The organism is Pseudomonas sp. RIT288 (assembly GCF_000631985.1).
GTDB lineage: Bacteria > Pseudomonadota > Gammaproteobacteria > Pseudomonadales > Pseudomonadaceae > Aquipseudomonas.
In genome coordinates this window covers 742,673-789,907 of record NZ_JFYN01000001.1, presented here as the reverse complement: position 1 = coordinate 789,907, position 47,235 = coordinate 742,673, and the positions used below count along the sequence as shown (strand labels likewise).

The window sequence follows — 47,235 nt, the reverse complement described above, 5'->3', positions numbered from 1 at the left end:
GAACTGTTCTACCTGGACAAGACCATGATGGTGTTCGGCGACGCCAAGAAAGTCATCGAAGATATGGTCAAGGCGGTCGAGTAATTCCCCGCTGCAGTACCGGACGCCCCGACTTGTCGGGGCGTTTTCGTTTGCGCAAACCTTCGGACAATTTGCCACGTTGTTGCAGATCCAGTAACGGTGTTTTACTTGAAACCCGCTAAATAGACGCCTCGTTTGCGACCTTGGTAGCGGGACAGGCGCCCGCGAAATTCACTAGACTGCGCATCCTGCTACTCGCTTCCCGAGAAAATAATCCATGTACCGTGACCGTATTCGCCTGCCTTCGTTGTTGGATAAAGTGATGAGCGCCGCCGACGCCGCCGCGCTGATTGAAGACGGGATGACCGTCGGCATGAGCGGCTTCACCCGCGCGGGCGAAGCCAAAGCCGTCCCTCACGCACTGGCCGAGCGAGCCAAGGTCACGCCGCTGAAGATCAGCCTGATGACCGGCGCGAGCCTGGGCAACGACCTCGACAAGCAACTGACCGAAGCCGGCGTGTTGTCGCGGCGCATGCCGTTCCAGGTCGACAGCACCTTGCGCAAGGCAATCAACGCCGGCGAAGTGATGTTCATCGACCAACACCTGTCGGAAACCGTCGAGCAACTGCGCAACCAGCAATTGAAGCTGCCGGACATCGCGGTGATCGAAGCCGTGGCCATCACCGAGCAAGGCCACATTGTGCCGACCACCTCGGTGGGCAACTCGGCAAGCTTCGCGATTTTCGCCAAGCAGGTGATCGTCGAGATCAACCTGGCGCACAACGCCAATCTCGAAGGCCTGCATGACATCTATATCCCGACCTATCGCCCGACGCGCACGCCGATCCCGCTGGTGAAAGTCGACGATCGCATCGGCAGCACCGCGATCCCGATCCCGCCGGAAAAGATTGTCGCCATCGTCATCACCCAGCAGGCGGATTCGCCGTCCACGGTGTCGACCCCGGATGTCGACACCAATGCCATCGCCGAGCACCTGATCACCTTCTTCAAGCAGGAAGTCGACGCCGGGCGCATGACCAACAAGCTCGGCCCGTTGCAGGCCGGGATCGGCAACATCGCCAACGCGGTGATGTGCGGTCTGATTGATTCGCCGTTCGAAGACCTGACCATGTACTCCGAAGTGCTGCAGGACTCGACCTTCGACCTGATCGACGCCGGCAAGCTGAGCTTCGCTTCGGGCAGCTCGATCACATTGTCGGAGCGGCGCAACAGCGATGTGTTCGGCAATCTGGAGAAGTACAAGGACAAACTGGTGCTGCGTCCGCAGGAAATCTCCAACCACCCGGAAGTGGTGCGTCGTCTGGGCATCATCGGCATCAACACTGCGCTGGAATTCGACATCTACGGCAACGTCAACTCCACTCACGTCTGCGGCACGCGGATGATGAACGGCATTGGTGGCTCGGGCGACTTCGCGCGCAACGCGCACCTGGCGGTGTTCGTGACCAAATCGATCGCCAAGGGCGGCGCTATTTCCAGCGTGGTGCCGATGGTCAGCCACGTTGACCACACCGAGCATGACGTCGACATCCTGGTGACCGAAATCGGTCTGGCCGACCTGCGCGGCCTGGCCCCACGCGAACGCGCCCAGGTGATCATCGACAACTGTGTGCACCCGGACTATCGCCAGGCGCTGAACGACTACTTCACCGCAGCCTGCGAGATCGGTGGCCACACCCCACACATTCTGCGTGAAGCGTTGAGCTGGCACATAAACCTGGAAGAAACCGGGCATATGCTGGCGGTGTAACTCACACAGTCAAACCGCTGATGCAAACACAGTTTGTGTCGGCGGTTTTCTTCCCCGCCTCATCTGAAAAAAACTGTACTATTGTACCGGTGTTTTCCTACGGCTTTTTCCTACCATCTGCCTAGGATTGAGCAAAAATGCACCAGTTAAGTGCAGACAGATACAGTTTGCTCAATTTTGACCCGTACACCCCCTATAAACAGTTAACTGGTCACTCACAATACAGTTGAACTGTATCTAGAGAGACTAGGCAAACGAGAGGATCATGGGCACCAGTTAAACCACTACCTGATCCCGCCACAAGCGGAAGGATGTCAACCATGGAACGTACACTCAGTTCCGAACTGTTCTTCGAAGACAAAGCTGCAAAAAACCAGGTTTCCCTGCCTCTGCGCGTTATCGCCAACCTGATGTTGTGGCAGCGCCGCATCTCCAGCCGCCACCAACTGGCTCGTCTGGATTCGCGTCTGCTGGCTGACGCCGGTATCAGCGAAGCACAACGCTACGAAGAGCTGAGCAAGCCGTTCTGGCGCTAAGTAGCGTCGCTGGCTCTGGTCGTTAGACCCACCGCCAGCAACCCGAATTGAACGAACAAGACCCGTCGCGGGAAACCGCGACGGGTCTTGTCGTTTCAGGGTTCAAAAGCCCCGTATAGCCGGTTATTTGAAGAACAGGTACAGTTTTCAATAATTCGAATCTTAACCAGTACAATTTTTCGTCTGCGCATCTGCCTGATTAACTGCATCGGGCGCAGCCTGTCCTTAACCCATCTGGGCTTAAGGAAAACGCTATGAAAGACTTACAGGATGTTTCCGCAATTCCGATCCAACCGCTCGCTCATCACCCCCGCTGCGACGCCTGCTGCGGGCTTATGGCAAGGATTGGAGCGCACCAGAACGCGGCGCCTGCTGGCTCAGCTGGATCACCGCGATCTCGCGGATCCGGGCCTCAGCCACGCCGATCGGCTGAACGAACTGGAGAAACCCTTCTGGCGCCAGCATTCTGCCCACTGTCCGAACTCCGCAGACAGGCCTAATATCCACGCCAGAACGTGGCGAATCTTCTGTAACTCGCGTCTGACTCATCAGACACAAGCCACCTCTCAATACGGTTTACTTTCAGGAGATACTCCATGTCCCGTCTTCGCTTGCTCAGCGCTGCCGCCTTGCTCGCCGTGGCTGCCAACGCCAGTGCTTCCAGCTTCATCGTGACCACCGACGCCGTGGTTGGCGCGCTGAAGTCCTCTTCGGATGCCACTTCCGACGTCAGCTCTTCGCTGCGTGACAACAAAGTCGTGATCGCTGCCCGTGACGATGCGGCCAGCTTCGTCGCCAGCGAAGGCCAGATCCGCGGCGTGAAACTGGAAAGTGCCCTGGACCTGATCCGCCATCAGGCACCGCAATTGAACGCGACCGACTTCCAACTCGCGCAAGCCATCCTGGCGATCTGATCCGCCGTTGCCGAAGGGACACGCCAGTCGTGTCCCGATGTTTCGCCGCTGGCTCTGGCCCGGGGATTTGCGCTAGCCTTGGGGCTCGTTAACCGTTACCGAGCCCCATGCGTTTATTCAGACTGCTGTTCCCTTCTTTGTTGATCAGTGCCTTCTGGGCAACCTCGGTCGATGCTTTTGATGTCTCCACGCAAAACACCGTGGTGACGGTCTGGGCCACCGGAATGGTGTCTTCGGCGCCATTCGACCGTAAACTGATCATCGCCGCTCACGACGATGCGGCGGCGTTTGTTGCCAGTGACGGTCAATTGCGCGGCGCACAGCTCGAATCCGCACTGCATTATCTGCGCAAGACCCGACCAAAACTTCATGCAGGCGACCTTGAACTGGCACAGGCAATTCTCGTCCAATAGTTATCCTGATCCCTAGTCATCATTGCCCTCCGGAGTCGTTCCATGCGTAGCCCGCTGATTGCTGCCGCCCTTGGCCTGTTTTTGTTGGCCGACATGGCCCAGGCGCACACCCTGGTAGCCACCAGTAACATCATCGTTCGTGCCTCCCAGCGCACCATCGATTTCACCTCTGATACCACCACGTCGATTCGCGATTCGAAAATCATCCGCGAAGCCCACGACGATGCGGCCAGCTTCGTCGCCAGCAATGGCGATATCCGTGGTGCGCACCTGGAGGCTGCGCTCAATACCTTGCGCACGCGCGTGCCGGAAGCCCGTGACGCCAGTGATCAGGTGCTCGCCGAAGCCATCCTCGCCCTGTGAAGTCACTCGGCACCTGGCTGCTGGCCGGGGCGTTGTTGCTGCTTGGCAACAGCGCCCACGCCAGCCTGCAATTGCGGCTCAAGACCGACGGCCTGAGCCCCGCCCAGCAGCAGGCCAGCCGGGCGCTGCTCGATGAAGCCTTGCACAAGTTGCCACCCAGCTTCGTCGAACAGTTGGACCGGCGTATCGATGTCGGCTGGACCGACGACATGCCCGGTAACGCCTACGGCCAGGCGACGCTGGTCGCGGAACTCGACCTGAACCGCAAACTGCTCGCCGGCCTCACCGACGGCAGCGCGGCCAACGAGAAAACCAATCGCCCCCACGGCACGGTGCGCCAGGAACTGCTGGCAACGGTGCTGCACGAACTCACCCACATTTATGATCGCGCACGCCTGTGGCCCGCTGCCGAGCGCACGCTGATCCAGCGCTGCACTCGCCGCAGCAACAGCGCTGGCCTGATCGGCATTCCCGATGAGTGCCGTGGCCAGACTGAGCGACGCTTCACCCTCAGCGATGACCCGCGTCTGCTCGACCTCGCCGGTTGGCAACAGTACGTCGGCCGCCGCGGCGAGCGTGAACAACACAACCGTCAGGTAGCCCGCAGCCCGGACCTGTACGAAATTTCCAGTCCGAAAGAGTTTGTCGCGGTCAACATGGAGTATTTCCTCCTCGACCCGAGCTACGCCTGCCGTCGCCCGGCGCTCTATCGTTACTACAAGGAGCGCTTCGGCTGGGCACCACCGGCCAAGGACACCTGCAGCAATACTTTCGCCTTTCTCAACGCCGGCAACGACTTCGCCAAACAGCCCTTGGGCCAGGTCGACCCGGAGCGGGTGTATGCCGTCGATTATCTACTGGCCGAAGCCAACCAGAATTGGGTCAGCCGCTGGGGTCACAGCATGTTGCGCCTGGTGATCTGCGCACCGGGGCGACCACGGGGCCCGGATTGCCGGCTCGACCTCGACCAGCATCTGGTGCTGTCCTACCGCGCCTTTGTCGGTGATGTGCAGCTGTCGAGTTGGGACGGTCTGGTCGGCAAGTACCCGTCGCGGCTGTTCGTGCTGCCACTGGCCCAAGTGATCGATGAGTACACCAAGACCGAACTGCGCAGCCTCGCTTCAGTGCCGCTGAACCTGTCACGCAGCGAGATTGAAGAAGTGGTCGAGCACGCCGCCGAGATGCACTGGAGTTACGACGGCAACTACTTCTTCCTCTCCAACAACTGCGCCGTGGAAAGCCTCAAGCTGTTACGCAGCGGCAGCAATAACAAGCAACTGGTTGGCCTGGACAGCATCATGCCCAACGGTTTGCTTGAAGTGCTCAAAGGCCGTGGCCTGGCCGACACCAGCGTGCTCGACAATCCCAAGGAAGCCTTGCGCCTGGGCTATCGCTTCGACTCGTTCCGCGATCGCTATCAGGCGATGTTCGATGTTTTGAAGAAGCAGCTGCCGATCAAACAGACCACCGTCGAGGACTGGCTATCGCTGTCTGCCGAAGAACGCCGGCAGTGGTTCGAACGTGCAGACCTGCGCACCAGCGCAGCGTTGCTGCTGCTGGAACAGGCGAGCTATCGCCGCCAGTTGTTGCTGGCCCAGGACGAAGTCAAGCAGCGCTACCTCGGCGCTCGCGAGCTGGAAAACGGTGGAATGGACAAGGCCAACGCCACCCTGCAGGAAATTCTCGCCAACAGTGGCTTCCTCAGTCGCCCGGCGGAACTGCTCGACAGCCGTGGCTACGGGCTGCCGCAACCGAGCGAGTTCAAGCGCCTGCAGGACGAAAGCGCCCAACGCCAGAAACAGCTGCTGGCGCTGAGCGGCGATCTGGACAAGGAAGTGCGCAAGTTGCTGGAGCCCAAGCGAGCGGCCGAAATTGCCGCCAGCGAAGCCAACGTGAAGCAGATCGGCGAGCATTTGCGCAAATTGCACAAGGCGTCCGGCGGACTGGAGTTGCCCTGAAAGCAAAAGATCGCAGCCTGCGCCAGCTCCTACAGGGATAGATGTAGGAGCTGGCGCAGGCTGCGATCTTTTTATTGCCTGTAAATCAGTACAAAACACCATCCAGAATTTCGTAAACGATTCCGGTACCCACCGCGATCAGCACGATATCGCCCCCAGCGCGGCGCCACTCATAGCCCGGATACACCGGCAGACGACTCAGCGCCCGACCGTCCAGTCGCTCGCCGTAATACCCGTGCGGCAACGGCCGACCGCGTTCCAGATGAATGCCCGGTGGCGGCGGTGCACCGCGCACAAAGTAGCCGTGATTGTCGCGGATGGTCTGGCGTACCGGGCCGAAGTCGCGCGGCGGGCCGCCACGGTGGTCGTTCTGCGGGCCACGGTGATCGTCACCACGGTTATCGTAGTGGCCCTGCTGCGGGCCGCCGTGGTCATGATCATCGCGTGGATCGGCGCTGGCCAGCAGCGGCGTCGCGCTGAGCATCAGCACGCCCAGTCCGGCAATCAGACGTTTCGGCATTTTCATCGGGTCATTCCTCACTGCACCAACAGCAAAAAGGGATTCAGAACGTGGTTCTGAATCCCTCGGTCTTGCTCAATTAGGCCGTGGTGTGAAGCGCTAATTCCTCTGTATCAGGAACTTTACCTTCAGCTGACGCGGGCCTGACGCACGCCTTCGGACAGCGCTTTGCACAGACCCAGCACACCATCGACAGCCTGGGCCGGCGTGGTCGCATTGGCGATGTGATCGATCAGTGCCGACCCCACCACCACCCCGTCCGCCAAGCGGGCGATGGACGCCGCCTGCTCCGGAGTACGGATACCGAAACCGATGCTGATCGGCAGATCAGTGTGTCGACGCAAACGGGTAACCGCTTCTTCGACATGCTCCAGAGTCGCGGCACCGGCACCGGTCACACCGGCCACCGACACGTAGTAAACGAAGCCCGAGCTGCCATTGAGCACTTTCGGCAGACGCGCATCATCAGTGGTCGGGGTGGTCAGGCGGATGAAGTCCAGACCTGCAGCCTGTGCCGGGTCACACAGTTCATTGTTGTGCTCTGGCGGCATGTCGACCACGATCAGACCGTCGACGCCCGCTTCCTTGGCGTCAGCGATAAAACGCTCAACGCCATACATGTGGATCGGGTTGAAGTAGCCCATCAGCACCAGCGGCGTGTCGCTGTTGCCTTCGCGGAACTCGCGCACCATCTGCAGGGTTTTCGCCAGATTCTGCTTGGCGCCCAAGGCACGGATGTTGGCCAGTTGAATCGCCGGACCATCGGCCATCGGGTCGGTGAACGGCATACCCAGCTCGATCACGTCGGCGCCAGCGCCCGGCAGACCTTTGAGAATCGCCAGCGAGGTGTCGTAGTCCGGATCACCGGCGGTGACGAAGGTCACCAGCGCGGCGCGATTCTGTTGCTTGAGGTCGGCAAAACGGGTTTGCAGGCGGCTCATCAGTGTTTCTCCTGCTTCGACTGTTCCATATGGTGCATGACGGTCTGCATGTCTTTGTCGCCACGGCCGGAGAGGTTGACCACCATCAGGTGATCCTTCGGCAGTTTCGGTGCGCGTTTGAACACTTCAGCCAACGCATGAGCGCTTTCCAGTGCCGGGATGATGCCTTCAAGGCGGCAGCACTGGTGGAACGCTGCGAGGGCTTCGTCGTCAGTGACCGAGGTGTACTGGACGCGGCCGATGTCATGCAACCAGGCGTGCTCAGGGCCGATGCCCGGATAGTCGAGGCCGGCGGAAATCGAGTGGGCGTCGATGATCTGGCCATCGTCGTCCTGCAGCAGGAAGGTACGGTTGCCGTGCAGCACACCCGGTACGCCGCCGTTGAGACTCGCCGCGTGCTTGCCGGTTTCGATGCCATAACCGGCCGCTTCGACGCCGATGATCTCGACGCTCTGATCATCGAGGAACGGGTGGAACAGGCCCATGGCGTTGGAACCGCCGCCGATGCATGCCACCAGGCTGTCCGGCAGACGACCTTCCTGAGCTTGCAGCTGCTCGCGGGTTTCCTTGCCGATCACCGCCTGGAAGTCGCGCACCATGGCTGGATACGGGTGCGGGCCGGCCACGGTACCGATCAGGTAGAAGGTGCTGTCGACGTTGGTCACCCAGTCACGCAGCGCTTCGTTCATCGCGTCTTTCAGGGTACCGGTACCGGCCACCACCGGAATCACTTCGGCACCCAGCAGTTTCATGCGAAATACGTTGGCCTGCTGACGTTCAATGTCAGTGGTACCCATGTAGATCACGCAATCCAGACCGAAACGTGCGGCCACGGTGGCCGTTGCCACGCCGTGCATGCCGGCGCCGGTCTCGGCGATGATGCGTTTCTTGCCCATGCGCCGCGCCAGCAGGATCTGGCCGATGCAGTTGTTGATCTTGTGCGCGCCGGTGTGGTTCAGCTCTTCGCGCTTGAGGTAGATCTTCGCGCCGCCGCAGAACTCGGTCAGACGCTCGGCGAAATACAGCGGGCTCGGACGTCCGACATAGTCACGCTGGAAGTAGGCCAGCTCTTCTTTAAACGCCGGATCTTCCTTGGCCTTTTCGTATTCACGGGCCAGATCGAGGATCAACGGCATCAGGGTTTCCGCCACGTAGCGGCCGCCGAACGCGCCGAACAGGCCGTTATCGTCAGGGCCGCTACGCAGGTTGGAGGTGTTCGAAGTCTGGGTCATGATTTGCTCCAGGTGAATTCGGGTGAGAAGACAATGGCGTCCACTCTACCCCTGACCTTCCAGGCTGAAAACCGATAAGATCGCCACAACCTGTCAGGAAAACTCACAGATACCATGAGCCACGACCTTCCCCCGCTGAACGCTTTGCGCGCGTTCGAAGCCACCGCCCGGCTGAACAGCGTCAGTCAGGCGGCCGAACAGCTGCACGTCACCCACGGGGCAGTCAGCCGCCAGCTCAAAGTGCTAGAAGAGCATCTGGGCGTGAGCCTGTTCGTCAAGGACGGTCGCGGCTTGAAACTCACAGATGCCGGTATTCGTCTGCGAGACGCCAGCGGTGAGGCCTTTGATCGCTTGCGCAGTGTGTGTGCCGAGCTGACGCAAAGCACCGCTGACGCGCCGTTCGTGCTCGGCTGCTCCGGCAGTCTGTTGGCGCGCTGGTTCATCCCACGCCTGGGGCGGCTCAACGCCGATCTGCCGGACTTGCGTCTGCACCTGTCAGCGGGTGAAGGCGATCTCGACCCCCGTCGCCCCGGACTTGACGCCTTGCTGCTGTTCGCCGAGCCGCCATGGCCGGCAGACATGCAGGTCTACGAACTGGCCGCAGAACGCATCGGCCCGGTGATGAGTCCACTGTTCATCGGGAATCAACGCCTGCAAGCAGCGCCGGCGTCAGCCTTGCTCAGCGAGCCGCTGCTGCACACCACGTCGCGCCCGCAGGCGTGGCCGAGTTGGGCACGGCAAAACCACCTCGACGCCAATGCGTTGAAGTTGGGGCAAGGTTTTGAGCATTTGTATTATCTGCTGGAAGCCGCAGTGGCCGGACTCGGCGTAGCAATCGCGCCAGAGCCGCTGGTGACCGAAGACTTGAAGGCCGGTCGCCTGGTTGCGCCGTGGGGCTTTTGCGAAACCCCGGCGCAACTGGCGTTGTGGCTACCCAAGCGCGCCGCAGATGGACGCGCCCGGCAACTGGCGCAATGGCTCAGGAATGAGCTGCGCCAGACGGATCACTCGCCGCGCTTGAACAGCAAATAAGCAGCCAGCAGACCGATTGCACCGACCGCCACACCAGCGGTGGTCCACGGGTGTTCCTGAGCGTAATCGCGGGTGGCGATGCCGGTCTCGCGGGTTTTCACTTTGACTTCTTCGTAGGCATCGCTGAGCAGGCTGCGCGAATGTTTCAGCGCGCTTTCAGCGTTGCTCTTGAGGGCCTTGAGGGTCTTGCGCGACTCGTCGGACGCGTCGTCCTTCAGGCTTTCCAACGATTTGAGCAGACTCTCGATCTCGGCTTCCATGCTTTGCAACGAGGCTTTACGTAAAGAGGTGTTGGCCATGGTGGCTCTCCTGCATTGGTGATGAGTGGCGTGTGTTGGTTGGGACTTCAGCGGTTTGAGAAAGTGCAGAAAATCTGAACTTCGCTTGCGTCGCGCCGCCGAAATCAACAGAGCAGATTCACTGCTAGTCTCAATTCCACACGTCAATTTCAAACGCCAAGGAGATCGCCATGAGTGACCATCACACCTACAAGAAAGTCGAGCTGGTCGGCTCGTCCACCAGCAGCATCGAAGACGCCATCAACAACGCGCTGGCCGAAGCGAACAAGAGCATCAAGCATCTGGAGTGGTTTGAAGTGGTCGAGACCCGTGGCCACATCAAGGACGGCAAGGCTGCACATTTCCAGGTAACCCTCAAAGTCGGCTTCCGCATTGCCAGCAGCTGAGTTTGGGCTACGCTTCTGAACTTGCGCGCTGGCCGAGTGCCATAGGAATGGCAAAGCGCTACAAGGTGAGCGCATCGGCACTGCCGGTGCCCGCCTCTTTTAATCCGACCAGGGAGTGCGACCGATGAAGAAGTTCATATTGGCAGTAGGTTTGTTGAGCCTTGCGGGTGGCGCGTTGGCTGCTGGCAAGCCTTGTGAAGAGTTGAAAAGCGAGATTGCGGCGAAGCTGGACGCCAAGGGCGTTTCCGGGTATTCGCTGGAAGTTGTCGATAAAGGCGCAGCGGCTGACGGCAAAGTCGTCGGCACTTGCGAAGGCGGCGCCAAGGAAATCGTCTACAAGCGCGGTTGATCTCGTTTGAAATGCAAAAGCCGACGCGAAGGCGTCGGCTTTTTTATGGGCGATGATTTTCCATTGTAGGAGCTGCGGCACGCTGCGACCTTTTGATCCTGGCTTTAAAAAATCAGATCAAAAGATCGCAGCCTCGTTTCACTCGACAGCTCCTACAGGGGGCCGCGTTATCCTTTCATGACTTGGGCTAGCAGTTCGTAGGAATGCAGGCGATCGGCATGCTCATACAGATCGCAGGTGAAAATCAGCTCATCGGCCTGCGTCTGCTCGACCAACACCTCCAGCTTCGCGCGGATTTTCTGCGGGCTGCCGACCATCGCCAGGCCGAGGAAATCCCCCACCGCCTCGCGCTCATGGGGCAGCCACAGGCCGTCCATGGTTTTCACCGGCGGACGCTGCATCAGACTCTGCCCACGCATCAGCGCGAGAATTCGCTGGTACACCGAGGTCGCCAGGTAGTCGGCCTGCTCATCGGTATCCGCCGCCACCAGCGGCACCCCGAGCATCACGTACGGCTTGTCGAGCACCGCCGACGGTTTGAAGTGGTTGCGATAGACGCGAATCGCCTCGTGCATGAAGCGCGGGGCGAAGTGCGAGGCGAAGGCGTAGGGCAACCCGCGTTCACCGGCAAGTTGCGCGCTGAACAGGCTGGAACCAAGCAACCAGATCGGCACGTTGGTACCGGTGCCGGGCATGGCGATTACCCGTTGGTCCTGGGTACGCGGGCCGAGGAAACGCGCCAGCTCGGCAACGTCTTCCGGGAAATCATCGGCACTGCCAGAACGTTCGCGGCGCAGGGCGCGGGCAGTCATCTGGTCGGAGCCGGGCGCGCGGCCCAGCCCCAGGTCGATGCGTCCCGGATAGAGGCTTTCAAGAGTGCCGAACTGTTCGGCGATCACCAGCGGTGCGTGGTTGGGCAGCATCACCCCGCCGGAGCCGACGCGAATCGTCGAAGTACCACCAGCCAGATACCCAAGCAACACCGAGGTGGCGGAACTGGCGATGCCGTCCATGTTGTGGTGCTCGGCGACCCAGAACCGGGTGTAACCAAGCTTCTCGACATGCTGTGCCAGATCCAGCGAGTTGCGCAGCGATTGCGCCGGGCTGCCGTTCTCGCGCACCGGCACCAGATCGAGGGTGGAAAATTTTACGTCGGACAGTTGCTTCATAAACCTGCGTCTCCGAGTGGTCTGCAGGTTTTTTCTTGCGAACGAAAACCTGCCGAATTCATAAGCGTGTTCTGTGCAATGAGGGCATATACCCGAGTTTCAATAGCCGAGAGAAAAATCCTACTAAAAAAGTCAACGATTCAGCCGGGCTGAACTTTGTCCGGGCGTCTATCCTCAGAAGCCTTGCAAGCAAAAACCACGACGGCGCGGCGTTCCGCGCCAGATCTTGAGGAGGCAGAACATGGCTATCGTGAAGAAAGCATCCGCGCATTGGGCAGGCGATCTGAAAACCGGCATCGGCTCGATCTCTACCGAGACCGGCGTCCTCAGAGAAGCCCCCTACGGCTTCAAGGCCCGCTTCGAGGGCGGCAAGGGCACCAACCCGGAAGAACTGATCGGCGCCGCGCATGCCGGTTGTTTTTCCATGGCGTTTTCGATGATTTTGGGCGATGCGGGCCTGAAGGCCGACAGCATTGATACTCAGGCTGAAGTGACGCTGGATCAGGTGGATGGCGGCTTCGCAATCACGGCGGTGAAGCTGATCCTCAAGGCGAAAATCCCGGGGGCGACTCAGGCGCAGTTTGAAGAGCTGAGCAACAAGGCCAAGGAAGGGTGCCCGGTGTCCAAGGTGCTGAATGCGAAGATTACCCTTGAGGCTTCGCTGGTCAGCTAAATCGGCGCTGACTGACCCATTCGCGAGCAGGCTCGCTCCCACATGAGAAGTGCATTCCAATGTGGGAGCGAGCCTGCTCGCGAATGTAATCCACAAATCACCGCAGTTACTGAAGATGTGAGCGAAGTCAGAACCCGCCCCGCAAAAATATGGTCGAATAAGTGACAGCAGCTTCAGCGTACTCCCGTGCGCGCTGCCCCATGGAGCTTCAAGATATGAAACGTATTGGCTTGGCGATCCTCTGCAGTGCATTGGCCACAACGGTTCTTGCCGCACCGAAAGACTGTGAAGAACTCAGGAAAGAAATCGAAGTAAAGATCCAGGCGAACGCCGTGCCGTCCTACACGCTGGAAATCGTCAGCAAGGAAGAGGCCGACAAGCACGACGTGGCCATGGTCATCGGCACCTGTGAAAATGGCAGCAAGGCAATCATTTACCAGAAGAACGACAACTGATCCGTCTCAGCTGAGGCAGTTCATGTCGTGATCCTCGGCAACGATCTCACGCTTGGCGTTGTACAGACGGGCGCTCGGTGTGAACCCTAGCGAACGCCCCTCCAGCAGATAACGCTGCCCGGCCTCGAAATGATCGTAGCGAATGTACAGATAGCACAGTCGCTCCACAGGACCGGTCATCAGACTGCCGCCGCCACCAAACACCTCGAAGTCAAACCGCACCCGCAGCTCATGGCTACCGGGGGTGACCTGGAAGAAACGCCCGTCGCTCAGGCGTTGATTATCCAGGCGCTCGGCCATGAGCAGTTTTCCGCCGGGGCTCGGGGTCGAGAAATCGACCCAGGCCATTTGCGGATCGACCGGTGGCAACGGGGTCTGGCAGCCCGCGACAACGCCGACCGCGAGTAACAACACCAACTTGCGCATGATGGATGTCCCAGGATTCAGACCTCCAGCATAGCGCCGATCAGGTGCGCTGGCAGCCTGCCGGGATTCCTTGGCCGACCACATTGCGCTGCTCGTCATAGAGCTTCGCCCATGGCCGGAAACCGATGCTGCCAGCTTGCAGCTGATAGCGCTGACCGGCGTTGAAGTCCTTGAATTTCACCTTCAACTGGCAGTCGCGCCACAGTGGTTCGGCATCGGGGCCGATGTTGGTGGCTTCGACCGGGAATTGGTAGCGCACCTGCAGTTGGTGACTGCCGGGCTCGACTTCAAAATAACGTTTGTCGACGGTCGCCTTGTCATCGACCTTCAGCGCTTGCAGCGCCGTGTCCTGTTGCCGGGCATCGAGATCGATCCAGGCTTGCGAAGGGTCAGGGTCGGGCATTCCGAATCCGGCACAACCGGCCAGCGTCAGCAGGCCTCCTGTCAGCAACAACATGCGCATAGCGAAGCTCCAAATGGCGGGATAGTCTTGCGGGCAGACTTTCCAAAGGATTTTTATTTTGAGCAGGCCGCTTCCAAGCCATGGGTTACTTGATCGCGTTTTTCGGATTTTGTTTCCGGGTGTGATGTTTTTGTTGCTCAACGGTTGTTCCAGCGTCAGCTATTACAGCCAATTGGCCAGCGGTCAGTTGCAGCTGCTGCGGGCACGCGAACCGGTGGCCAAGGTGATTGCTGACCCCAGTCGCGACGCATCGCTGCGCACGCACCTGATCCATTCGCAAAAAGCCCGTGCCTTCGCCAGCGAGCACCTGCACCTGCCGGATAACCAGAGCTATCGGCTGTACGCCGACATTGGCCGGCCGTATGTGGTGTGGAACGTGTTCGCCACTCCGGAGTTTTCCCTGACCCCGCAAAACCATTGCTTCCCGATCGCCGGTTGCGTGGCCTATCGCGGCTACTACAGCCAGAGCGCCGCGCGCGGCGAAGCGGCGCTCCAGCGCCTGCAAGGCATGGACGTAGCGATTGGCGGCGTCGAAGCCTATTCGACCCTCGGCTGGTTCAATGACCCGATCCTCAACTCGATGATGGGCTGGGGCGATGAGCGTCTGGCCACGCTGATCTTTCATGAACTGGCGCATCAGCGCTTCTATGTGAAGAACGACACCGAGTTCAACGAGTCATTTGCCACGTTTGTCGAACAGGAAGGCACCCGCCAGTGGCGGGCGTTTCGTGGCCTGCCACCGGACACCGATGCCAGGCTCAAGCAGCGTGATCAGTTCATTGAGCTGGTGCTGGAAACGCGCTCACGCCTGGAAAAACTCTACGCCCAGCCAATGCCGGCCGAGCAGATGCGCAGGGATAAAGCGGCGGAGTTCGAGCAGTTTCGGCGCGACTACCAGGTGATGCGCGACAGCCAGTGGGCTGGGGACAAGCGTTATGACGCGTGGGTGAATATGCCGCTGAACAATGCGCGGTTGTTGCCGTTTGGGCTGTATGACCAGTGGGTGCCGGCGTTTGCTGCGTTGTTCAGGCAGGTTGGGGGGGATTGGCTGCGGTTTTATGCCGAGGTGGAGAAGCTAGGGGATTTGCCTGTCGAGAAGCGCAAGGCGGCTTTGAAAATATTGGCAGTTACAGACAGTTGAGTTCATGAGGAAGACGCCATCGCGAGCAGGCTCACTCCTACAGGGGGAACGCACTCCAAATGCAGGAGTGAGCCTGCTCGCGAAAGCAATCTAATCAGCGCTGCAAAAACGCCTGATGCAACTCGGCCAAGGTTTCAAAGTGATAAGCCGGCGCTTCGGCACTCAACTCTTCAAAACTGCCAAACCCATAACCCACCGCCGCCGCATCCATGCCGTTGCTGCGCGCGCCGATCAGGTCATGCTTGCGGTCGCCGATCATCAGCGTGTTGGCCGGGTCGAGCCGTTCTTCAGCGATCAAGTGCGCAATCAGCTCGACCTTGTTGGTTCGCGTGCCATCCAGCTCACTGCCGTAGATCACCTTGAAGTGTTTGGCGAAGTCGAAGTGCCGGGCGATCTCGCGGGCGAACTCCCACGGCTTGGAGGTCGCGATATACAGCTGTCGCCCCTGGCCGCTCAAGGTTTCCAGCAGCGGCGTGACGCCGTCGAACACACGGTTCTCGTACAGGCCGGTGACCTTGAAGCGCTCGCGATAGAAATTCACCGCCTCCCAGGCCTTGGCCTCGTCGAAACCATAGAACTGCATGAACGCCTGCAACAGCGGCGGCCCGATGAAGTGTTCGAGCTTGCTCAGGTCCGGCTCGTCGATGCCGAGTTTGCTCAAAGCGAACTGGATGGAACGGGTGATGCCCTCACGCGGGTCGGTCAGGGTGCCATCGAGGTCGAACAGTACGGTCTGGTAATGCATGAGAAATCCTGAGCAGGTGTAGGTCGATTCAGAGCTGGTCGTAGCCTTCGGCCAGATGCAGGTCCTTGAGCTTCACGTAGTTCGCCGCACTATAGGTGAAGAAGGCGCGTTCCTTGTCGGTCAACGAGCGGACTTGTTTCACCGGACTGCCCACGTACAGGAAACCGCTTTCCAGGCGCTTGCCCGGCGGTACCAGGCTGCCGGCGCCGATGATCACATCGTCCTCGACCACCGCGCCGTCCATGACGATGCTGCCCATACCGATCAGCACGCGACTGCCGACGCTGCAGCCATGCAGCATGACCTTGTGGGCGATGGTCACGTCATCGCCGATCAGCAACGGAAAGCCGTCCGGGTTGAACGGCCCGGCGTGAGTGATGTGCAGCACGCAACCGTCCTGCACGCTGGTACGCGCACCGATGCGGATGCGGTGCATGTCGCCACGGATCACGGTCAACGGCCACACGGAGCTGTCTTCGCCGATTTCGACGTCGCCGATCACCACCGCGGAGGCGTCGACAAACGCGCCTTTGCCGAGTAGCGGGGTGTGATTCTGGTACTTGCGAACGGGCACGATAAGTTCTCTCTCTGTCGCCGATAGCTGCGGTGAGTGTCGATTGTAATTAAGATGGGTGCATGTTTCTTCCAGCCAAGGTGCCAACCGTGAGCGTGAACAACCCTCTTCTGCAGTCCTACGACCTGCCGCCGTTCTCCACGATCCGTGCCGAACACGTGCTGCCAGCCATCGAAACGATCCTGGCCGACAACCGCGCCGCCATCGCTGAAATTCTCAAGACCCAGGTTCAAAACCCGACCTGGGCCGGCCTGGTATTGGCGATGGACGAACTCAACGATCGCCTCGGCGCTGCCTGGAGCCCGGTCAGCCACCTCAACGCCGTGTGCAACAGCGCTGAACTGCGCGAAGCGTACGAGTCGTGCCTGCCTGCCCTGAGTGCCTACTCCACCGAGATGGGCCAGAACCGCGAGCTCTTCCAGGCCTATGAAGCACTGGCCAACAGCCCGGAAGCCGCCGGTTTCGACGTGGCGCAAAAAACCATTCTGGAACACGCCCTGCGTGATTTCCGTCTTTCGGGTATCGACCTGCCGGAAGCCGAACAGAAGCGTTACGCCGAAGTGCAAAGCAAACTGTCCGAGCTGGGCAGCCGCTTCTCCAACCAGTTGCTCGATGCCACGCAAGCCTGGACCAAGCACATCAACGACGAAGCCGCCCTCGCTGGCCTGACCGATTCGGCCAAGGCGCAAATGGCCGCTGCCGCCCAGGCCAAAGGCCTCGATGGCTGGCTGATCACCCTGGAATTCCCGAGCTACTACGCGGTGATGACCTACGCCCAGGACCGTGCGCTGCGCGAAGAAGTCTACGCCGCCTACTGCACCCGTGCGTCGGATCAAGGCCCGAACGCCGGGCAGAACGACAACGGCCCGGTGATGGAAGAGATCCTCGACCTGCGTCAGGAGCTGGCAAAACTCTTGGGTTTCGCGAGTTTCTCCGAGCTGAGCCTGGCCACGAAAATGGCCGAGTCCAGCGATCAGGTGCTGAGCTTTCTGCGCGACCTGGCCAAGCGCAGCAAACCGTTCGCCGCGCAGGATCTGCAGCAGCTGCGCGCCTACGCCGCCGAACAGGGCTGCGCCGATCTGCAAAGCTGGGACAGCGGTTTCTATGGGGAAAAACTCCGCGAGCAGCGCTACAGCGTCGCTCAGGAAACCCTGCGAGCCTACTTCCCGATCGATAAAGTCCTCGGCGGTCTGTTCGCTATCGTCCAGCGTCTGTACGGCATCGAAATCGCCGAACTGAAAGGCTTCGACACCTGGCACCCGGACGTGCGCCTGTTCGAAATCAAGGAAAACGGCCAGCACGTCGGCCGCTTCTTCTTCGACCTCTACGCCCGCGCCAACAAGCGCGGCGGTGCATGGATGGATGGCGCCCGCGACCGTCGCCGCACCGTCGACGGCGTGCTGCAAAGCCCGGTGGCCAACCTGGTGTGCAACTTCACCCCGGCGGACAGCGGCAAACCTGCGCTGCTGACCCACGACGAAGTGACCACTCTGTTCCATGAATTCGGGCATGGCTTGCATCACCTGCTGACCCGCGTTGATCACGCCGGTGTTTCGGGGATCAACGGCGTGGCGTGGGATGCGGTCGAGCTGCCAAGTCAATTCATGGAAAACTGGTGCTGGGAGCCGGAAGGCCTGGCGCTGATCTCCGGTCACTACGAAACCGGCGAGCCGCTGCCACAGGACCTGCTGGAAAAAATGCTCGCAGCGAAGAACTTCCAGTCCGGCCTGATGATGGTGCGGCAGCTGGAGTTCTCGCTGTTCGACTTCGAACTGCACGCCACCCACGGTGACGGCCGCAGCGTGGCGCAAGTGCTCGAAGGCGTGCGCGACGAGGTGTCGGTGATGCGACCACCGGTGTACAACCGCTTCCCCAACAGCTTCGCGCACATCTTCGCCGGCGGTTACGCGGCCGGCTATTACAGCTACAAGTGGGCGGAAGTGCTGTCGGCGGATGCCTTCTCCAAGTTCGAAGAAGACGGCGTGCTCAACGCCCAGACCGGTCGCGCGTTCCGCGAAGCGATTCTGGCGCGTGGCGGTTCGCAGGCACCGATGGTGCTGTTCGTCGACTTCCGTGGCCGTGAGCCATCGATTGACGCACTCTTGCGCCATAGCGGCCTGAGTGAGGACGCAGCAGCATGAGTGAGGCACCTGTGATTACCAAGAAGCGCTTTATCGCCGGGGCTGTCTGCCCGGCGTGCAGCGAGCCGGACAAACTGATGATGTGGAACGAGGACAGCGTGCCGCACCGTGAGTGCGTGGCCTGTGGTTACTCGGATACGCTGAACGAGCAGGGGCTGTCGGTTCCCAAAGAACTGGGCACGCGGGTCAATACCAGCGCGTTCAAACCGGCGCCGGACAAGACCGTCCAGGCCGTGCAGTTCTTTCCGAATCCGAAGCTGAAGAAAAAGTCCGAAGACTGAGCCGGCGAACGGCCCTCCACGGTGCAATGCCGTGGAGGGTGCGGCTTACTTGAGGTTGACCGACTGGAACCAGCTCTTCATCGAGCAGGTGGCAAACGCACTGGTGCTGCAGTCGCCGTTGGCCAGCGCGGTGCGCAGTTTGTCGACATCAGCCTGCATCACATAACGCACGCCATCCTTGAAATGGCCGCTTTCACCAAAACCGCCCTGCGTCATTTCGTTCAGCGCGTCTTCCTTGCTCCAGCCCTGCACCACGATCCGGTACATCGCCGCCATCAGGCCGGTGCGGTCGGAACCATGTTTGCAGTGCATCAGCACCGGGCCATTGGCTTCGGCGGCCTGAATCGCACGCAGCGTCTTGAGCACATCCGCGTCATCGACATGGTTGGTGCGATAAGGCAGTTGTACTTGATTGATGCCCGGCTCGGACAGCCAGCTGCTGTCAGCTTCCGGCAGGAAGTTAATCACCGTCGCCACTTTGAGGTTCTTCAGTAACGGCACTGCGCCGCCATCCGGCAAGGCGCTGCGGTACAGCGTCGGCGACATCTGGAACAGGTTGTACTGCACTTCAACCGGTTGCGCCCACTCCGGCGGGCGCGATGTGACAGCAGCGTCAGCCTGGGCCGGCATCAAGTGCAACAGGGCAACAAGCGACAAACACAAAGCAGGAAAAAGGCGCACTTGAGACATGCTGGGCTGACCGTATCGGAATTCATCAATGAAAGGCCTTGCAGCTTCCACGTCTGCCGGTCAAAGCCCTGTGAGGCACTTGTCAAAGAATTGTGAATCCGTGCGATTTCATTGAGCGTCGCGTAAAAATAGGCGGCTTTTTCCGCTGAATCGGTTCAACCCGATGCATAGCCTGCTACCATTTGTCACACGATGTTGCAGGCGTCCCCCTTTTCCCGGCCAACCACCGGGCCACGCCGCGACGAAAAAATGCTCAAGCCGTTCGCAGAAACGGACAACTATCAATGCCTGATGAGGTGCACCCCCATGTCTGATGCAGATCGAGACAACCCGCGGCGTGAGTTCTTGCGCAAATCCCTGACCCTGATTCCCGTGGTCACCCTCGCCGGCACCGGTCTGGGCAGCAGCGTGTTGCAAGCTGCGCCTGAAGCGGCCCCGGTGGCGCCAGCAGCAACACCGGCCAAGGCTGACGCCAGCGCTTACCAGCCGAGCTATTTCACCGCCGAGGAATGGGCCTTCATCAACGCTGCCGTAGCGCACCTGATCCCCAATGACGAGCAAGGCCCGGGGGCCCTGGAAGCCGGCGTGCCGGAATACATCGACCGCCAGATGAACACCCCGTACGCCGCCGGTGCGCTTTGGTACATGCAAGGTCCGTTCAACGCCGACGCTGCGCCGGAGATGGGCTGGCAGAGCAAACTGGTGCCAAAAGAGATCTATCGCCTGGGCATCGCTGCCACGGATCAGTGGGCAAAATCGCTCAACGGTAAAACATTTGCCGAGCAAGACAGCGCTACCCGAGAAGATTTGCTCAAACAGCTCGAAGCCGGCAAGCCGCAGTTCGATGCGGTTCCGGCGAAGATTTTCTTCAGCCTGCTGCTGCAAAACACCAAGGAAGGGTTCTTCTGCGACCCGATCCACGGCGGCAATAAAGGCATGGTCGGCTGGACCATGATCGGCTTCCCCGGCGCCCGCGCCGATTTCATGGATTGGGTGGAACGCAACGAGCAATACCCCTTCCCGGCAGTTTCGATTCGCGGCGAGAGGGCTTGAGCATGGCAACCGTAATGAAGAAGGTCGACGCCGTGATCGTCGGTTTTGGCTGGACTGGCGCGATCATGGCCAAGGAGCTGACCGAAGCCGGGCTCAACGTGCTGGCGCTGGAGCGCGGGCCGATGCAGGACACCTACCCCGACGGCAACTATCCACAGGTGATCGACGAACTCACCTACAGCGTGCGCAAAAAACTCTTTCAGGACATATCGAAAGAAACCGTCACCATCCGCCACAGCGTCAACGACATCGCCCTGCCGAACCGCCAGTTGGGTGCGTTCCTGCCGGGTAATGGCGTCGGCGGCGCCGGTTTGCACTGGTCGGGCGTGCACTTTCGCGTCGATCCGATCGAACTGCGCATGCGCAGCCACTACGAAGAGCGTTACGGCAAGAGCTTCATCCCCAAGGACATGACCATCCAGGACTTCGGCGTCAGCTATGAAGAGCTGGAGCCGTTCTTCGATTTCGCCGAAAAAGTCTTCGGCACCTCGGGTCAGGCCTGGACCGTAAAGGGCCAACTGGTCGGTCAGGGCAAGGGCGGTAACCCTTACGCACCGGATCGCTCCAATCCGTTCCCGCTGGAGGCGCAGAAAAACACCGTTTCCGCACAGCTGTTCGGCAAAGCGGCGACAGAAGTCGGTTACAAACCCTACAACCTGCCGTCGGCAAATACCTCCGGCCCGTACACCAATCCCTACGGCGCACAAATGGGCCCGTGCAACTTCTGCGGTTTCTGCAGCGGTTACGTTTGCTACATGTATTCCAAGGCGTCGCCAAACGTGAACATTCTGCCGGCGCTCAAACCCCTGCCGAACTTCGAGCTGCGGCCCAACTCGCATGTGCTGCGGGTCAACCTCGACAGCACCAAGTCCAAGGCCACCGGCGTGACCTACATCGATGGCCAGGGCCGCGAGATCGAGCAACCGGCGGATCTGGTGATCCTTGGCGCCTTCCAGCTGCACAACGTGCGACTGATGCTGCTCTCCGGCATCGGCAAACCGTACGACCCGATCAGCGGGGAAGGCGTGGTCGGGCGTAACTTCGCCTACCAGAACATGGCGACCATCAAGGCGTTCTTCGACAAGGACACCCACACCAACAACTTCATCGGGGCCGGCGGCAACGGTGTGGCGCTGGATGATTTCAACGCCGACAACTTCGACCACGGCCCGCATGGCTTCGTCGGCGGCTCGCCAATGTGGGTCAACCAGGCTGGCAGCCGCCCGATTGCCGGCACCTCGAACCCGCCCGGTACTCCGGCCTGGGGCAGCCAGTGGAAACGCGCGACCGCCGATTACTACACCCACCAGGTGTCGATGGACGCTCACGGCGCGCATCAGTCCTACCGTGGCAACTACCTCGATCTGGATCCGGTGTACCGCGACGCCTACGGCTTGCCGCTGCTGCGCATGACCTTCGACTGGCAGGAAAACGACATCAAAATGAACCGCTTCATGGTTGAGAAAATGGGCAAGGTCGCTCAAGCCATGGGCCCGAAAGCCATCGCGGTGATCGGCAAGCAGGTCGGTGATCACTTCAACACCGCGGCCTACCAGACCACCCACCTCAACGGTGGCGCAATCATGGGTACCGATCCGAAGAAGAGCGCCCTGAACCGTTACTTGCAGAGCTGGGACGTGCACAACGTGTTCGTGCCGGGTGCTTCGGCGTTCCCGCAGGGTCTGGGTTACAACCCGACCGGGCTGGTGGCGGCGTTGACCTACTGGTCGGCCAAGGCAATCCGCGAGCAGTACCTGAAAAACCCCGGCCCGCTGGTTCAGGCATAAGGAGCGATGACCATGAAGAATATTCTTATCGCGACCCTGGCCATGCTCGGCAGCGCTGCTGTACATGCCGCCAACGTCGATCAAGCGTTGAACAAACAAGGCGAATACCTCGCCCGCGCGGGTGACTGCGTGGCCTGCCACACTGCCAAGGGCGGCAAACCGTTCGCCGGCGGCCTGCCAATGGAAACGCCGATCGGCACGATCTACTCGACCAACATCACCCCGGACAAAACCGGCGTCGGTGATTACAGCTTCGAGGACTTCGACAAAGCGGTGCGCCACGGCGTCGCCAAAAACGGTAGTACGTTGTACCCGGCGATGCCATATCCGTCCTACGCCCGGGTCAGCGAAACCGACATGCAGGCGCTGTACGCCTACTTCATGCACGGTGTCGAACCGGTGGCGCAGGAGAACAAGGCCAGCGACATTCCATGGCCGCTGAGCATGCGCTGGCCGCTGATGGGCTGGCGCTGGCTGTTTGCGCCGAAGGTCGAGGACTACAAGGCCACCTCGGATGATCCGGTGATCGATCGCGGCGCCTATCTGGTCGAAGGCCTCGGCCATTGCGGCGCCTGCCATACGCCACGGGCGCTGACCATGCAGGAAAAATCCCTGAGCGCGGCGGACGGCAAGAACTTCCTCGCCGGCAGTGCGCCGCTGGAAGGCTGGATCGCCAAAAGTCTGCGGGGTGATCACAAGGATGGGCTGGGCAGCTGGAGCGAAGAGCAGCTGGTGCAATTTCTCAAGACCGGCCGCAGCGACCGCAGTGCAGTGTTCGGCGGCATGAGCGATGTGGTCACTCACAGCATGCAATACATGACCGACGCCGACCTGACCGCGATCGCCCGCTACCTCAAGTCGCTGCCGGCCAATGATCCGGCGGACCAGCCGCACCAGTACGACGCGAAAGCGGCCAAAGCCCTGTGGAACGGCGACGACCGTCAACGCGGCGCAGCGGTGTACATCGACAACTGCGCGGCCTGTCACCGTACCGACGGCCACGGCTACACCCGGGTGTTCCCGGCGCTGGCAGGCAATCCGGTGCTGCAATCGGAGGATCCGACCTCGCTGATCCACATCGTACTCAAGGGCGGCACCCTGCCGGCAACGCACACGGCACCCTCGACCTTCACCATGCCGGGTTTCGCCTGGCGGTTGTCGGATCAGGAAGTGGCGGATGTGGTGAGCTTTATCCGTGGCAGTTGGGGCAACAAAGGGGCGCCGGTGAAGGCTGCCGACGTCGAAAGCCTGCGCAAGAATGATATGCAGACCACTTCCGGGGATGATCTGGGGCAAGTCTCTTCGCATTAACGAGACGTGAGTACCGCTGACATGGCATTAACGCTTTGTTGTGTCAGCGGACAATTCAACGCCTGGACTGAAAACCCTTGAACTGCGCAAAAGCATCGGCCAACTGCAAGTAGAGCTTCTTGTCGTATTTATCGACGTCGCCATCACCATCGAGGACGTCTTCGGAAATCAAGTCATAACGACCGTTAGCTTCCGACGATGAAGCGAACAACGAGTAGTCGTAATCGATCATTTCAGTGGCGTCTTCATTGAAGTGATAAATCGCGACTTCCGGATTCCCGTCTTTGTCACTATCCACAATTTCCAGCAATACCCTGATAGTCATAACGGTAAATCCTTCCGTTGATTGAACTGCGCCAATCGGTAATCTTTCGCAGTTTACGGAAGTTAACGAGTGGGAAAAATCCGGTCTACTGTCAAACCTGACAGGGTGTACAAACATCCAGTCAGCAAACTTGAGCCACCCGTGCTGTAAATGCATACACCTGCCAACTCTGACAGTAGATGCTCGCTTTAATGAGAGCTTTTAAAGTTTGTATTAAATGCTGACATGCTGGCTACGGTGTCGACGAAACACTGTCCGAAAGAAAACCCTGCACGCAGGAATCATGCAGGGCTTTTTGCATTGATAGCCGTCAGCTTACGGACTCATGATACTTACATAAGCCTTGGCCAACGCCAGCAACTTGGCCTTGTCATCGGCATCGATATCACCGTCACCATCGACATCTTTTTCATTGCGCACATCGAAGGTTTTACCACCGTCATAGGAGGACGCAATGATAATCTGCGAATCCAGCAGAGAGACGGTCGGCACGGATTTTTCCGCATCCCAGCCGGATTGCTTCAGCGCAAACTGCATGGACACCAGCACTTCATCCGGATCAACCGGAGTCGGACCAAGTTTCTGTAGAAAGATGCCACGAGGGTTAACGTTAGACATGTTTAAATCCTTTTAAATATTGAATAGCAGAATGACAACAAGGCGAATACTAACGACATCGCAAGTTGTACTGCTACTTGAAACATGTGTCTCCGGATTGCAATAAAAATTGGCCAATCAGTAAACCGGATAACCTGATCACATGCTCCGAATCGCCGAACGGCACTGGCTGTTTGCTCGCGCCGGCGATACTGTATGCACATACAGCAATCAGGACACATCCGATGCACACGCCATTGCCTCCCCGCGGTCGCGGCACCGCGACCAACCCGCACAACCGCTTCGCGCCGAATCGTTCGGTGGTCGAGGATGACGGCTGGTATCAGGAAGTGCCCGAGACGCAGAACACCGAGGTGATGATCGAAACCGCGAAAACCATCATCACCCGCAACACCTCGCCAGACCTGCCCTTCGACCGCTCGATCAATCCCTATCGCGGCTGCGAGCACGGCTGTATCTACTGCTACGCGCGACCGAGCCACGCCTATTGGGACATGTCGCCGGGGCTGGATTTCGAAACCCGGCTGATCGCCAAGACCAACGCCGCGCAGGTGCTTGAGGAACAGTTGAGCAAACGCGGTTATCAATGCGCTCCGATCAATCTTGGCTCCAACACCGATCCGTATCAGCCCATCGAGCGCGAGCACAGGATCACCCGCCAGACCCTTGAAGTGCTGTTGCGCTATAAGCACCCGGTCACCATCGTCACCAAGGGATCGCTGATTTTGCGCGATCTCGACCTGCTCACCGAGCTGGCGCAGCAGCGGCTGGTGGCGGTGATGATCAGCCTGACCACCCTCGACGATGAACTCAAACGTATCCTCGAACCGCGAGCCGCTGCACCGAAAGCACGCTTGCGGGCGATCCGGGTGATGCGTGAAGCGGGGATCCCGGTTGGGGTGCTGTGTTCGCCGATGATTCCAATGATCAACGACAGCGAAATCGAGAGTCTGCTGACCGAGGCTCACGCCGCCGGTGCGCAAAGCGCCGCCTACATGATGCTGCGCCTGCCGCTGGAGGTGGCGCCGTTGTTCGAGGAGTGGCTGCAGGCGCACTATCCGCAGCGCGCGGCTCATGTCCTGAGCCTGATCCGCCAGAGCCGAGGCGGTGAGCTCTACGACAGCCGGTTCGGTGCGCGGATGCGCGGCGAGGGGCCATTCGCCGACCTGCTCGCGCAACGTTTCGCCAAAGCCATTAAACGTCTCGGTCTAAACCACCGTGAGGGCTATAACCTCGACTGCACGGCCTTCTGTCCGCCGGGTCGCCAGATGTCGTTGATTTAGCGACAATCAGCCTATGGTTGATGGGTTGGAATCCTTCCGTCGAAACACGTCAGTCACGTTTTTTGTGACCTGGAACACACGTTCTAGAGCGCTTGATTCAGTTTGAGTTAAGTTTCGGCGGCTACCTTGTTCATCGAGTGACTGACGGGTCGGGATGGCCCGGATGTTTTAAACAGCCACTGGCTTCATACCGGAATACACGGGAACGACTCCCCGAATCCGCCAAAGAGGATGAATCATGAGTGACAAGGATAAACAGCCGTTGGCTGCGTCGGCGCAAGCCGTCCCCGGGGCGGAATCCGCCGATGCAGCGCTGCGAACCATCGTTGACGGCTTTTTGCATTTTCATCATGAGGTCTTCCCGCAGCAGGAAGAACTCTTCAAGAAACTCGCCACGGCGCAATCGCCACGGGCGATGTTCATCACCTGTGCCGACTCGCGCATCGTGCCCGAGCTGATCACCCAGAGTTCCCCGGGCGATCTGTTCGTGACCCGTAACGTCGGCAACGTCGTGCCGCCTTACGGCCAGATGAACGGTGGCGTTTCCACCGCCATCGAATACGCGGTGCTGGCGCTCGGCGTGCAGCACATCATCATCTGCGGCCATTCCGATTGCGGCGCCATGCGCGCAGTGCTCAATCCGCACAGCCTGGAAAAAATGCCGACGGTCAAAGCCTGGCTGCGTCATGCCGAAGTGGCAAAAACCATGGTGCACGAAAACTGTAACTGCGCCGACGAAAAAGAAAGCATGCCGATCCTCACCGAGGAGAACGTCATCGCCCAACTGCAGCACTTGCGTACCCATCCTTCGGTAGCCTCACGCATGGCGAACGGTCAACTGTTCATCCATGGCTGGGTCTACAACATCGAAACCAGCGAAATCAAGGCTTACGACGCGGATCAGGGACGCTTCCTGCCGCTCGACGGCAGCCATCCGATTCCGGTGGCGACGCCCAAAGCGCGCTTTTAAATCCCCCTAAAAATCTGTGTGGTATGACGCCGGCCGCTGTTTCAGCGGTTCGGCGAAGCCATGCCTGAAAAAACTTCGGGAGAGTCACCATGCGTGCTGCTCAATTGAAAGCGGTGTTGCCACGGGAGCTGCTGGCTTCGGTGGTGGTGTTTCTGGTCGCCCTGCCGTTGTGCATGGGCATTGCGATCGCGTCAGGGTTGCCGCCAGCCAAAGGCCTGATCACCGGGATCATCGGTGGCCTGGTGGTGGGTTGGCTGGCGGGTTCGCCGTTGCAGGTCAGCGGGCCGGCGGCGGGTCTGGCGGTGTTGGTGTTCGAGCTGGTGCGCCAGCACGGGATCGAGATGCTCGGGCCGATTCTGTTGCTCGCGGGTTTCCTGCAACTGGTGGCCGGGCGCCTGAAGCTCGGGTGCTGGTTTCGGGTCACGGCACCAGCGGTGGTCTACGGCATGCTCGCCGGGATCGGCGTGTTGATCGTGCTCTCGCAAGTGCATGTGATGCTCGATGCCAAGCCGCAACCATCCGGTCTGGATAACCTCACGGCCTTCCCCGGCGCAGTGGCGCAGGCCTTGCCGTCGTTCGGCTGGCAGGCCGGCTTACTGGGGTTGGCGACCATTGCGGTGATGTGGCTGTGGGAGAAGTTTCGCCCGCATTCGCTGCGCTTCATTCCCGGTGCGCTGCTCGGCGTCGGTCTGGCCACGGGCGCCAGCCTGCTGCTGGCATTGCAGGTTAAACGGGTCGAGGTGCCGGAGAATCTGGCGGAGGCCATCGACTGGCTGAAACCGGCGGACTTGCTCAGCCTCGCTGATCCAACCCTGCTGATTGCGGCTTTTGCCGTGGCGTTCATCGCCAGCGCCGAAACGCTGTTGTCCGCTGCTGCGGTAGATCGCATGCACAACGGCGTGCGTTCGGATTTCGACCGTGAGCTGTCGGCGCAAGGTGTCGGCAACATGCTCTGCGGTCTGGTCGGGGCGCTGCCGATGACCGGGGTGATCGTGCGCAGTTCGGCCAACGTCCAGGCCGGTGCAACCACCCGCTATTCGACGATCTTCCATGGTCTTTGGCTGCTGGCGTTCGTGTTGTTGCTGTCGAGCGTGCTGCAAAGCATTCCGGTGGCGAGTCTGGCGGGGGTGCTGGTGTATACCGGGTTCAAACTGGTGGACTTGAAAGCCTTTCGCGGCCTGGGCCGTTACGGACGGATGCCGATGTTCACCTATGCCGCGACGGCGCTGGCGATCATCTTCACCGACCTGCTGACCGGCGTGCTGATCGGTTTCGGTTTGACGATGTTGAAACTGGCGTTCAAGGCTTCGCGACTGAAGATCAGCCTGATCGACCTGCCGCAAGACGGCGAGATGGAGTTGCGTCTGGTGGGCGCGGCGACCTTCCTCAAGGTGCCCGCACTGACCCAGGTGCTGGGCAGCATTCCAGCGGGTACGACGGTGCATGTGCCGCTCAATAACCTGAGCTACATCGACCATTCGTGTCTGGAGTTGCTGGAAGAGTGGGGCCGGGCGAATGCGGCGAAGGGGTCGAAGCTGTTGATCGAGTCGCGTGGGTTGAAGCGACGGTTGGAGGGGCGGGTTCGGACTAATACCGGGATCGGCTCAGCCGCTTAAGATCAAAAGATCGCAGCCTTCGGCAGCTCCTACAGGGTGAACTACTCACTCCTGCAGGAGCTGCCGGAGGCTGCGATCTTTTAAACGTTTATGCCGCTGGCTGATCCAGCTCCAGGCCCACACCCAGGCGGCGGCCCATGCACGGCCAGCGCTTCCACGCAGCACCGGTATCCGGGCTGCTCAGCTTGTCGCGGTAGGCTTCTACCGATTCCCGCGCAAAACTCTCTTCGTTGAGCATCTCGTCGATGGCGTGATGCACCGCTTCGTCCAGTTGGTTGGCAAATTCCTCACCGATCAATTGGTGAGCAATCAGATTGGCGACCGTCATGTCCAAGGGGATCAGTGGCTGGCCGAGATAGGTGATGTACAGGTCGTTGACCTCTTCGACAAAGCGGTGCGCCAGATAGGCTTCGTCCAGCAGGCTGTCCAGGCCGACCGGCGGCTGGAGGAAGTACTGCTCGGCGATTTTCAGCACCGGTTTGATCTGCGACTCGATTCCCGCTTCCCTGGCAACATCATTGGCTGCATCCAGCATGTCTGGTACTTCGTCGATATAAGCGGTAACGAATTTCGTCAACGCTTCTTCGCGGTTAGCGTCCGGCAACTGAATGGCCGAATGCAGATGAGGCAACTTGGCTTCCAGCTGACGCTTGAGCCGTCCGGTTTGGTTCTCAGTTTGTCGGGCTTTTTGGATCTGCTCGCGCAATGCGGCGGTGTTCATGAAAACTCCAGGGAACAAGGCAATGAAATAGGGAAGACATAAGTTAGCTGGCTTACGAAAAATGCTAAGACGCATTTGTCATAATTATTTCATCCTTGATGCAGCGGCGTTATATCGGTTCGCCACCACTGGTCTGCATCCTTCTCCATTCGTGCCCTTGAGCGCAAGCCCCGGCTGTTTCAGATCATTTACGCGACGACATTGCAATTCCCGGTGGCTGTCTATACTCGCCATTGAATGGAGTTAGCTGATGACGCCCGACTGCACCCGCAGCAAGGCCCGGCAATTCAAGTTCGTAGTCTGATGCAGCCGCTCCCTTGCCGCAGGCGAAAGCCGGCGGGATAACAAGAACGATAAGGGGAACCCGCAATGATGCGACATCCACACGTCTGGATGGGCCTCCTGTTGTGGTCGATTTTCAGCCCGGCGCATGCGGCCTGGACTGTGAATATGGCGCCTGGAGCGACTGAAATCAGTCACGCAGTATTCGACCTGCACATGACCATTTTCTGGATCTGTGTGGTGATCGGGATCATCGTCTTCGGCGCCATGTTCTGGTCGATGATCGTGCATCGCCGCTCGACCGGACAGGTCGCCGCAAAATTCCACGAAAGTACCACCGTCGAGATTCTCTGGACTGTCGTGCCGCTGCTGATCCTGGTGGCGATGGCGGTTCCGGCGACCGCCACCCTGATCCGCATGTACGACACCAGTGAGCCGGATATCGATATCCAGATCACCGGATATCAGTGGAAGTGGCACTACAAATACCTCGGTCAGGACGTCGAGTTCTTCAGCAACCTGGCCACCCCCGCCGAACAGATCCACAACAAGGAAGCCAAGGGCGAGCACTACCTGCTCGAAGTCGACAAGCCGCTGGTGCTGCCGGTCGGCGCCAAGGTGCGCTTCCTCGTGACCTCCGCCGACGTCATCCACTCATGGTGGGTGCCAGCCTTCGCGGTCAAGCGCGATGCGATCCCGGGGTTCGTCAACGAAGCCTGGACGCGCGTCGACAAGCCCGGCCTCTACCGTGGTCAGTGCGCTGAATTGTGCGGCAAGGATCACGGCTTCATGCCGATCGTGGTCGAGGTCAAGGACAAGGCCGACTACGAGAAATGGCTCGCCGAGCGCAAAGCCGAAGCCGCGCAGCTCAAAGAACTGACCAGCAAGGAATGGACCCTAGACGAACTCAAGGAGCGCGGCGACAAGGTCTATCACACCACCTGCGTTGCCTGTCACCAAGCCGAAGGTCAGGGCCTGCCGCCGATGTTCCCGGCGCTCAAAGGCTCGAAAATCGCCACCGGGCCGATCAAGGATCACTTGAGCATTGTCTTCCACGGCAAACCCGGCACCGCCATGGCCGCGTTTGGCAAACAGTTGTCGGAAGTCGATATCGCAGCGGTCGTGACCTACGAACGTAACGCCTGGGGCAACAACAAGGGCGACATGGTCACGCCAAAAGAAGTGCTGGAGCTCAAACAGGCGGAAAGCAAATGAGCCGGTCTATCGCGTACTTCGTGAACCGGCCGGGGCAGCGCGCCCCGGCCAGCCCAGTCCACTCACGTAAAGGAGACCGGCCATGAGCGCTGTAATCGATGACCACGGTCATGCCGACCACGCCCACGGCCCTGCCAAAGGCCTGATGCGCTGGGTGCTGACCACCAACCACAAGGACATCGGTACGCTGTACCTGTGGTTTGCGTTCTGCATGTTCCTGCTCGGCGGCACGTTCGCCATGGTCATTCGCGCCGAGCTGTTCCAGCCCGGACTGCAGATCGTCGAGCCGGCGTTCTTCAACCAGATGACCACCATGCACGGCCTGGTGATGGTCTTCGGGGCGGTGATGCCGGCGTTCGTCGGCCTCGCCAACTGGATGATCCCGTTGATGATCGGCGCGCCGGACATGGCCCTGCCACGGATGAACAACTTCAGCTTCTGGCTGCTGCCGGCGGCGTTCCTGCTGCTGGTCTCGACCCTGTTCACCGCCGGTGGCGGGCCGAACTTCGGCTGGACGTTCTATGCGCCGCTGTCCACCACCTACGCGCCGGAAAGCGTGACGTTCTTTATCTTCGCCATCCACTTGATGGGGATCAGCTCGATCATGGGCGCGATCAACGTGGTCGCCACCATCCTCAACCTGCGCGCCCCCGGCATGACCCTGATGAAAATGCCGCTGTTCGTCTGGACCTGGCTGATCACCGCGTTCCTGCTGATCGCGGTGATGCCGGTGCTGGCCGGGTGCGTGACGATGATGCTGATGGACATCCACTTCGGCACCAGTTTCTTCAGCGCCGCCGGTGGCGGTGACCCGGTGCTGTTCCAGCACGTGTTCTGGTTCTTCGGTCACCCCGAGGTGTACATCATGATCCTGCCGGCCTTCGGCGCCGTCAGCCAGATCATCCCGACCTTCTCGCGCAAGCCGCTGTTCGGCTACACCTCGATGGTCTATGCGACGGCGAGCATCGCGTTCCTGTCGTTCATCGTCTGGGCGCACCACATGTTCGTGGTCGGCATCCCGCTGGTAGGCGAATTGTTCTTCATGTACGCGACCATGCTCATCGCCGTCCCCACCGGGGTAAAGGTGTTCAACTGGGCCAGCACCATGTGGCAAGGCTCGCTGACCTTCGAGACGCCGATGCTGTTTGCCGTGGCGTTCGTGATCCTGTTTTCCATCGGCGGTTTCTCCGGGCTGATGCTGGCCATCGCCCCGGCGGACTTCCAGTACCAGGACACCTACTTCGTGGTCGCGCACTTCCACTACGTGCTGGTGCCGGGGGCGATCTTCGGGATCTTCGCCTCAGCCTATTACTGGCTACCGAAATGGACCGGGCACATGTACGACGAAACCCTGGGCAAGCTGCACTTCTGGCTGTCGTTCGTCGGCATGAACCTGACCTTCTTCCCGATGCACTTCGTGGGACTCGCGGGAATGCCGCGGCGGATTCCGGACTACAACCTGCAGTTCGCCGACTTCAACATGGTTTCCTCGATCGGCGCGTTCATGTTCGGCGCCACGCAGATCTTCTTTCTGTTCATCGTGATCAAGACCATTCGCGGTGGCGCGCCGGCCCCGGCCAAACCGTGGGATGGCGCCGAAGGCCTGGAGTGGAGCGTGCCGTCGCCGGCGCCGTATCACACCTTTACTACGCCGCCGGAAGTGAAATGAACACGAATATCCCTGTGGGAGCGTGCCATTGTGGCGAGGGAGCTTGCTCCCGCTGGTTCGCGAAGCGGCCCCAAGAGCTTTGCGGCTGCTTCGCAGCCGAGCGGGAGCAAGCTCCCTCGCCACAGACTCTCATTCCTGCAGGGATTCGTCGTGTTGAGGGCTTGCACCATGGCTGACTCGATCTCGCTGAAAAAACTGGTCACCCGCCTGCTCGGCGTGGTGGTGGCGATGTTTGTCTTCGGCTTTGCCCTGGTGCCGATCTACGACGTGATGTGCAAGGCCTTCGGCATCAACGGCAAAACCGCCGGGCAGTACGAGGGTGAGCAGGTTGTGGATAAGTCGCGGCAGGTGCGCGTGCAGTTCCTGTCGACCAATAACATCGACATGCCCTGGGAGTTTTACCCCAAACACGACGAGTTGACCGCCAACCCTGGCGCGGTCAACGAGATGATTTTCATCGCGCGCAACCCCACCGACAAACCGATGAGTGCGCAAGCTGTGCCGAGCATCGCGCCGAGCAACGCCGCGTCGTATTTCCACAAGACCGAATGCTTTTGCTTCACCCAGCAGGTGCTGCAGCCGGGTCAGCAGATCGAGATGCCGGTGCGTTTCATCGTTGACCGCGACATGCCCAAGGACGTGAAGCACCTGACGCTGTCCTACACGCTGTTCGATATCACCGCCCGACATCCTCCGGTGGCTGCAAACACTGGCGGTTGAGCGTGCCCGATAAGGAGAACAATAAATGGCAACTCATGAGCACTATTTCGTTCCGGCCCAAAGCAAATGGCCGATCATTGCCACGGTCGGGATGTTCGTCACTGTCTACGGCCTGGCGACCTGGTTCAACGATCTGAAAGCGGCGCGCCCGGAATCCCACGGCCCACTGATCTTTTTCGTTGGCGGCCTGCTGGTGGCGTACATGCTGTTCGGCTGGTTCGGCACGGTGATCAAGGAAAGCCGCGCGGGACTTTACAGCGCACAACTGGATCGCTCGTTCCGCTGGGGCATGAGTTGGTTCATCTTCTCCGAGGTGATGTTCTTCGTCGCCTTCTTCGGCGCACTGTTCTACGTGCGGCACATTTCCGGCCCGGCGCTGGGTGGCGAAGGCCCGAAAGGCATCGCCCACATGCTCTGGCCGAACTTCCAGTTCACCTGGCCGCTGCTGCACACGCCGGATCCGAAACTGTTCCCGCCACCCAAGGAAGTCATCAGCCCGTGGGGCCTGCCGCTGATCAACACGATTCTGCTGGTCAGCTCCAGCGTGACCATCACCATCGCCCACCATGCCTTGAAGAAGGGCCATCGCGGCGCGCTGAAAATCTGGCTGGCGATCACCGTGCTGCTGGGCTGCGCGTTCCTCGGCTTCCAGGCCGAGGAATACATCCACGCCTACCACGAACTGGGCCTGACCCTGGGTTCGGGCATCTACGGCGCAACGTTCTTCATGCTCACGGGTTTCCACGGCGCCCACGTGACCATCGGCACGATCATTCTGTTCGTGATGCTGATGCGCATCATGAAGGGCCATTTCGATGCCGAGCATCAGTTCGGCTTCGAGGCGGCGAGCTGGTACTGGCACTTCGTCGATGTGGTGTGGATCGGCTTGTTCATCTTCGTTTATGTGCTTTAACAACAGCTGCAAGCCGCGAGTTTCAAGCTCCAAGCGTGCCGCTCAAAGCTAGAACCTTGCAGCTACCACGTCACGTGGGATACCAGTTGGCCGCTGTAAAAGCCCCAGGCGATCAAGCCGACGGTGGCAGCGGCCAATGCCACCCGAACACTCAAGGCGATGACCAGGCGATTGGAGCTGCTGTCGTCCTTGACCAGGAAAAACAGGCCGCTGAACAGGCTGATCACCGTGGCAATCAGCAGCAGGACGATGGCTGCTTTGAGCATGGGAAGACTCCGGGGGACAGGCGATGCAGTTGAGTATAGCGATCGCGACGACTGACTTTGTGGCGCAGCCATGAAGCGCTTCCGCCCGGGCGTACTACCGACCGTGGTGGTAGCGCTGTTGCTGCCACTGCTGGTGTCGCTGGGTTTCTGGCAACTGGGTCGGGGCGCGGAGAAAACCGCCCTGCTCGCCACTTACGCCGAACGCCGCGCGGCTGATCCGATGGCCAGCAGCGAATTGCTGCACAGCGCCGACCCGGCCTTTCGCCGCGTGCACCTGTACGGCCAGTTCGATGGCGCCCACAGCCTGCTGCTGGATAACCGTCAGCGCAACGGCAAGGTCGGTATCGAGCTGCTGCAACCGTTTCAGGATCGGGCCAGCGGCCAGTGGCTGCTGGTCAATCGCGGCTGGTTGCCATGGCCGGATCGTCGGGTAACGCCGCAATTCGTAACCCCCACCGACGCGGTGAACCTGGATGCCTGGGTCTACGTCGCTCCCGGTGCGACCTTCCAGTTGCACGCCGACCCGGCCAGCAGCACCTGGCCGCAAACCATCACCGCCGTCGAGCCGGCCAAGTTGTGGAAAACCCTCGAACGTGACGGCTTCGCCTACGAACTTCGCGCCGAACCCGGCCCCGCCAGCTATGAGGCCGACTGGCCGGTCGTCGCCATGGGCCCGGAAAAACACCTTGGATACGCCGTGCAGTGGTTCGCCATGGCCACCGCCCTGCTCGGTCTCTATCTCTACCTTGGATTGCACAACGCAAAGGAGAACCACCATGGGAACGGCCATGAATCCACCCAGCATGTCTGAGGCGAAACCTGCCGCCACCCGCCGCCGCGGACGGATCCAGCTGTTGCTGATTGTGCTCGGCGTGGTCGGCCCGATGCTGCTCGCCACCGGCATGTACAAATTGCAGTTCTGGGTGCCGGAGGGACGCAGCTATCACGGCGAACTGATCGGCAACGGCCAGACCCGCGCCGACCTCGGCGTGCAAGCTGATGAGCAACGCTGGCAGATGCTGGTGACCGCGCCGAAGGATTGCGCGGTGGACTGTCAGCAACTGGTGTACCTCGCCCGGCAGATCCAGATCGGCCTCGGCCGCGATGCCGGGCGCGCCAGCCATGCCCTCGCCGCTGCACAGCCGCTGAGCGCCGACTACGAAGCCAAGTTGACCCGCGAATATCCGCAGCTGCAACGCTACCCGCTGGACAGCACAGCGTTGAGCAAGGCCTCCGGCGACAAGACCACGCCGCAGCTGTGGATCATCGACCCCCACGGCAACCTCGTACTGCGCTACGACCCGAGCGTGAAGGGCAAGGATCTGCTCAACGACCTGCGCCACCTGCTGAAACTGTCGAACATCGGATAAGGGCATCGTCATGGCCAAACCTGGATTTCGCCTCGCGCTGTTTGCCACCCTGCTGGCACTGATCGTCGTGCTGCTCGGCGCCTACACCCGCCTGACCCATGCCGGCCTGGGCTGTCCGGACTGGCCGGGCTGCTACGGGTTTATCAGCGTGCCGAAAAGCGAAGCCCAACTGGCCCATGCCGAACTGCATTACCCCGACTCGCCGGTGGTGGCGCACAAGGGCTGGAACGAGATGATCCACCGTTACTTCGCCGGCACCCTTGGCCTGCTGATTGCGATTCTGGCCGCACGTGCCTGGGTCAATCGTGGTCATCCGGGGCTGCCACTGAAACTGCCGTTGTTTCTGCTGGCGGTGGTGTTCGCCCAAGCGGCGTTCGGCATGTGGACGGTAACGCTCAAGCTCTGGCCGCAAGTGGTCACCGGGCATTTGCTCGGCGGTTTTGCGACGTTGAGTCTGCTGTTCCTGCTGACCTTGCGCCTGTCCGGCGTACTGCCGGCGCTGACCGTGCCCAAGCGTTTGCAATATTGGGCGACCGCAGGATTGTTGTTGGTGATTGGTCAGATCGCGTTGGGTGGCTGGGTCAGTTCCAACTACGCGGCGGTGGCCTGCATCGACTTCCCGACCTGCCACGGCCAATGGCTGCCACCGGCGGACTTTGCCAACGGCTTTCACCTGACCCAGCACATCGGCCCGAACTACCTCGGCGGACAACTCGACAGCGATGCGCGCACGGCGATTCATCTGACCCACCGCATCGGCGCATTGTTGGTGACGCTGGTACTGCTCGGTCTGGCCTGGCAACTCCGGGCCGTCGGCATGACCCGGCTCGCCGGGCTGGTGCTGGTCGCCCTTGGCGCACAAATCACCCTTGGCATCAGCAACGTGTTGTTCCATCTGCCGCTGCCGGTGGCCGTGGCCCACAACGCTGGTGGCGCAGCGCTGCTGCTGAGCATGGTGCTGGTCAATTATCACGCGCGCACCAGTCTGGTCCGGGTCAAGCAGCCGGTGCTTGCGCGCTGGCGCCTCAGCCCACGTAAACACGTGACGGCGCCCATCACTATTAAAGGAGAAACGCCATGGCGCTTCTGATCGGCGAACGCCCCGCGCAAGCGCTATGGCGTGACTATCTGGAGCTGACCAAGCCGAAAGTGGTGGTGCTGATGCTGATCACCTCGCTGGTCGGCATGTTCCTCGCGACCCGCGCCGGGGTGCCATGGACAGTGCTGGTGTTCGGCAATCTGGGGATCGCGCTGTGTGCCGGCGGAGCAGCGGCGGTGAATCATGTGGTCGACCGGCGCATCGATGCGGTCATGGCGCGCACCCACAAACGGCCATTGGCCGAGGGCCGGGTTTCGCCCGCAGCGGCGCTGACCTTTGCGCTGGTGCTGGCGCTGCTCGGGCAGGCGATGCTGCTGACTTTCACCAATGCGCTGACCGCGTGGCTGACCCTCGCTTCGTTACTCGGCTACGCGGTGATCTACACCGGTTTCCTCAAACGCGCGACGCCACAGAACATTGTCATCGGCGGTCTCGCCGGCGCCGCTCCACCACTGCTCGGCTGGACCGCCGCCACCGGCCACGTCAGCGCCGAACCGTTGCTGCTGGTGCTGATCATCTTCGCCTGGACTCCGCCGCACTTCTGGGCGCTGGCGATTCATCGCAAGGAGGAATACGCCAAGGCCGACATCCCGATGCTGCCGGTGACCCACGGCGAGCACTACACCAAGGTGCACATTCTGCTGTACACCTTCGCGCTGCTGGCGGTGAGCCTGCTGCCGTACGTGATCCACATGAGCGGCGTGCTCTACCTGATCTGCGCACTCGCGCTGGGCGCAAGGTTTCTGCAATGGGCCGTGGTGCTGTACCGTGGCACTCGGCCGCACGCGGCGATCAACACCTTCAAGTACTCTATTTATTACTTGTTCCTGTTGTTCATCGCCCTGCTCGTAGACCACTACTTACTGTTGAACCTATGACTCGAACCCAGAAAACCGTCTTCATCCTCGTCGCCGTGATCGCGCTGATCCTGGGACTGACCGTCAACAAAGTGCTGAGTGGCAAGGGCCAGGGCGACCCCACCGCGCTGATCGACGCCGGCATCATTCTGCTGCCGCAGAGTCGCACCTTGCCGAGCGTGACGATGACCAATCAGGATGGCCAGCCGGTCGCCATTGATGAGTTGAAAGGCAAGTGGAGCCTGCTGTTCTTCGGCTACACCTTCTGCCCGGACATCTGCCCGACAACCCTCGCCCAACTGCGCCAGATCAAGAGCGAGCTGCCCAAGGATGCTGTGGATAAACTGCAGATCGTACTGGTCAGCGTCGACCCGAACCGTGACAACCCACAGCAGTTGAAACAGTACCTGGGCTACTTCGATCCACAGTTCATCGGCCTGACGCCGAAATCGATCGAAGAGCTGCAGAAGGTCGCCAATGCGGTGAGTATTCCGTTCATTCCGGCCGATACCAGCCAGCCGAACTACACGGTGGATCACAGTGGCAACCTCGCGGTGATCGGCCCGGACGGCACGCAGCGCGGGTTCATCCGGGCGCCGCTGAACAACGCCAAACTGGTGGCGCAGCTCCCGGTCATGCTTAACCGCAAATAATCAGGGGTAGACATTCCTCTGTAGGAGCTGCCGAAGGCTACGATCTTTTGCTCGTGATCTTCAAAGCAAGATCAAAAGATCGCAGCCTCGTTTCACTCGACAGCTCCTACAGGGGGATTTTCCCCATAAAAAAGGCGATCCTGAGGGATCGCCTTTTTATTGCGCCTGTCCCGTCCTGGATCAGAACGCCGGCAATACCGCGCCTTTGTACTTCTCGGTAATGAATTTCTTCACTTCCGGGCTGTGCAGCGCAGCAGCCAGTTTTTGCATCGCGTCGCTGTCCTTGTTGTCCGCGCGGGACACCAGGATGTTCACGTACGGCGAGTCGTTGCCTTCGATCACCAGCGCATCCTTGGACGGATCAAGCTTGGCTTCCAGCGCGTAGTTGGTGTTGATCAGCGCCAGATCGACCTGGGTCAGCACGCGCGGGATGGTCGCGGCTTCCAGTTCACGGATTTTCAGGTCTTTCGGGTTCTGCGCGATGTCTTTCGGGGTCGACAGAATGTTGGTCGGATCCTTCAGGGTGATCAGGCCAGCCTTGGCCAGCAGCAACAGCGCACGGCCGCCGTTGGTGGCGTCGTTCGGAATCACCACGTTGGCGCCGCTTGGCAGGTCCTTCAGATCCTTGATCTTGTTCGAGTAGGCGCCCAGTGGCTCCAGATGCACGCCGGTCACCGCCACCAGGCTGGTGCCCTTGGCCTTGTTGAACTCATCGAGGTACGGCTGGTGCTGGAAGAAGTTGGCGTCCAGGCGCTTCTCGGCCACCTGCACGTTCGGCTGAATGTAGTCGGTGAAGACCTTGACCTTCAGATCCACGCCTTCTTTGGCCAGGGCCGGCTTCACGAACTCGAGGATTTCTGCGTGCGGCACCGGAGTGGCGGCAACGGTCAGGGTTTCAGCGTGGGCCGAAAAAGCGGCTACGGCCGCGAAAGCAGCGATCAGTTTTTTCATTCAGCTAACTCCTTATGAGGCGCCCGTCTGGCGCCTGCCAGCGAATGGCCGGCTCATTTCTTGATTACAACAACCGGTTATTTGCGCGAGAAATGCACGACCAGTCGGTCGCCCACCATTTGCAGCACTTGTACCAGAATCAGCAGCAATACCACGGTGACGATCATCACGTCAGTCTGGAAGCGCTGGTAGCCGAAACGGATCGCCAGGTCACCCAGACCACCGGCGCCGACCACACCGGCCATTGCCGTGTAGGAAACCAGGGTAATCGCGGTCACCGTAATCGCCGCGAAGATGCCCGGACGGGCTTCCGGCAGCAAGGCGTTCATGATGATCTGCCGGGTGGTCGCGCCCATCGACTGGGTGGCTTCGATGATGCCGCGATCGACTTCACGCAGGGCGGTTTCCACCAGACGCGCGAAGAACGGGGTCGCACCTATCACCAACGGCGGAATCGCACCGGCCACGCCCAGCGAAGTGCCGGTGATCAGCACGGTGAACGGGATCATCACGATCAACAGAATGATGAACGGCAACGAACGCAGAATGTTCACCGCCAGCGACATGAAGGCGTAGAGGCCACGGTTTTCCAGCAACTGACGCGGGCTGCAGAGAAACAGCAGCACGCCCAGCGGCAGGCCGAGCAATACGGTGAACAGCAGCGAACCACCGAGCATCAGCATGGTGTCGCCAGTGGCCAGCCAGATTTCCAGCCAATCGATGTTTTCGAAGAAAGCCTTGAGCATTTCCATTAACGCAGCACCTCCATATGAACGTCAGCGGCGGTGAAGCGGGCGAACGCCGCTTCCATGTCGCCACCGGTGACGGCGAGGGTCAATTGCCCGTAAGGAATGTCTTTGATGCGGTCGATGCGACCGGCGAGGATGCTGTAGTCGACCCCGGTTTCCCGGGCAACGGTACCGAGCAACGGCGCGTAGGTCGCTTCGCCCTGGAAGGTCAGACGCACGATGCGACCCGGCACGTGAGCGAAGTCATCGCGCTGTTCGCTTTCGTCGATCTGCTCGCTTTCCTGAACGAAACGCTTGGTGGTCGGGTGCTGCGGATGCAGGAACACATCGGCCACCGAACCTTGCTCGACGATCACCCCGGCGTCCATCACTGCCACCTGATCGCAGACGCGACGGATCACATCCATCTCGTGGGTGATCAGGACGATGGTCAGCTTCAGCTCACGATTGATCTCGGCCAGCAGTTGCAGAACCGAGGCGGTGGTCTGCGGGTCGAGGGCGCTGGTGGCCTCGTCGCACAGCAGAATCTTCGGCTTGGTCGCCAGGGCGCGGGCGATGCCGACGCGCTGCTTCTGGCCGCCGGACAATTGTGCCGGGTACTTCTTGGCGTGATCGGACAGACCGACCCGCGCCAGCAACTCGGCGACGCGCTGATTGATCTCGCTGGTCGACAGTTCGCCGGCCAGGGTCAGCGGCAGCGCAACGTTGTCGGCCACGGTCTTGGAGGCGAGCAGGTTGAAGTGCTGGAAGATCATCCCGACCTGCTGGCGGAAACGGCGCAGGCCATTGGCGTCCAGCGCGGTGACTTCTTCGCCGTCGACGATAATCTTGCCGCCGCTGGAGTCTTCCAGGCGATTGATCAGACGCAGCAGGGTACTTTTTCCCGCACCGGAATGGCCGATCAGGCCGAAGACCTGACCGTTTTCAATCGAAAGACTGGTCGGGTGCAGGGCGGGGATGTCCTTACCGGCGACGCGGTAAGTTTTGTGGACGTTTTGAAACTCGATCACGTAGCGAACCTTGTGGGGCGCGTTAGAAAAGGATCAGCGGTTAGCCGGGCGCGCATTTTAGCCTGTCCGTATAGAGGTTCTTAGCATTTATTTCGCAATTAACCTTCGATTTGGCAATAACAAGATCAAAGGTCATAAAAAAGGAACGCCCGTTCCCGCTCATTGGTCACTAGTTAAGCGACTTGAAACCCTGGGTAACCGTGCCCGGAAACGCTCAAGAGTCCCCGTTGAAACGGGGTCAACCGAGGAGTTTACGTCTGATGAGCAGCAAGAAACCTACGACCGACAAAAGCCAGCTGGCCGGAACCGATACCAAGGATCGCGCCAACACCAACGCCAAACTCGACAGCCTGGAGAAGTTTCGCTCCGACGCTACCGGCCAGGCCCTGCGCACCAATCAGGGGGTCAAGGTCGCCGATAACCAGAACACCCTCAAGGCCGGCCCGCGAGGGCCGTCCTTGCTGGAAGACTTCATCATGCGTGAGAAAATCACGCACTTTGACCACGAACGCATCCCAGAGCGCATCGTTCACGCGCGCGGCACTGGTGCGCATGGTTTCTTCCAGGCCTACGAAAACCATTCGACGCTGACCAAGGCCGGCTTCCTGCAGGACCCGGGGAAAAAGACCCCGGTGTTCGTGCGTTTTTCCACGGTACAGGGGCCACGCGGTTCCGGTGACACCGTGCGTGACGTGCGCGGTTTCGCGGTGAAGTTCTTCACCGACGAAGGCAACTTCGATCTGGTCGGCAACAACATGCCAGTGTTCTTCATCCAGGACGCGATCAAGTTCCCCGACTTCGTCCACGCGGTGAAGCCCGAGCCGCACAACGAAATCCCCACCGGCGGCTCGGCCCACGACACCTTTTGGGACTTCGTCTCGCTGGTGCCGGAATCGGCGCACATGGTGATCTGGGCGATGTCCGACCGGGCAATCCCGAAAAGCCTGCGCAGCATGCAGGGCTTTGGCGTGCACACCTTCCGCCTGGTCAACGCCGAGGGCAAATCACGCTTCGTCAAATTCCACTGGCGCCCGACCGCCGGCACCTGCTCGCTGGTGTGGGACGAGGCGCAGAAGCTCGCCGGTAAAGACACCGACTACCACCGTCGCGATCTCTGGGAAGCCATCGAGATGGGCGACTACCCGGAATGGGAGCTGGGCGTGCAGATCATCGAGGAGGAAAACGAACACGACTTCGATTTCGACATCCTCGACCCGACCAAGCTGATCCCGGAAGAGATCGTGCCGATCACCCCGCTGGGCAAGATGACCCTCAACCGCAATCCGGACAACTTCTTCGCCGAGACCGAACAGGTCGCATTCTGCCCCGGCCACATCGTGCCCGGCATCGACTTCTCGAATGACCCGCTGCTGCAAGGTCGGCTGTTTTCCTACACCGATACGCAAATCAGCCGACTCGGTGGGCCGAATTTTCATGAGCTGCCGATCAACCGCCCGGTCGCACCGTTCCACAACGGCCAGCGCGACGCCCAGCACCGCACCGTGATCGACAAGGGGCGCGCGTCCTACGAGCCGAACTCGATCGATGGCGGCTGGCCGAAGGAAACTCCGCCAGCCGCGCAGGACGGCGGCTTCGAGAGCTACCCGGAACGCATCGATGCGAACAAGATCCGCCAGCGCAGCGAGTCGTTCAGCGATCACTTCTCGCAAGCGCGGCTGTTCTTCAACAGCATGAGTGAGCACGAGAAGGAACACATCATCGCCGCCTACAGCTTCGAGCTGGGCAAGGTCGAACGTGAGTTCATCCGTGCACGGCAGGTGAACGAGATTCTCGCCAACATCGACCTGGAATTGGCCAAACGCGTAGCGGCCAACCTCGGGTTGCCGGCACCGAGCAAAGGCACGGTCGAGGTGCGCAAGACTTCGTTCGATCATTCGCCGGCGCTGAGTCAGGCGAATCTGCTGCCAGAGAACATCAAAACCCGCAAAGTGGCGATTCTTGCCGCTAACGGCGTCGATGGTGCGGCGATTGAAGCCATGAAGAAGGCCTTGGAGGCGGAGGGTGCGCACGCCAAGCTGCTCGGCCCGACTTCGGCACCGGTGAAGACCGCCGATGGCAAAGCCCTGCCGGTGGACGCATCGATGGAAGGCATGCCTTCAGTGATCTTCGATGCGGTGTTCGTGCCGGGTGGCGCGGCGTCGATCAAGGCGTTGAGCGGTGACGGCGTAGCGCTGCATTACCTGCTGGAAGCCTACAAGCACCTGAAGGCGATTGCCCTGCACGGCGAGGCCAAGCAATTGCAGGATCTGCTGAAGCTGGAAGCGGATGCGGGGTTGTTGCAGGGCAAGGATGTACCGGGGTTGACCGAGCCGTTCTTCGCGGCGATCGGGCAGCATCGGGTTTGGGATCGCGAGCCTAAGGCCAAAGCCATTCCGGCGTAAAAACAAAAAATCGCAACCTTCGGCAGCTCCTACAGGGATTATTTGCACCTGTAGGAGCTGCCGGAGGCTGCGATCTTTTTAGGGTTTGGCTGGAATCAAAACCATCTGCGCCGGCACCGTGCGCAGAATCTGCTTCTCGATCCGCAATTCGAAATCCGGATTGAGTTTCTTCACTCGCTTGCTCAGCAACGTCGCCAGCCATGGGTAATCCTGGGTGCGCGGCGCCTGAATGCTCACCGCACACTCGTAATTCACCACATCGGCGGCGATCGCATCCAGTTGCCGGCGAAGTTTGCGACTATCGTTGATGTTCAGCGCCACCGTGGTGCTTTCGGCAGTCGGATCGATAACCTTGGCTTTCGGTTTGGCTTCGGCCGCCAGCAGCGCCGCTTCGGCTTTCTCCAGCTCGGCTTTGCGCGCTTCGGTGATGGCGCCATTGACGCCACCGGTCAGTGCCGGGGCTTTGGGCATCAGGGCACGGGCGCGGCTCAGCGCGGTGGCTGCGGCGTTCACATCACCTTTCTGCAAGACGATCTGGCTGCGGCGCAGGTAGGCTTCGGCCAACTGGCGCTGGTATTGCTCGAGGGACTGATCGTTGGGGGTCTGTGCCTGCAAGGCGGCCAATTGGTCTTCGGCGGTGGCCAGTTCGCTGCTGGCCAGGCTTTGCTCCAGCTGTGCGATGGCCGTGGCCCGCGCGTCGGGGGCTTCGGCCACCGGCGGCGTGCTTTGGCAGGCGCCCAGCAGCATGGAAAATGCGACAAGGAGCAGATAACGGGAGGCGAACGGCTTCATTCCTGCGACTCTCTAATTGCGCAAAAAGCGAGCAAGTCTACACCCCTCGACGGGGCAGAACAAAACTCAGCAGAAACAGTGCGGCCGCCGTCACAACGATCGACGGCCCCGCAGGGGTGTCCTTGAACCATGACAGCGCCAGCCCGCCACACACGGCGACCATGCCCAGCAGGCTCGCGCCCAGCGCCATCTGCTCCGGCGAACGGGCGTGACGCTGTGCCGCAGCCGCCGGAATGATCAGCAGCGAAGTAATCAGCAACACCCCGACGATTTTCATCGCCACCGCGATCACCACTGCAATCAACAGCATCAGCGCCATGCGCAGGCCCGCCACCGGCAGGCCTTCGACCTTGGCCAGCTCCTCATGCACGGTAATCGCCAGCAGCGGCCGCCATAGCGTCACCAGCAATACCAGCACCGCCGCGCTGCCGCCGAGGATCCACGCCAGGTCGGTCGGACTGATCGCCAGCAAGTCGCCGAACAGATAGGCCATCAGGTCGATCCGCACTTCATGCATGAAGCTTAGTACCACCAGCCCGAGAGAGAGCGTGCTCGGTGCAAGAATCCCCAACAACGTGTCGGAGGCCAGCGGCTGGCGCTGTTGCAAGGTCACCAGCAGCACCGCCAGCAACAGGCAGCCGACGGTCACCGCGACCGTCGGGCTGACATCCAGCAGAAAGCCCAGCGCCACGCCGAGCAGCGCGGCGTGGGACAGGGTGTCGCCGAAGTAGGCCATGCGCCGCCAGACCACGAACGACCCCAACGGACCGGCAACCAGCGCCAGCGCCAGACCTGCAAGCAGGGCATACAACAGAAAATCAGCCATGCTTGCAGTGGTCTCCGTGAACGTGGGTGTGGCCCGCACCGGGCGCCTTGACCACCGAACCGTGCAGGTCATGGGCGTGGTCGTGATGGTGGTGATAGATCGCCAGGCTCGGCGCATTCTTGCCAAACAGCTCGACGAACGCCGGATCGCCGCTGACCTGCTCGGGATGCCCGGAGCAGCAGACGTGGCGATTCAGACAAACCACCTGATCAGTGGTGCTCATCACCAGATGCAGATCGTGGGACACCATCAGCACGCCGCAGCCGTGACGGTCACGCAGGCGGGTAATCAGGCTGTACAGCTCGGCTTGCCCGGCGACATCGACGCCCTGCACCGGCTCGTCCAGCACCAGCAGCTCCGGCTCGCGCAATAGCGCCCGGGCCAGCAGCACGCGCTGCATTTCGCCACCGGAAACACTTTGCACCGGGCTGTCGATGACGTGTTCGGCGCCGACTTCCTTGAGCGCTGCCAGCGCACGCGGACGGTCTACGCCGGGCACCAGGCGCAGGAAGCGCAGTACCGACAGCGGCAAGGTCGGATCGACGTGCAGTTTCTGCGGCATGTAGCCGACGCGCAGTTTCGGCTTGCGCCAGACGCTGCCGCTGTCCGGCTTCAACAGCCCGAGCACGGCGCGCACCAGGGTGGTCTTGCCGGCGCCATTGGGGCCGATCAGGGTGACGATCTGCCCCGGTTCGACGCTCAGCTCGATGTTGTCCAGCACGGTCTGCCCGGCAAAAGTGACGGCAACCTGCTCAAGACGGATCAACGGGTTGCTCATCAAGCCCCCTGGCAACCGGAGCACAGGCCGACCACTTCGACGGTCTGCGCTTCGACGATGAAACCGACATCCTTGGCGCTGTGGATGATCGCGTCGCTGATGGCTTTCTGTTCCAGCTCGATGGCGGCGTGACACTCGCGGCAGATCAGAAACTGGCCCTGATGCGCATGCTCGGGATGCACACAACCGACGAAAGCGTTGAGCGAGGAGATGCGGTGCACCAGGCCGTTTTCCAGCAGGAAATCCAGCGCGCGGTATACGGTCGGCGGCGCGGCGCGACGACCGTCCTGCTCACTCAGTACCGCGAGAATGTCGTAGGCGCCCAGTGGCTTGTGGCTCTGCCACACCAGTTCCAGCACCCGCCGACGCAGCGCAGTCAGGCGCAGGCCTTTCTGGGCGCACAAGGTATCGGCCTCGGTCAGTGCGCTATGCACGCAATGAGAGTGGTCGTGGGGACGGCTGGCGATCGGTGTAATAGGCATGGGCGGCGACGAGTTTTGATAGAGACGTTATTATGTTACCCGTTCTCGCCTCCTTGAGTGGTCATCGTGTCCCGACTTTTTTCTGTTTTTGTGGCTTTTGTCGGCAGTTTTCTGCTGATCGGTTCGGCTCAGGCCGAGGTCAAGGTTCTCACCAGCATCAAACCGCTGCAGTTGATTGCGGCGGCCGTACAGGACGGAGTGGCCATCCCGGAAGTGCTGCTGCCGCCGGGCGCTTCGCCGCATAACTACGCGCTGCGCCCGTCCGACGTGCGCAAGGTGCAATCGGTGGATCTGCTGTACTGGATCGGCCCGGACATGGAAGGCTTCCTGCCACGCGTGCTGAACGGTCGTACGCTGCCGAGCGTCGCCGTGCAGGACCTGCCGGGCATGAAGTTGCGCCGCTTCGCCGAAGACAGCCACTCCCACGCCGAAGAAGCCGACGAGCATGATCACGATCATCGCCCGGGCACGCTGGACGCGCATTTGTGGCTATCGCCGGTGAATGCGCGGGTGATCGCCGACAAGATGGCCACGGATCTCAGCGCTGCCGATCCGGCCAACGCCGAACGCTATCAGAGCAACGCCAAGGCCTTCGACGCACGTCTCGATGCGCTGGATGCGCGGCTGAAGCAGCGTCTGGCCAGCGTTGAAGGCAAGCCGTATTTCGTATTCCACGAAGCCTTCGACTACTTCGAGGACGCGTACGGCCTGAAGCACACCGGCGTGTTCAGCGTGGCCGCCGAAGTGCAGCCTGGCGCGCAGCATGTCGCCGCGATGCGCAAGCGCCTGCAGGAAGTGGGCAAGACCTGTGTGTTCAGCGAACCGCCGCTGCGTCCACGCCTGGCGGAAACGCTGGTAGCGGGTCTGCCAGTGAAACTGGCGGAGCTGGATGCGCTGGGCGGCTATACGCCGGCGACCGCTCAGGGGTATGAGCAGGTGCTGGAGAAGCTGGGCAACGATCTGGCCGGGTGCCTGGAATCGTTGTAACCCCAAAAAAAGATCGCAGCCTTCGGCAGGCTCCTAC

54 protein-coding genes are annotated in these 47,235 nt (G+C 60.5%); 32 read left to right on the top strand and 22 right to left on the bottom strand.

The features are described from left to right. The 3 genes from BW33_RS29935 to BW33_RS03575 form a co-directional block, all read left to right on the top strand. Window positions 1–84, top strand: an 84-nt coding sequence (locus BW33_RS29935) for an NAD(P)(+) transhydrogenase (Re/Si-specific) subunit beta (protein WP_177327458.1), incomplete at its 5' end; no start/stop codon positions are given. 214 nt (window positions 85–298) lie between these two features. Continuing rightward, entirely contained in the window at window positions 299–1,792 is a 1,494-nt protein-coding gene (locus BW33_RS03580) for an acetyl-CoA hydrolase/transferase family protein (RefSeq protein ID WP_047597094.1), read from the top strand. 320 nt (window positions 1,793–2,112) lie between these two features. Beyond that, window positions 2,113–2,328 (top strand): DUF1127 domain-containing protein, encoded by a 216-nt coding sequence (locus tag BW33_RS03575; RefSeq protein WP_047597093.1) that lies wholly within the window; start codon window positions 2,113–2,115, stop codon window positions 2,326–2,328. 333 nt (window positions 2,329–2,661) lie between these two features. Here the strand turns inward: BW33_RS03575 and BW33_RS30310 are convergent, their stop codons facing one another. After that, window positions 2,662–2,793 carry a hypothetical protein gene (locus BW33_RS30310; protein ID WP_269079445.1) on the bottom strand — a complete coding sequence of 44 codons (132 nt, stop codon included), beginning with the start codon at window positions 2,791–2,793 and terminating at the stop codon, window positions 2,662–2,664. Between the two features lie 131 nt (window positions 2,794–2,924). Here BW33_RS30310 and BW33_RS03570 point away from each other — a divergent pair, with 131 nt between their 5' ends. From BW33_RS03570 to BW33_RS03555, 4 genes are all read left to right on the top strand, one after another. Then, window positions 2,925–3,242 (top strand): DUF2388 domain-containing protein, encoded by a 318-nt coding sequence (locus tag BW33_RS03570; protein WP_007962831.1) that lies wholly within the window; start codon window positions 2,925–2,927, stop codon window positions 3,240–3,242. Between the two features lie 107 nt (window positions 3,243–3,349). Further along, window positions 3,350–3,655 (top strand): DUF2388 domain-containing protein, encoded by a 306-nt coding sequence (locus BW33_RS03565; protein ID WP_047597091.1) that lies wholly within the window; start codon window positions 3,350–3,352, stop codon window positions 3,653–3,655. Between the two features lie 42 nt (window positions 3,656–3,697). Continuing rightward, a complete protein-coding gene (locus BW33_RS03560) occupies window positions 3,698–4,018 on the top strand; it encodes a DUF2388 domain-containing protein (protein ID WP_047597090.1) in 321 nt (106 codons plus the stop codon). Then, a complete protein-coding gene (locus tag BW33_RS03555) occupies window positions 4,015–5,976 on the top strand; it encodes a DUF7844 domain-containing protein (RefSeq protein WP_047597089.1) in 1,962 nt (653 codons plus the stop codon). The genes BW33_RS03560 and BW33_RS03555 overlap by 4 nt, the downstream gene beginning before the upstream one ends. Before the next feature lie 85 nt (window positions 5,977–6,061). Here the strand turns inward: BW33_RS03555 and BW33_RS03550 are convergent, their stop codons facing one another. The 3 genes from BW33_RS03550 to trpB form a co-directional block, all read right to left on the bottom strand. Then, window positions 6,062–6,502, bottom strand: coding sequence for an anti-virulence regulator CigR family protein (locus tag BW33_RS03550; RefSeq protein WP_047597088.1), 441 nt, complete (start codon window positions 6,500–6,502; stop codon window positions 6,062–6,064). 122 nt (window positions 6,503–6,624) lie between these two features. Next, the gene (trpA, locus tag BW33_RS03545) at window positions 6,625–7,437 is read right to left on the bottom strand and encodes a tryptophan synthase subunit alpha (RefSeq protein ID WP_047597086.1); all 813 of its coding nucleotides are present in this window, start codon (window positions 7,435–7,437) and stop codon (window positions 6,625–6,627) included. Then, the gene (gene trpB, locus BW33_RS03540; protein ID WP_047597085.1) at window positions 7,437–8,669 is read right to left on the bottom strand and encodes a tryptophan synthase subunit beta; all 1,233 of its coding nucleotides are present in this window, start codon (window positions 8,667–8,669) and stop codon (window positions 7,437–7,439) included. The genes trpA and trpB overlap by 1 nt, the downstream gene beginning before the upstream one ends. A gap of 114 nt (window positions 8,670–8,783) precedes the next feature. Here trpB and BW33_RS03535 point away from each other — a divergent pair, with 114 nt between their 5' ends. Beyond that, on the top strand, window positions 8,784–9,701 hold the full coding sequence (locus BW33_RS03535) for a LysR family transcriptional regulator (RefSeq protein WP_047597084.1): 918 nt from the start codon (window positions 8,784–8,786) through the stop codon (window positions 9,699–9,701). Here BW33_RS03535 and BW33_RS03530 read toward each other — a convergent pair. Next, window positions 9,674–10,000 carry a DUF883 family protein gene (locus tag BW33_RS03530; protein WP_003220391.1) on the bottom strand — a complete coding sequence of 109 codons (327 nt, stop codon included), beginning with the start codon at window positions 9,998–10,000 and terminating at the stop codon, window positions 9,674–9,676. The genes BW33_RS03535 and BW33_RS03530 overlap by 28 nt on opposite strands. A gap of 170 nt (window positions 10,001–10,170) precedes the next feature. Between BW33_RS03530 and BW33_RS03525 the strand changes: the two genes are divergently transcribed. After that, a complete protein-coding gene (locus tag BW33_RS03525; protein ID WP_027610201.1) occupies window positions 10,171–10,386 on the top strand; it encodes a dodecin in 216 nt (71 codons plus the stop codon). Window positions 10,387–10,510: 124 nt separating this feature from the next. After that, the gene (locus BW33_RS03520; protein ID WP_047597082.1) at window positions 10,511–10,735 is read left to right on the top strand and encodes a DUF1161 domain-containing protein; all 225 of its coding nucleotides are present in this window, start codon (window positions 10,511–10,513) and stop codon (window positions 10,733–10,735) included. A gap of 167 nt (window positions 10,736–10,902) precedes the next feature. On the opposite strand, the gene BW33_RS03515 is transcribed toward BW33_RS03520, so the two are convergent. Next, window positions 10,903–11,904, bottom strand: a complete 1,002-nt coding sequence (locus tag BW33_RS03515) for an LLM class flavin-dependent oxidoreductase (RefSeq protein ID WP_047597080.1) — start codon at window positions 11,902–11,904, stop codon at window positions 10,903–10,905. A 241-nt stretch (window positions 11,905–12,145) separates the two neighbouring features. Here BW33_RS03515 and BW33_RS03510 point away from each other — a divergent pair, with 241 nt between their 5' ends. Continuing rightward, complete coding sequence (locus BW33_RS03510) at window positions 12,146–12,577, top strand: OsmC family protein (protein ID WP_034152273.1); 432 nt, start codon at window positions 12,146–12,148, stop codon at window positions 12,575–12,577. A 215-nt stretch (window positions 12,578–12,792) separates the two neighbouring features. Then, the gene (locus BW33_RS03505) at window positions 12,793–13,032 is read left to right on the top strand and encodes a DUF1161 domain-containing protein (RefSeq protein ID WP_047597077.1); all 240 of its coding nucleotides are present in this window, start codon (window positions 12,793–12,795) and stop codon (window positions 13,030–13,032) included. Window positions 13,033–13,038: 6 nt separating this feature from the next. On the opposite strand, the gene BW33_RS03500 is transcribed toward BW33_RS03505, so the two are convergent. Beyond that, window positions 13,039–13,458, bottom strand: coding sequence for a PA0061/PA0062 family lipoprotein (locus tag BW33_RS03500; RefSeq protein ID WP_047597076.1), 420 nt, complete (start codon window positions 13,456–13,458; stop codon window positions 13,039–13,041). A 40-nt stretch (window positions 13,459–13,498) separates the two neighbouring features. Next, complete coding sequence (locus tag BW33_RS03495; RefSeq protein WP_047597074.1) at window positions 13,499–13,921, bottom strand: PA0061/PA0062 family lipoprotein; 423 nt, start codon at window positions 13,919–13,921, stop codon at window positions 13,499–13,501. A 58-nt stretch (window positions 13,922–13,979) separates the two neighbouring features. On the opposite strand from BW33_RS03495, the gene BW33_RS03490 reads away from it, so the two are divergent. Next, complete coding sequence (locus BW33_RS03490) at window positions 13,980–15,062, top strand: aminopeptidase (RefSeq protein WP_047597073.1); 1,083 nt, start codon at window positions 13,980–13,982, stop codon at window positions 15,060–15,062. A gap of 94 nt (window positions 15,063–15,156) precedes the next feature. On the opposite strand, the gene BW33_RS03485 is transcribed toward BW33_RS03490, so the two are convergent. Together BW33_RS03485 and BW33_RS03480 are read right to left on the bottom strand one after the other, a co-directional pair. Continuing rightward, window positions 15,157–15,807 (bottom strand): HAD family hydrolase, encoded by a 651-nt coding sequence (locus BW33_RS03485; RefSeq protein ID WP_047597072.1) that lies wholly within the window; start codon window positions 15,805–15,807, stop codon window positions 15,157–15,159. A gap of 28 nt (window positions 15,808–15,835) precedes the next feature. Next, window positions 15,836–16,381, bottom strand: coding sequence for a gamma carbonic anhydrase family protein (locus BW33_RS03480; protein ID WP_047597071.1), 546 nt, complete (start codon window positions 16,379–16,381; stop codon window positions 15,836–15,838). Between the two features lie 89 nt (window positions 16,382–16,470). Here BW33_RS03480 and prlC point away from each other — a divergent pair, with 89 nt between their 5' ends. Both prlC and BW33_RS03470 read left to right on the top strand, forming a co-directional pair. Continuing rightward, complete coding sequence (gene prlC / locus BW33_RS03475) at window positions 16,471–18,522, top strand: oligopeptidase A (RefSeq protein WP_047597114.1); 2,052 nt, start codon at window positions 16,471–16,473, stop codon at window positions 18,520–18,522. Further along, window positions 18,519–18,803: a YheV family putative zinc ribbon protein gene (locus BW33_RS03470; RefSeq protein WP_047597070.1), complete on the top strand. Its 285-nt coding sequence runs from the start codon at window positions 18,519–18,521 to the stop codon at window positions 18,801–18,803. The genes prlC and BW33_RS03470 overlap by 4 nt, the downstream gene beginning before the upstream one ends. Before the next feature lie 45 nt (window positions 18,804–18,848). Here BW33_RS03470 and BW33_RS03465 read toward each other — a convergent pair whose 3' ends face one another. Continuing rightward, window positions 18,849–19,493, bottom strand: a complete 645-nt coding sequence (locus tag BW33_RS03465; protein WP_047597069.1) for a dual specificity protein phosphatase family protein — start codon at window positions 19,491–19,493, stop codon at window positions 18,849–18,851. 306 nt (window positions 19,494–19,799) lie between these two features. Between BW33_RS03465 and BW33_RS03460 the strand changes: the two genes are divergently transcribed. Genes BW33_RS03460 through BW33_RS03450 form a run of 3 tightly spaced genes read left to right on the top strand, consistent with a single transcriptional unit; the run spans window position 19,800 to window position 23,644 of the window. Beyond that, window positions 19,800–20,546, top strand: a complete 747-nt coding sequence (locus BW33_RS03460) for a gluconate 2-dehydrogenase subunit 3 family protein (protein ID WP_047597067.1) — start codon at window positions 19,800–19,802, stop codon at window positions 20,544–20,546. Window positions 20,547–20,548: 2 nt separating this feature from the next. Continuing rightward, a complete protein-coding gene (locus BW33_RS03455) occupies window positions 20,549–22,333 on the top strand; it encodes a GMC family oxidoreductase (RefSeq protein ID WP_047597066.1) in 1,785 nt (594 codons plus the stop codon). 12 nt (window positions 22,334–22,345) lie between these two features. Beyond that, the gene (locus BW33_RS03450) at window positions 22,346–23,644 is read left to right on the top strand and encodes a cytochrome c (RefSeq protein ID WP_047597065.1); all 1,299 of its coding nucleotides are present in this window, start codon (window positions 22,346–22,348) and stop codon (window positions 23,642–23,644) included. Window positions 23,645–23,699: 55 nt separating this feature from the next. Here the strand turns inward: BW33_RS03450 and BW33_RS03445 are convergent, their stop codons facing one another. Then, complete coding sequence (locus BW33_RS03445; RefSeq protein WP_047597063.1) at window positions 23,700–23,969, bottom strand: hypothetical protein; 270 nt, start codon at window positions 23,967–23,969, stop codon at window positions 23,700–23,702. A 315-nt stretch (window positions 23,970–24,284) separates the two neighbouring features. Next, the gene (locus BW33_RS03440; RefSeq protein WP_047597061.1) at window positions 24,285–24,587 is read right to left on the bottom strand and encodes a hypothetical protein; all 303 of its coding nucleotides are present in this window, start codon (window positions 24,585–24,587) and stop codon (window positions 24,285–24,287) included. A gap of 224 nt (window positions 24,588–24,811) precedes the next feature. On the opposite strand from BW33_RS03440, the gene BW33_RS03435 reads away from it, so the two are divergent. From BW33_RS03435 to BW33_RS03425, 3 genes are all read left to right on the top strand, one after another. Further along, window positions 24,812–25,870, top strand: coding sequence for a PA0069 family radical SAM protein (locus BW33_RS03435; RefSeq protein ID WP_047597060.1), 1,059 nt, complete (start codon window positions 24,812–24,814; stop codon window positions 25,868–25,870). Window positions 25,871–26,108: 238 nt separating this feature from the next. After that, on the top strand, window positions 26,109–26,840 hold the full coding sequence (locus BW33_RS03430; RefSeq protein WP_047597059.1) for a carbonic anhydrase: 732 nt from the start codon (window positions 26,109–26,111) through the stop codon (window positions 26,838–26,840). An 89-nt stretch (window positions 26,841–26,929) separates the two neighbouring features. After that, the gene (locus tag BW33_RS03425; protein ID WP_047597057.1) at window positions 26,930–28,456 is read left to right on the top strand and encodes a SulP family inorganic anion transporter; all 1,527 of its coding nucleotides are present in this window, start codon (window positions 26,930–26,932) and stop codon (window positions 28,454–28,456) included. Window positions 28,457–28,544: 88 nt separating this feature from the next. On the opposite strand, the gene BW33_RS03420 is transcribed toward BW33_RS03425, so the two are convergent. Continuing rightward, on the bottom strand, window positions 28,545–29,177 hold the full coding sequence (locus BW33_RS03420; RefSeq protein ID WP_047597056.1) for a hypothetical protein: 633 nt from the start codon (window positions 29,175–29,177) through the stop codon (window positions 28,545–28,547). Between the two features lie 369 nt (window positions 29,178–29,546). Here BW33_RS03420 and coxB point away from each other — a divergent pair, with 369 nt between their 5' ends. From coxB to BW33_RS03400, 4 genes are all read left to right on the top strand, one after another. Continuing rightward, window positions 29,547–30,674 carry a cytochrome c oxidase subunit II gene (gene coxB, locus BW33_RS03415; protein WP_047597054.1) on the top strand — a complete coding sequence of 376 codons (1,128 nt, stop codon included), beginning with the start codon at window positions 29,547–29,549 and terminating at the stop codon, window positions 30,672–30,674. A gap of 82 nt (window positions 30,675–30,756) precedes the next feature. Next, on the top strand, window positions 30,757–32,343 hold the full coding sequence (gene ctaD, locus BW33_RS03410; RefSeq protein ID WP_047597053.1) for a cytochrome c oxidase subunit I: 1,587 nt from the start codon (window positions 30,757–30,759) through the stop codon (window positions 32,341–32,343). 168 nt (window positions 32,344–32,511) lie between these two features. Beyond that, window positions 32,512–33,063, top strand: a complete 552-nt coding sequence (locus BW33_RS03405) for a cytochrome c oxidase assembly protein (protein WP_047597051.1) — start codon at window positions 32,512–32,514, stop codon at window positions 33,061–33,063. A gap of 25 nt (window positions 33,064–33,088) precedes the next feature. Further along, window positions 33,089–33,976: a cytochrome c oxidase subunit 3 gene (locus BW33_RS03400; protein ID WP_047597049.1), complete on the top strand. Its 888-nt coding sequence runs from the start codon at window positions 33,089–33,091 to the stop codon at window positions 33,974–33,976. Window positions 33,977–34,038: 62 nt separating this feature from the next. Here the strand turns inward: BW33_RS03400 and BW33_RS03395 are convergent, their stop codons facing one another. Beyond that, window positions 34,039–34,242 carry a twin transmembrane helix small protein gene (locus tag BW33_RS03395; protein WP_047597048.1) on the bottom strand — a complete coding sequence of 68 codons (204 nt, stop codon included), beginning with the start codon at window positions 34,240–34,242 and terminating at the stop codon, window positions 34,039–34,041. A 70-nt stretch (window positions 34,243–34,312) separates the two neighbouring features. Here BW33_RS03395 and BW33_RS03390 point away from each other — a divergent pair, with 70 nt between their 5' ends. Genes BW33_RS03390 through BW33_RS03370 form a run of 5 tightly spaced genes read left to right on the top strand, consistent with a single transcriptional unit; the run spans window position 34,313 to window position 38,221 of the window. Beyond that, window positions 34,313–35,053 carry an SURF1 family protein gene (locus BW33_RS03390; protein WP_047597047.1) on the top strand — a complete coding sequence of 247 codons (741 nt, stop codon included), beginning with the start codon at window positions 34,313–34,315 and terminating at the stop codon, window positions 35,051–35,053. Then, entirely contained in the window at window positions 35,019–35,612 is a 594-nt protein-coding gene (locus tag BW33_RS03385; RefSeq protein WP_047597046.1) for a hypothetical protein, read from the top strand. Before BW33_RS03390 ends, BW33_RS03385 begins: the two co-directional genes overlap by 35 nt. A gap of 10 nt (window positions 35,613–35,622) precedes the next feature. After that, a complete protein-coding gene (locus BW33_RS03380; RefSeq protein ID WP_047597045.1) occupies window positions 35,623–36,702 on the top strand; it encodes a COX15/CtaA family protein in 1,080 nt (359 codons plus the stop codon). Then, window positions 36,690–37,589 carry a heme o synthase gene (gene cyoE / locus BW33_RS03375; RefSeq protein ID WP_003220336.1) on the top strand — a complete coding sequence of 300 codons (900 nt, stop codon included), beginning with the start codon at window positions 36,690–36,692 and terminating at the stop codon, window positions 37,587–37,589. Before BW33_RS03380 ends, cyoE begins: the two co-directional genes overlap by 13 nt. Then, window positions 37,586–38,221 carry an SCO family protein gene (locus BW33_RS03370; RefSeq protein WP_047597044.1) on the top strand — a complete coding sequence of 212 codons (636 nt, stop codon included), beginning with the start codon at window positions 37,586–37,588 and terminating at the stop codon, window positions 38,219–38,221. Before cyoE ends, BW33_RS03370 begins: the two co-directional genes overlap by 4 nt. Before the next feature lie 180 nt (window positions 38,222–38,401). On the opposite strand, the gene BW33_RS03365 is transcribed toward BW33_RS03370, so the two are convergent. The 3 genes from BW33_RS03365 to BW33_RS03355 form a co-directional block, all read right to left on the bottom strand. Then, window positions 38,402–39,172 carry a MetQ/NlpA family ABC transporter substrate-binding protein gene (locus tag BW33_RS03365; protein WP_047597043.1) on the bottom strand — a complete coding sequence of 257 codons (771 nt, stop codon included), beginning with the start codon at window positions 39,170–39,172 and terminating at the stop codon, window positions 38,402–38,404. 77 nt (window positions 39,173–39,249) lie between these two features. Continuing rightward, the gene (locus BW33_RS03360; RefSeq protein ID WP_047597042.1) at window positions 39,250–39,924 is read right to left on the bottom strand and encodes a methionine ABC transporter permease; all 675 of its coding nucleotides are present in this window, start codon (window positions 39,922–39,924) and stop codon (window positions 39,250–39,252) included. Next, window positions 39,924–40,931 carry a methionine ABC transporter ATP-binding protein gene (locus tag BW33_RS03355; RefSeq protein WP_047597041.1) on the bottom strand — a complete coding sequence of 336 codons (1,008 nt, stop codon included), beginning with the start codon at window positions 40,929–40,931 and terminating at the stop codon, window positions 39,924–39,926. Before BW33_RS03355 ends, BW33_RS03360 begins: the two co-directional genes overlap by 1 nt. A 260-nt stretch (window positions 40,932–41,191) precedes the next feature. Between BW33_RS03355 and katE the strand changes: the two genes are divergently transcribed. Next, the gene (gene katE, locus BW33_RS03350) at window positions 41,192–43,333 is read left to right on the top strand and encodes a catalase HPII (RefSeq protein WP_047597040.1); all 2,142 of its coding nucleotides are present in this window, start codon (window positions 41,192–41,194) and stop codon (window positions 43,331–43,333) included. Window positions 43,334–43,411: 78 nt separating this feature from the next. On the opposite strand, the gene BW33_RS03345 is transcribed toward katE, so the two are convergent. Genes BW33_RS03345 through BW33_RS03330 form a run of 4 tightly spaced genes read right to left on the bottom strand, consistent with a single transcriptional unit; the run spans window position 43,412 to window position 46,211 of the window. Continuing rightward, window positions 43,412–44,125 carry a PA5502 family lipoprotein gene (locus BW33_RS03345; RefSeq protein WP_047597039.1) on the bottom strand — a complete coding sequence of 238 codons (714 nt, stop codon included), beginning with the start codon at window positions 44,123–44,125 and terminating at the stop codon, window positions 43,412–43,414. A gap of 37 nt (window positions 44,126–44,162) precedes the next feature. Further along, complete coding sequence (gene znuB / locus BW33_RS03340; RefSeq protein WP_047597038.1) at window positions 44,163–44,951, bottom strand: zinc ABC transporter permease subunit ZnuB; 789 nt, start codon at window positions 44,949–44,951, stop codon at window positions 44,163–44,165. Continuing rightward, window positions 44,944–45,729 carry a zinc ABC transporter ATP-binding protein ZnuC gene (gene znuC, locus BW33_RS03335; protein WP_027610233.1) on the bottom strand — a complete coding sequence of 262 codons (786 nt, stop codon included), beginning with the start codon at window positions 45,727–45,729 and terminating at the stop codon, window positions 44,944–44,946. The genes znuB and znuC overlap by 8 nt, the downstream gene beginning before the upstream one ends. After that, a complete protein-coding gene (locus tag BW33_RS03330) occupies window positions 45,729–46,211 on the bottom strand; it encodes a Fur family transcriptional regulator (RefSeq protein ID WP_007962761.1) in 483 nt (160 codons plus the stop codon). The genes znuC and BW33_RS03330 overlap by 1 nt, the downstream gene beginning before the upstream one ends. Before the next feature lie 66 nt (window positions 46,212–46,277). On the opposite strand from BW33_RS03330, the gene BW33_RS03325 reads away from it, so the two are divergent. Beyond that, entirely contained in the window at window positions 46,278–47,198 is a 921-nt protein-coding gene (locus tag BW33_RS03325) for a zinc ABC transporter substrate-binding protein ZnuA (RefSeq protein WP_081794165.1), read from the top strand. The last annotated feature ends 37 nt before the right edge of the window (window positions 47,199–47,235 follow it).

What these genes read in the sequence shown, in the direction of transcription:
- BW33_RS03580 (WP_047597094.1), top strand. Translation starts at nt 299, where the DNA reads ATGTACCGTGACCGTATTCGCCTGCCTTCGTTGTTGGATAAAGTGATG.
- BW33_RS03575 (WP_047597093.1), top strand. Translation starts at nt 2,113, where the DNA reads ATGGAACGTACACTCAGTTCCGAACTGTTCTTCGAAGACAAAGCTGCA.
- BW33_RS30310 (WP_269079445.1), bottom strand. Translation starts at nt 2,793, where the DNA reads ATGCTGGCGCCAGAAGGGTTTCTCCAGTTCGTTCAGCCGATCGGCGTG.
- BW33_RS03570 (WP_007962831.1), top strand. Translation starts at nt 2,925, where the DNA reads ATGTCCCGTCTTCGCTTGCTCAGCGCTGCCGCCTTGCTCGCCGTGGCT.
- BW33_RS03565 (WP_047597091.1), top strand. Translation starts at nt 3,350, where the DNA reads ATGCGTTTATTCAGACTGCTGTTCCCTTCTTTGTTGATCAGTGCCTTC.
- BW33_RS03560 (WP_047597090.1), top strand. Translation starts at nt 3,698, where the DNA reads ATGCGTAGCCCGCTGATTGCTGCCGCCCTTGGCCTGTTTTTGTTGGCC.
- BW33_RS03550 (WP_047597088.1), bottom strand. Translation starts at nt 6,502, where the DNA reads ATGAAAATGCCGAAACGTCTGATTGCCGGACTGGGCGTGCTGATGCTC.
- trpA (WP_047597086.1), bottom strand. Translation starts at nt 7,437, where the DNA reads ATGAGCCGCCTGCAAACCCGTTTTGCCGACCTCAAGCAACAGAATCGC.
- trpB (WP_047597085.1), bottom strand. Translation starts at nt 8,669, where the DNA reads ATGACCCAGACTTCGAACACCTCCAACCTGCGTAGCGGCCCTGACGAT.
- BW33_RS03535 (WP_047597084.1), top strand. Translation starts at nt 8,784, where the DNA reads ATGAGCCACGACCTTCCCCCGCTGAACGCTTTGCGCGCGTTCGAAGCC.
- BW33_RS03530 (WP_003220391.1), bottom strand. Translation starts at nt 10,000, where the DNA reads ATGGCCAACACCTCTTTACGTAAAGCCTCGTTGCAAAGCATGGAAGCC.
- BW33_RS03525 (WP_027610201.1), top strand. Translation starts at nt 10,171, where the DNA reads ATGAGTGACCATCACACCTACAAGAAAGTCGAGCTGGTCGGCTCGTCC.
- BW33_RS03520 (WP_047597082.1), top strand. Translation starts at nt 10,511, where the DNA reads ATGAAGAAGTTCATATTGGCAGTAGGTTTGTTGAGCCTTGCGGGTGGC.
- BW33_RS03515 (WP_047597080.1), bottom strand. Translation starts at nt 11,904, where the DNA reads ATGAAGCAACTGTCCGACGTAAAATTTTCCACCCTCGATCTGGTGCCG.
- BW33_RS03510 (WP_034152273.1), top strand. Translation starts at nt 12,146, where the DNA reads ATGGCTATCGTGAAGAAAGCATCCGCGCATTGGGCAGGCGATCTGAAA.
- BW33_RS03505 (WP_047597077.1), top strand. Translation starts at nt 12,793, where the DNA reads ATGAAACGTATTGGCTTGGCGATCCTCTGCAGTGCATTGGCCACAACG.
- BW33_RS03500 (WP_047597076.1), bottom strand. Translation starts at nt 13,458, where the DNA reads ATGCGCAAGTTGGTGTTGTTACTCGCGGTCGGCGTTGTCGCGGGCTGC.
- BW33_RS03495 (WP_047597074.1), bottom strand. Translation starts at nt 13,921, where the DNA reads ATGCGCATGTTGTTGCTGACAGGAGGCCTGCTGACGCTGGCCGGTTGT.
- BW33_RS03485 (WP_047597072.1), bottom strand. Translation starts at nt 15,807, where the DNA reads ATGCATTACCAGACCGTACTGTTCGACCTCGATGGCACCCTGACCGAC.
- BW33_RS03470 (WP_047597070.1), top strand. Translation starts at nt 18,519, where the DNA reads ATGAGTGAGGCACCTGTGATTACCAAGAAGCGCTTTATCGCCGGGGCT.
- BW33_RS03465 (WP_047597069.1), bottom strand. Translation starts at nt 19,493, where the DNA reads ATGTCTCAAGTGCGCCTTTTTCCTGCTTTGTGTTTGTCGCTTGTTGCC.
- BW33_RS03460 (WP_047597067.1), top strand. Translation starts at nt 19,800, where the DNA reads ATGTCTGATGCAGATCGAGACAACCCGCGGCGTGAGTTCTTGCGCAAA.
- BW33_RS03455 (WP_047597066.1), top strand. Translation starts at nt 20,549, where the DNA reads ATGGCAACCGTAATGAAGAAGGTCGACGCCGTGATCGTCGGTTTTGGC.
- BW33_RS03450 (WP_047597065.1), top strand. Translation starts at nt 22,346, where the DNA reads ATGAAGAATATTCTTATCGCGACCCTGGCCATGCTCGGCAGCGCTGCT.
- BW33_RS03445 (WP_047597063.1), bottom strand. Translation starts at nt 23,969, where the DNA reads ATGACTATCAGGGTATTGCTGGAAATTGTGGATAGTGACAAAGACGGG.
- BW33_RS03440 (WP_047597061.1), bottom strand. Translation starts at nt 24,587, where the DNA reads ATGTCTAACGTTAACCCTCGTGGCATCTTTCTACAGAAACTTGGTCCG.
- BW33_RS03435 (WP_047597060.1), top strand. Translation starts at nt 24,812, where the DNA reads ATGCACACGCCATTGCCTCCCCGCGGTCGCGGCACCGCGACCAACCCG.
- BW33_RS03430 (WP_047597059.1), top strand. Translation starts at nt 26,109, where the DNA reads ATGAGTGACAAGGATAAACAGCCGTTGGCTGCGTCGGCGCAAGCCGTC.
- BW33_RS03425 (WP_047597057.1), top strand. Translation starts at nt 26,930, where the DNA reads ATGCGTGCTGCTCAATTGAAAGCGGTGTTGCCACGGGAGCTGCTGGCT.
- BW33_RS03420 (WP_047597056.1), bottom strand. Translation starts at nt 29,177, where the DNA reads ATGAACACCGCCGCATTGCGCGAGCAGATCCAAAAAGCCCGACAAACT.
- coxB (WP_047597054.1), top strand. Translation starts at nt 29,547, where the DNA reads ATGATGCGACATCCACACGTCTGGATGGGCCTCCTGTTGTGGTCGATT.
- ctaD (WP_047597053.1), top strand. Translation starts at nt 30,757, where the DNA reads ATGAGCGCTGTAATCGATGACCACGGTCATGCCGACCACGCCCACGGC.
- BW33_RS03405 (WP_047597051.1), top strand. Translation starts at nt 32,512, where the DNA reads ATGGCTGACTCGATCTCGCTGAAAAAACTGGTCACCCGCCTGCTCGGC.
- BW33_RS03400 (WP_047597049.1), top strand. Translation starts at nt 33,089, where the DNA reads ATGGCAACTCATGAGCACTATTTCGTTCCGGCCCAAAGCAAATGGCCG.
- BW33_RS03395 (WP_047597048.1), bottom strand. Translation starts at nt 34,242, where the DNA reads ATGCTCAAAGCAGCCATCGTCCTGCTGCTGATTGCCACGGTGATCAGC.
- BW33_RS03390 (WP_047597047.1), top strand. Translation starts at nt 34,313, where the DNA reads ATGAAGCGCTTCCGCCCGGGCGTACTACCGACCGTGGTGGTAGCGCTG.
- BW33_RS03385 (WP_047597046.1), top strand. Translation starts at nt 35,019, where the DNA reads ATGGGAACGGCCATGAATCCACCCAGCATGTCTGAGGCGAAACCTGCC.
- BW33_RS03380 (WP_047597045.1), top strand. Translation starts at nt 35,623, where the DNA reads ATGGCCAAACCTGGATTTCGCCTCGCGCTGTTTGCCACCCTGCTGGCA.
- cyoE (WP_003220336.1), top strand. Translation starts at nt 36,690, where the DNA reads ATGGCGCTTCTGATCGGCGAACGCCCCGCGCAAGCGCTATGGCGTGAC.
- BW33_RS03370 (WP_047597044.1), top strand. Translation starts at nt 37,586, where the DNA reads ATGACTCGAACCCAGAAAACCGTCTTCATCCTCGTCGCCGTGATCGCG.
- BW33_RS03365 (WP_047597043.1), bottom strand. Translation starts at nt 39,172, where the DNA reads ATGAAAAAACTGATCGCTGCTTTCGCGGCCGTAGCCGCTTTTTCGGCC.
- BW33_RS03360 (WP_047597042.1), bottom strand. Translation starts at nt 39,924, where the DNA reads ATGGAAATGCTCAAGGCTTTCTTCGAAAACATCGATTGGCTGGAAATC.
- katE (WP_047597040.1), top strand. Translation starts at nt 41,192, where the DNA reads ATGAGCAGCAAGAAACCTACGACCGACAAAAGCCAGCTGGCCGGAACC.
- BW33_RS03345 (WP_047597039.1), bottom strand. Translation starts at nt 44,125, where the DNA reads ATGAAGCCGTTCGCCTCCCGTTATCTGCTCCTTGTCGCATTTTCCATG.
- znuB (WP_047597038.1), bottom strand. Translation starts at nt 44,951, where the DNA reads ATGGCTGATTTTCTGTTGTATGCCCTGCTTGCAGGTCTGGCGCTGGCG.
- znuC (WP_027610233.1), bottom strand. Translation starts at nt 45,729, where the DNA reads ATGAGCAACCCGTTGATCCGTCTTGAGCAGGTTGCCGTCACTTTTGCC.
- BW33_RS03330 (WP_007962761.1), bottom strand. Translation starts at nt 46,211, where the DNA reads ATGCCTATTACACCGATCGCCAGCCGTCCCCACGACCACTCTCATTGC.